Origin of the sequence: Mesorhizobium sp. M6A.T.Cr.TU.017.01.1.1 (assembly GCF_004023115.1) — a bacterium.
GTDB lineage: Bacteria > Pseudomonadota > Alphaproteobacteria > Rhizobiales > Rhizobiaceae > Mesorhizobium > Mesorhizobium mediterraneum.
This window is the reverse complement of record NZ_RZTA01000047.1, coordinates 1-43,943: the sequence shown is the minus strand read 5'-3', so window position 1 is coordinate 43,943 and position 43,943 is coordinate 1. Positions and strand designations below refer to the sequence as shown.

The window sequence follows — 43,943 nt, the reverse complement described above, 5'->3', positions numbered from 1 at the left end:
TGAGAGGCGTTACCTTGTCGATAAAGGACTGGGTTACCCCGTTGCTCTCGCCGAGCCAGATCAGGGCCTTCGAGCCATCCGGCAATGCGTTGACCGATGACGCGTATTGAAGATCGACCAGGTTGAAACCAGCGGCCTTGGCCTGGGCGGCTGACGCGCCCCAAGTGTAGTGCATTGTGGCCATGCGAATATCCTCGTCTGATTCGATAGCCCCCGTTCCCCTGCCTACTCGACGGCCCATATTAGCGCCTAATCAATTAGCGACATGCCATTGATAGAATCATTGATCTTCGACGGAGCTGTCATGTGATTTGACTGACGGTCCGCGCCAGAGCATTCACGCTCGCCAAAGAGACAGGCTTCAAGGTGCAGTTTGTCCACCTGTCTCTGTAGGTGACCGCGGGCCCTGGCGCGGTCTCGTTTGCCGCTAGCTCCTTCAGGTCACAAAGAATGAGGCTGCGTTAAGCGACAGATCGGGTGAGAGAGTGGCGAACTGTGTTTGAGACGCACCGCCGATCCCGTCACTGTCGAAGGAGAGCGCTCCAGTCGAACTGTTGTAGATGATGTGGTCGGCGCTATCATCCGCGGCGCTACCCGCAAAGAAAGCGTCGGATGTGAGCGTGCCCAACTTGAGCCCGGCAAAAATCGCGTCGTCGAGGTGGATCTTGTTCTGGGACGGATTGAAGTCGGTAATCCTGTCGACATTGCCGTCACCAAGGGCGCTATTGAAGACAAAAATGTCGTTGCCGCCAAAGCCGCTCAACTTGTCGGCACCGCCGCCGCCGTTGATGACGTTGGCGCCGGCATTGCCCTGGATGGTTTGGGCCAATTCGTTGCCGGTCAGGTTGATTGCCGTGGTGCCGGCGTCCTTCGTGGTGCCAAGGACTTCAATCGAAGAGCCGGCTGAGAGCACATAGCTCACAGAGGTCCACACCCTGTCTTGACCTTGGCCAGAGGACTCGACCACCTCGTCGCCGGCATTATCGGCATAGTAATCGTCGTTGCCGCCAAAGCCGTTCAACTTGTCAGCACCGCCGCCGCCGTTGATGACGTTGGCGCCGGCATTGCCCTGGATGGTTTGGGCCAATTCGTTGCCGGTGAGGTTGATCGCCGTGGTGCCGGCGTCCTCAGTGGTGCCAAGGACTTCAATCGACGAGCCGGCTGAGATCGCATAGTCCACAGCGGTCCACACCCTGTCTTGACCTTGGCCAGCGGACTCGATCACCTTATCGCCGGCACTGTCGACATAGTAATCGTCGTTGCCGCCATCAGGCACGGGAGTAGGAGTAGGCGAAGCAAGGTCGGGCACGGGCGTAGGCGTAGCAACGTCAGGCACGGGCGTAGGCGTAGCGACGTCAGGCACGGGGGTAGGCGGAGCAACGTCAGGCACGGTGGTAGGCGTAGCAAGGTTGTGTTCCCGGAAAACAGCCTGCAGCTCCGGTGAGCTCTCAAGCGCGGTATCGCCTTCCTGTGAACCCCAGGCGTAGGCAAAGTCAAAGGCAGGATTGGGAACCAGCTGTTCCCAGTGGTCCATCATGGTCTCCAACTGATCCGTCGTCGGCATGACATATTTGCCGCCCGTGTTGGTCGTATAATTGCCGCCGCCAAAGGTCTGGTAGACCGGAACGATCGCGCTGGTCGGGATGCCCGACTCCACCGCTGCAGCCACGGTTCTGTCGATCATGTCGTAATCGACCGTTTCTGTGCCGGTGCGCACTGGGTACGGGTCTATTCCGAACAGATCGATATGCGTGTTGTCATAGTTGTAGGTGTTGGAAAAATCCGGATCGGCGGCAGACCCCATGTCCATCGCGGTGATGAAGGTCTTGGCTTCTGGCATACGAGAGTGGATCCAGTCGGATTCGGCTTTCAGATCCTCAGCGTCTACCTGTGTGTGGTATTGGCCGGTGGGATCCGGCTCGTCGACGAGAAAAAACCCAAATACCTTCGGATTGCCAAGGAAGGGGGTGACTTTGTCGATAAAGGACTGAGTTACGCCCTCGCCCTCGTTGAGCCAGACCAAGCCCTTCGTGCCATCCGGCAGCTCGTTGACCTGATCAACGTATTGAACGTCAACCAGATTGAAGCCGGCGCTTGCGACTTCGGTGGCGGATCCACCCGCTGCAAAATGAAGTGCCATTTATATTCCTTTTTCTTAGCGCCCCGCGGTGCCTGCCTACTAGACGGCGTATATTAGCAACAAATCAAATACCCGCACCCTTCTGATAGATTCGTTGATCGCCGACAGGATTGCCGCACGGAAGCGAAAATTCTACTTCTGACTACCGACCGGTTCGAGATCAAAAAAAGCGTTTTTTCATCGCAGTCTCTAAACGCCTATTAAGATAAACTATATTTTCAGCGAATTGACCCTTGGTAAATATTTACGTTAACTCGCCTTCAAAGATACTTTGCTACGAGTGGCGTGGCTTTTAATGTGATTTGGATGGCGCCGAAGCTGGCAGGTCATGACGGTGCCTTGGCGGCGCTGACCCCGCTGAAGTGGCGTGGCAAAAATCGGATTTTTGACTGCCGACAACTAGAGGTCATAAATAGAACGGCAGGCAGAATAGCTCTTCTGCACAATATGCGCACTTGCCTGCGAGCAAATCCGATCACGTTAAGCTAGGTTCTGGGCCAGGCCACGTCCTCTGCTGTCGCAACCAAATTTGTTGTGGACACATTGGGCGGGTGCTCGCCCACAACCGATACAACTGACGTTGCCAACATCGGAGTAGTCGAGTTTGGCTTACCTGCCAGTCGCGGGAAGGCAGCTTCTGCCGAGACGGATGTGGCTGAGATGCGGCTCAACCAGCATACCGAGGCACCCCATGATCAGAACGATGCTCAGACCGGCAAAGCACCGGCCCAGACCGAGGTCTGACAACGGACGGTTATCAGAGCGCAGTATTCGGTTGCCCGCCATGGGCGAATGTGCCCGCAGGATTCCTCAACTTCCACGCGTAAATGACCCCGCCACCCCCTCATTGCGCAGGAGGATATGCGCGTCAAGACGGCCCGCCATACGGCCTCGGTACCACACCTGTGCAGGTCCTTGGTGCGGATTGTCGCGCCAAGCCGGGAGACCTAACGGCCTGAAGCTCGCAACACCTTGATCCAAATGCGGTTTGCCTCATTCAAACAGACGAGGACAGTAGGCAAGCCTGCCCTTACCGTGACTTGGCATCTTACGCGCAGAAGAAGCGAAACCAAGATCATGAAGGCAGAATCAAAAGCCGGCCACTTCCCGCGATTGGGAGACGGCGCATGGTCGGGAGAGGCAGGATGAACCCGCATCTCATGTGCGTGGGAGGCGAGGATCACGCCTTAAGAATTCCGTTCCTGATGTCGCTGCGCGAAAGGGGTTTTCGGGTCACTGCCGTCTCCAGTGGTGCTGAAGCCGCGTTTTTGCGACATGGCATTCCGCATCGCAGCTATGGTTTCGACCGATTTGCCAGCAGTAGCGGGGGATGGGGGGCCATCAGAGCGATTCGAAAATTAATGTCGGAACTGCGACCGGACATTGTCCAAAGTTTCGACACCAAGCCGAACCTGCTGACGCCGCTTGCGGCGCGCGGGAAGGTTCCAGTGATCCGCACGATCAATGGTCTGGGCTGGACATTCTCGTCGCTGGAGCCACGGGCTCTGGCCCTACGTCCAATCTTTTGCGGCCTGCAATGGCTCTCGTCCTTCTGGACGGCTGCGACGGTCTTCCAAAATCAGGACGATCAGGCTTTCTTTGAGCGCTACCGACTAATCCGACGCGGCAGCGGGCGGCTGATCCGCAGTTCTGGAATCGACGTCGATGCGTTCGCCATGGCAAGGCACCTTGCCCCGTCGGCGATGAAAATGCGCGAAGAGTTTGGGCTCCAGTCCGCCGAAGTCGTAATTTTCGTTGGCCGGCTGACCCGCCAGAAGGGCATCCCGACACTCCTCAAAGCAGTTCCACGCATCCTGTCAAAAAGGCCTGATGCACGTTTCGTGCTTGTCGGCCCATGGGAATCTGAGGGGCCCTTTGCCGTCGATAAATCGGATATCGATCAATATGCACCCCATGTCATAGCCTTGGGTCCACGACGCGATGTTCCAGCCCTTCTTGGCATGGCCGATCTGTTCGCCTTTCCGACGCAATATCGGGAAGGGATTCCGCGCGTCTTGCTCGAGGCAGGACTGGCGGGATTGCCTATCGTCGCCTCAAGGATGCCTGGCTGCAATGACGTGGTTGAGGACGGATGGAACGGCTATCTCGTCCCACCGCACGATGCTGATGGGCTTGCGTCTCGAATAATAGACATCTTGTCCGACCGCGGCCGTGGAAAGGTCATGGGCGGTCGTTCCGTCGAACTGGTCCGGGAGCAGTTCGCGCTGCCGCGGGTGGTCGATCAGTATTGCGATCTGTACAAAAATGTCCTTAGCGCCGAATCCCACGGCGGTCTTGCTCGACCGGCGTCCCCGGTCTTGCTCAAAGAAAATGCCGCAAACCGCGAATTGGGTGGAGCGCCCCGATGATCCGGAGCGCGTTGCTGGCCGCCGGCATTTCGATGGGCTATGCGGCGCAGATCAGTGTTCCGGGACTGCACCTTGGATATACCGAATTGTTCCTATCGCTCTGGATCATGCTGTCGATCGGGCGCGTAGTCGTTGGTGGTCGCCTGGAGGCGACGCCGGCCCTGTTCCGTCTTGTGACCTTCTGGCTGATCATGACGTTTGCTCAGGGGGTCGGGGCCCTTGTCGGTTTGCTGACCACGACGGTTCTGGACCTCTCGGGGCCGATTCACGACACAATGGCCTACCTGCTGTTGGCCAGCGTCACCTGCCTGGCCGCTGCGGAGCCCGACGCTGGTCGCCATCTGCGCCGCACTGCCTGGTGGGCGATCGGGATAGTGAGTGCATGCTTTACCTTTCAGCTGGCACTTGGGTGGGGTTGGATCCACCAATCCGGTGTCAATCCCTGGTTCTGGAATCGCTTCACCGGCTGGTCCGAGAATCCGAACCAACTCGCGATCTATTGTGCACTTTTTGGCCCCCTGGCCTTACATCTTGCGACGACCACAAGCAGTCCATGGGGAAGGTTGTTTGGGTTCAGCAGCCTTGTACTGACCGTCTATGTCGGAAGGCTGACAAGGAGTGATGCGTATCTTCTTACAAGCGTCCTGACCTGCCTGATATTTCTAGGGCTGCGGGTTCGGACATGGCTCACGACCGGTGACAAGGTCGGCGTTTCCCGGCAAGTCGCCGTGCTCTTGATGATCGGCTTCCTCCCCCTGGCGATGTCGATGACGCCTTACGTGCTCAAGGACATGAGCAGCGTCGAAAATTTCGCCAAGAGCCTCAGCAAGGGGGGGGGCGGCGAGGAGACCGCCTCAACCGCTACACTTCGCGTCAGGCTCTGGGGTGATGCAGTCTACAAGGGCGTGACGTCAGCGTCACTTGGCCTCGGTCCCGGCCCGCATGTGGCCCGCCCCTCCGTCTACTATCGGCAGTTTCTGCCCGAACCTTTCGAGGCCCACAACACGGTACTCGATCTGTACACTCAAGGTGGTCTGATTGCGATCCTGGCCCTGTTTTGGATCGTCGGCTCGGCCGCCATGTCAGCATGGCGTGCGAAGCTCGACGCGCTTTTTGCGCTGGTGGTGGCGATCATGATTTACGGGTTTCCGCACCTGATCATCCGCCACCCGATCGTTTGGTTTGGGCTGACCCTCTGTCTCGTTGCCGGAACGCCGCGAGCAGCTTCGGTATCTTCTAGAAAAACATCCACGGACTTGGGGTGACGGGATGTGTGGGATCACCGGAATTCTTCTTGCAACCGATGCGGCCAGTGCGAAGCCGCTGAGGGCAATAGCGCAAATGACGACAGCCCTTCGTCATCGTGGGCCTGATGGCTACGGCTTCTGGCGAGATCGGGAAGCCGGCGTTGCCTTCGGCCACAGGCGTTTGGCCATCGTCGACTTGTCGGAAGCAGGACACCAGCCGATGCATTCGGCAACTGGCCGATATGCCATCACCTTTAACGGCGAAATATACAATTTCCACGACCTGCGCCGCGAACTTGAAGGCGCGGGCCATCGTTTCCGCAGCACCTGCGATACCGAGGTCTTGCTGTGCGCGATTGAGAGTTGGGGGCTCGATGCCGCACTCAAGCGCTTCGCCGGCATGTTCGCCTTTGGATTGTGGGACAGGGAGACCAGGACCCTTCATCTCGCCCGCGATCGAATGGGCAAGAAGCCGCTTTACGTTGCTTCAACACGCGACGCGCTCGTTTTTGCCTCCGAGTTGAAGGCGATCAACTGCTTTCCAGGTTTCTGTCAGGAACTCGATCTCGATGTCGCCACGACGATGCTGTCGAGGGGATGGGTACCGGATGACAAGTGCATCTGGCGAGGCGTATTCAAGCTGCCGCCTGGTTCGGTACTGTCCGTAACGGCCGCAAATTTTACCGAGGCGCGCAGTGCCGCGTCGCTTTCGGATCGCATCCGGTACTGGTGGTCGCTGGCCGACACCGCCACGAAGGGTAGGGCGGACCCGATTGTCGGCACCGATGAAGAACTGACGAATGAGCTCGATGTCCTGCTTCGACTTGCCGTTCGGGAGCGCATGATCGCTGACGTCCCGCTGGGAGCCTTCCTGTCGGGGGGGATAGACAGTTCAGCCGTTGTTGCCCTGATGCAAGCGCAGTCGGAGAAGCCGGTGCGCACATTCACCATAGCTTTCGGAGAGTGCGGGTTCGATGAGGCTCCGCACGCTGCGGCGGTCGCCCGACATCTGGGCACCGACCATACCGAACTCCACCTTTCCAGCGCGGCCGCGCAGGAGGTCATTCCAGAACTGCCGCAAATTTGGGACGAACCGTTCGGCGACGAATCGCAGATACCAACTCTGCTCGTGGCGAGGCTCGCTCGCCAGCACGTTACGGTGGCTCTGACGGGCGACGGCGGCGACGAATGCTTCGCCGGCTACGCTCGCCACCTTATGGCGGCTCGAGCGAGACGACTGCATACGCTGCCGTCGCCGCTGCGTCAGACGCTTGCTGCAGGTGTTGGATTGCTTGCTCGTGCAGCCCGTCACGATCTCGTCGGTAAGCTGCCGCTTTCGGTGCATGCCCGGCACGCGCTGCGGAGCGACCGGTTGGATCGCCTGGCTCGGCTGCTCGCAGCGGCAGATGAGAACGAATTGTATCAGCGGCTCAGTGGATCATCGACCGAGAACCTCACCCATCAGAAAACACCCGTATCGGTTCAGGGCGAACCTCCGTTTGATGATCTGCTGTCCCGTCTCTTGTACGATGACATGGTCGGCTACCTGCCTGGCGACATAATGGTGAAGCTGGATCGCGCCAGCATGGCCGCCGGCCTCGAGGGACGATGCCCGCTTCTCGACCATCGCGTTGTCGACTTCGCCTGGCGCCTACCGGCGGACGTAATGGTGCGCCACGGCAAAGGCAAGTGGCTCCTTCGTCAGTTGCTGCATCGGTATGTTCCCGAGCGGCTGATCGATCGTCCGAAGCAAGGTTTCGATGTTCCCATAGCAGTCTGGCTGAGAGGTCCGCTGCGCATCTGGGCCAGCGATGTTCTCACCGACATGCGCCTCTCCGGAGACGGGATATTCGACTTTGCAAAGGTCGAGGCGTGCTGGCGAGATCACTTGGATGGAAGGCAGGATCATTCTCGTGATTTGTGGGCGGCGTTGATGTTCCAGGCTTGGCGCAACGAGGCCCGTAGGGCACCGGCGCCAGCAACGAACCTGCGTCGCGTGTTCGAACTGGCAGGAGTGTAAGATGGAAGGTTCCATAGTCAGCCGCAAGCAACTTCCGCGCGCCACTGAGATGCACGTTGCCGCGCACGAGACCAGGCCGCGCATGAGGCGCCCGCTGCCTGAGCCGATGGACACGCAGGCCCCGATCCATCAGCTACTCACGACCATCGCGAGGAGAAAATGGTTCCTGCTCGCCATGGTAGCCCTGGGCGGTGTTTTGGCCGGGCTTGCGGGTTTGGCAGTTCCCGTCGGGTATGAGGCGAGCACGCAAGTTATTCTCGATGCTCCGAGCAGGAACGGGCCCGCCGGCGCGGAACCCGCCTCGGAGATGCTGGATGCCAGCATTGACGACAATATAACCATGCTGTTGTCGCAAGGAAACCTGCGACGCGTGATGGCAGCGCTGCGCAAGACGGAGGCTGGCAGTACTACTGAACAAGGTGATGCCGGAACTGGAAATTCTCGTCCCAACCCCGCTCGTGGCGACCGGCCGAATTTGCGCTCATTTGCAGACGGTCTGTTGGGCGGAATTTTGCCGCAGAGCAAGCCGGACGCTGCGGATGCGGCTGAACTAAAGGCGTTGCGGAAGGGCATGAGGGTTGGCCAGGAGCTGCGATCGAGAGTCATCAGCATAGGCTTTACCGATCCGGATCCGGCGCGAGCCGCAATGGTAGCTAATACATTCGCCCAATCGTACATCGACGATCTCGCAAAGAGACGTCAGGCAGCGGACAGAGTGGAACTCACCTCGATAGTCGCTGCCCTGCCAGGTGTGCAACGCGATCTGGCAGCAGCGACCGATCGCCTGGAAAAGTATCGGCTGAGCCATGGTGCAATCGACCAAGGTGCTGCGGACAACGCCGCTAAGGAGACGGCTGAACTCAGCCAGCAGATTTCCTTGTCGAAAGCAGATCTCTCCGCCACGGAATCTCGCCTTCGACGTATTCAGGAACTGCGAAAGGAGGGGGCATCGGTCGCCTCGCTCGCTCAAGCCATCGGATCGCCGGTGTTGGCCGAATTGGCGGCTCGCCAGGCCAATGACGCGGCAGATAAAAATCTGCGCGATGCGATCAATCGCGAGATCGAACAAGCCACCGCTCGGATCGCAGCGGAGGCCAGCATCTACCGTGCCCAAATTGCAGCTCTGGAAAGCCGCAAGGATGTGCTCGATGCGGTTGTGGCCGATACCGCGGGCCGGCTGTCCGGGCTGCGTGCGCTGGAGCCGCAGGTCAGTATCTTGACGCAACGATACAACCAGCTTCTGACCCAACAACAGGAATTGATACGGCGCATCGCAACTCCCTCGGCCGGAGTGTCGGTCCTTTCGGCGGCATGGCCGCCGACGAATCCAAAGACCCTGTCGCCGATTTTCCTTATTCCACCCGGTATGGTTGTGTTTGGGCTTCTTGGCGGCGTCTTCGTTGTTATTCGCAACCGCCTCGATCAGACCTTGCGCGGCGAGGCCGAAACTGAAGCAGCGCTCGGGGTTCCATGCTTGGGGCTGATACCACAAGCTCCCACGATGCACGCCAAGCGGCTGAAGCAGCTGGTTTTAGCGCAGCAGAGGTCCAGATACAGCCGCGCCGTGACGTCCCTGCTTATCGCCGCGGCGCCCAAGCAAGCGGGGGATCGCTCGTCGCACGTCATTCTCGTAACGTCCAGCGTCCAGGATGATGGCAAGACCGAGCTTGCATGGAGCCTGGCCTTGGCAGCCACCCGACTGGGGGGACGAGTGCTTTTCCTCGATCTTGACCGTACGGGCGCCCGCCTCACGAACGAATTCCTGGACGAATTCAAGGCTCTCAAGCCTCACTTTTTCTTCGGAGACTATGTGAGTGAACGCTGTGCCTTGCGCGATGCAATCGCGGGAATGCCTGAAATCGGAATCGACTTCATGGCTCTCGCACCCTCGGAGGATCTGCTGGCATTGCTTTCCACGGCCGACAGTTCCCTGTTCACGGATGAGCTGCACTCGATCTACAGCGTCGTCATCATAAATGGACCGGTGGGACTTGGAGGACCGGAGGCCGGGCTTCTGACTGGCTGGGCTGATGCGGTTCTTTTCGCCGTTCGCTGGGGCAGGACGCGACGCAGCATGGCGCGTGGGGTTTTGGAAACGCTTGCGAGCGATGCGTCGGTTTCGGTCCCTGTGGGGAGCGTTCTCACGCAGGTTAATCTCAAGAAGCATGCCAGTTACCAGTTCGGGGACAGTGCTGATCTTTTGCTTGAGGAACCATCATGAGCGTCACAAGCGGACGTCGAAGCAACGACGGTCGCGGAAATCGCGCGGGTATTGCCACGATCGGATTGGACCCATGATCATTGAACTCTTCGGACCGCCTGGATCCGGCAAGAGAACGTTCGCTCACGCCCTTGCCCGGCGACTGCGCGGGGAGGGGTACCAGGTCACGGTCGCCCTCAGTCACCGGCCTCGCGAGAGGGGATCGAGCGTCGATCTCGGAATCTTCCTGGCAATTTTCAGGATCATATCGGCAATATTTTCAACATCAAAAATCCTGCTTTCTCCAAGAGGCAGGATCAAGGATCTTTCAACGTCCCTTTCCATAATAAGAATGATGCCGCCAAAAAAACGAATATGGCGAGCTCGGCTCTGGCAGCACATTTTGAAGCTTTCGCGCCGCTGGGATGAGGCGAAGCAATCCAGAGATGTGGTCATATTCGATCAGGGCTACGTCCAGGCGATCGCGTCGCTGGCAATGTTCAATGGAACCGCAGACAGGGCCGCCCTCGCAAAGGCGCTCAGCCTCGCGCCCGCGGCTGATTTCACGCTCAGAGTTGTTGCGCCACGCGCGATCGTGGAGACACGCTTGCAGCAGCGGATGGAGCATGAAGCGCCTGCCGAACGAATTTTCGAGGCAGATTTTGACACAAACATGCGCGCTTTTGGGGTGTTTCAAAGCATAAATGAAATCCTTGTCGCGTCCGACCGAAAAATCATTCCGATCCAAACTCTCGACGATCAGTCGTCGTTAGAAGGCATTCAATGTGTCGAGCGGAAGATAATCTCGAAAATTGTGGAAGCCGGAGGTGGACCTGCGGCCAAAGCCAGCCAAGACCACGAGACATTCGACGCTGACCCAAGCGACATCGACGATTGTAATCCTGTGAAGACCGCACGAACCTCTGTGGCCTCTCTTGCCGCGGTGGATATAGTTTTGTCTCACAAGAAAGACATGGGCCGGAGCCTCGGCTACGCCAGTATTTTCGCTCTGATGATCTATATCGGCGGTGCTGGGTTGACCAGCTTGGCGCAGTTGTTGATTGCGCGCCTCGTCGGTTCCACCAGCTATGGCATCTATTCCTATGTCCTGGCCTGGACCTCCGTGCTCGGCTATCTTGCAACGCTTGGTTTCAATATTTCCTTACTGCGCTTCGTGTCCACCTATAGGGCAAACGGGCGGCTTGACCTGGCACATGGTGTAGTCAGGTTCGCTCTGCAAAGATCGCTGGCGGCGGCGACACTGTTCGGCATGATCGGCGCCGTTCTGATCTTTTTCTTTTCAGATCCCTCCCACAAGGAACTTGAAATCAGCCAGCTCCTTGGCATGGCCGCGGTCCCCTTGGTCACCGCTTCCGCATTGGGCGCAGCACTTATCCGTGCCTTCGGCGGTGGTGTCTCAGCCCTTTTGCCGGAACGCATCGTGCGCGACGGCCTGTTGTTGATGTTGCTGGGAGTCGCGGCCTTTTCCGGATCATGGACCCTCAACGCACCCTTGGTGATGCAGGCGGTGCTGGCAAGTTCGGGCATCACGGTCGGACTGGTGTTCATCATGGTGGCAAAATTTCAGCCGCCTGGGTTGCGGCACACTCAACCCAGCGACGCGTCGCAAGAGTGGTGGGCGGCGGTTCCACCAATCATGCTCATGGCTGGGCTCGATATTTTCATCAGTCGGGCTGGGGTTATGGTGCTCGGCTGGACAGGTCATATTCGAGACGCAGGAATCTTCGCCTTGGGACTGAACGTCGCGTTGCTTGTGAGTCTTGCCCTCGTGGCCGTCGGCGTGATGTTTTCGCCGGCAGCGGCTGCCCTTCATACCCGAGGCGATCGGAAGGGTCTGCAGCAGTTGTTTTCACGAGCCGCCATACTTTCCGCCGCCGGCGCCATAGCGATGGCTATCCCGCTGGTTGTGATTGTTAAACCTCTCATGAACTGGTTCGGTGACGATTTCAGCACAGGAGCACCCATCGCGCGGGTACTGATCTTCGGGTATGTCTTTGTCGCGCTGTGCGGGCCCCAGCTGAATCTCTTGACCATGACCGGAAACGAATGGGCAGCAGCAGCAGCCATGATCGTTGGCGCGACTGCCGGCATCATAGGCTGTGCGGCAGGAATCGAGCTTTACGGTCCGCTGGGCGCCGCAGTAGGCTTGGCGCTTGCATTGGCCGTTTGGAACGTGGTTATGGCAATCTATATCAGCAAACGACTGAAGATCATGCCTGCGCTGATCTTTGCGCTAGCGTCGTTCAGAGCAAGCGCAGTCGACGGCCGGCAACGGTATTGGTTCATGCGCTGATCGCGCGAGAGTATCGCCACCAACGGATTCGACCCCATGATCATTGAGATCTTCGGACCGCCCGGATCTGGCAAGACAACGTTTGCTCACGATCTTGCCCGGCGACTGCGCAGGGAAGGATACCACGCCGAGGTTGTCCTCAGTTACCAGCCTAGCACCAGGGAAGGAAGGTTCGATCTGGGAATCTTCCTGTTCATTTCCAGAATTCTGGCTGCGGTATTTTCAACTTCAAAAATATTGCTTTCTCCGAGAGGAAGAAGCAATCTTTCGACATCCCTTTTCCATGATCAGAATTCTTCCGCCAAAAAAAACGAATGTGGCGCGCCCGGCTCGGGCAATATATATTGAACCTTTCGCGCTGCTGGGATCAAGCGAAGCAATCTAGAGACGTAATAATATTCGATCAGGGCTATGTCCGAGTGATTGGGTCCCTGGCAATGTTCAACGAAACCGCAGACAATGTCACGCTTGCAAAGGCGCTCAGCCTAGCGCCAGTCGCCGATTTCACGCTCCGAGTTGTGGTGCCACAAACGATCGTGGAGACACGCTTGCTGCAGCGGATGGAGCATGAACCGCCTGCAGAGCGAATTTTCGAGGCAGATCTCGATACGAACCTTCGCGCTTTTGGGGTGTTTCAAACCATAAATGACATTCTCGTGCAATCGAACCGAAAAATAATTCCAATCGAAACGCTCAGCAACCAATCATCGTTAGAGAGCATTCAGTCAGTCGAGCAGAAAATAATCTCGAAGAGCTTGCAGACCGGAGGTGGACCTACGGCCAAACGCGGCCAAGGCCATGAAAGGCTCGACGCTGACGCAAGCGATATTGACCATCGCAGCGATCCGAAGTCCACCCGAGTCTCCGCGGCCTCCACCGCTCCAGCGGATATAGTTTTGCCCTACAACGAAGACATGGGTCGGAGCTTTGGCTACGCTAGCATCTTCGCTCTTTTGATCTATATCGGTGGTGCGGGGTTGACCAGCTTGGGCGCAGCTGTTGATTGCGCTGTAGCCAGGTTTGCTCTGCAAAGATCCCTGGCGGCGGCGACACTGTTCGGCATGATCCGCCGCTTTGACCTTTTTCTTTTCAGATACTGCTCGCAAGGAACTTGAAATCAGTCAAATTCTTGGCATGGCAGCAGTGCAACTGTTGGCCCCCGAGCGTCAGCGGCGGGGTCTCTAACGGGACAACACGTTCAAACCGAATTCGAAGGGCAACTTACTGGAACAGTTCCAAATTCCGGTTGCCTGAATCCTGTTGGATGCCGGCGCCCGGATCCCGAAAAGCGCAAACCGGCTTTCAGGAAAGATCATGGCAAAATAACAAGTTTAGAGTTCCATCCCGATTCTATCGGGATGGAACATGCTCTAGGCGGCAGCCCCTTATGGCAAGACCGAAATGCGCCCCAGAAGAGCCACCAGTTCCGCCTGACGTCTCGTCTCTGTCTTGGCGAAAAGCGAGGCAAGCTGTGAGCGGATCGTTGTGCGGCTGAGGCGCCAACTGCGGGCGATCTCCAACGGCGCATCGCCCTGAGCCAAGCGCAACGCCAAGTGTGTTTCTGCGCTCGTCAAGCCAAACATCCTTTGCAGTGTCTGAGGATTTGGTCCCGATCTGTTCTCACGGTCCAGCAATGCCACGATGCTGGTTCCGTCAGGAGCGATAAGTCCGTTCTCTTTCAGTATCACCGGCCTGTCGCCTCTGCTGCGGATCACCACCCAAGACAGTGAGCCCGGCAGGAAATGAGCCGGAACATTTGCGATCAGCCGCCTTAGAGCTATCGAAAGCCCACCGGCTGTTTCAGCCGCTTCGCCCTGGCGCTCCAGCGTGGTTTGAGCGGCTGCGTTCCATTCGATTACTTTTCTTTCGCGGTTCAGCACGAGATAGCCACAGCCGATGCGATCAAGCATGCCGGTGATGGATTCCAGGCTGCGTCTCCTTGGTTCGTCGACCCCTGCGTCCGCACGATCTGCTGCACGCGCTGAAGGATAAGCATATGAGGGCCGCGCCATCTTCGCCTCAGCGTTATACTTGGCGCCCATCGCAATGTATCGGTTGCCCGCAACAGCATCACTGTGTCTATCGATCAGAGTCATTTTTCCAACCTTCCCCAAGGTTCACTATCCCGAAACAAATTGTCCGGGATTTACAAACAAACTTTTATGTATAGGGCTCACAAAAATGGGCCCTATCTAACTTAAAATTCGATATATTCTGAGGAGTTCTGACCAAGTCATGCTCCCCCGCCCTGATAAAATGCGCGCTGTGATAGTGGTATGGCAATCCGGCAGTCGTACTAGGTTGTACGTTTTTTGCTCTAGTCTCGACGGCCTAGTTAAAAGGTTGTAGCCTATGCCTATGAACTCGCATTCTCGCAGGTGGAATTCGGACCCGTCAGCCAGATTGCTAACTCATATTGCGTCCGCATCGGTACTAGTCGCCACACTGATATTCGAAACAAAAGCGTCAGTATACATTGGGGAAGGCTCGAGTTTTCTAGAGTTTATTCCAGCTATTATTATCATTTCCTATCTTGAAGATCGCGCGCCCGCGCTTGCCGCGACGATCCTGATGGTGGCAGCCGGCCTATGGGCACGGGGTACCCTGCATGGTCAGATCTCCAGCGAAGATTGGGCGCGCGCCATCCTGCTTCTGGTTTCGGGCGGGGTGATTGCCATGACGTTCCATCGGCTGCGCCAGGACTTGCGTGAGCTGCTGGAAATCGCCGAGGTCAGGCTCTCCGCCGTCGAAGCAACCGAGAGCCGCTACCGTTGGGCCTTCGAACGTGCTGCCATGGGATTTGCAAACACCAACGAGGATGGTGAGCTGCTGCAATCCAACAGACGTCTTTGTGAGATGACAGGTTACAAGGAGGAGGAGCTTGCCCATTTGCGGCTCAGGACACTCGTTCATCCGGCCGACCGCGATGCCTTGGCGCAGTTGTTGGCGGGCCTGGGTAACGACAGTGCTTCGTTCGCTTCGGAGGTTCGTCTGACACGAAAGGACGGCACGGCATTCTGGGCTCGGCTAACCCTGTCTTCGTCCATGCCCGATGGGGTGCTCTTAGAGAGCATCTTCGTGGTGGTCGACGATATTTCGGAACGGCGGGCTGCACACGAAGCGCTTCGGGCTCAGAAGGAGTGGCTAGATCTCGCTTTGTCTGCTGGACGCCTGGCCACGTGGCGGATCGACCTTAAAGACGGGATCGTCACCGGCTCGGGCACGTTCTGGGACATTCTCGGGCTGCCCCCAGCGGCTAGCCGCCGCCTCGAGGACCTGACGGCCGTCATCCATCCGGCGGACTGGCCAAAGCTGTTGGCATCGAGAAAGCTCGCATCGGTCACGAACTACGACGTCGAGATTCGCGTCCGACGACCGGACGGCCATATCCGCTGGGTTGCCTTACGCGGAAGGGAAGAGAAATACGATGATCGTCTACAGCGGCTCGGAGTGGCCGCCGACCTGACGGAGCGGCGACAAACCACACTGCTGCGCGCCGCGGCAAAGAAGCGGGAGCGCATTATGCTGGAACAACGTCACAGATTCAGCAACCTGTTCCCAGTGATCACGGCGCTCGTGAACATGGTCGATGTTCCCGAAAACAATGTCGCCAAGTACAAGGAGACGCTCATCGACCGGATTCGTGCGCTCGAAGCAACGCATCTGCTGCTGTCACGCAACGGCAATGCGTCGGGGATGCTCCACGATCTCGTTGTCCAGGAGTTGCAGCCGTATATGGGGACACGCGACATATCGATCAGCGGCCCCTCCGTGGTGATATCAGGCGGCGCTGCCGAGAGCTTTGCGATGATTGTTCACGAGCTGACGACCAATTCCTTGAAACATGGAGCGCTTGGCGATCCAAAAGGCCGGATCGAAGTAAATTGGACGTTCGCATCGGAAGATGCGGGCAGTGACATCGTGTTCAATTGGGTGGAATCGGGGCGGCGGCGGACTTCAAGCGTTGTCCGTCATGGTTTTGGTTCCATGATAATCGGGGTGGATGGGGCGCCGCTTGTCGGTCACTCCCCCAAGCTGGAAATATCGGATCGCGGGCTGCGATATTCGCTACGGCTGTCACGCAAGGAAATCGGCCCCTAACGCATCCGCTCAAAAATCGAAATCGATTTTTGGAAAGCACGATGCGTAGAGCGTCCTTTGCGCGCCCAAAAGGAAGCACGGCGCTCTAATTGATATTGTTGATATTGCTCGTAAGCCAGGTCTTCAGCATCACGGCAGCTTCGGTCCGATTGCGTACGCCAAGCTCACGCAGAACCGCAGCGGCATGGATTTTCGTCGTCGCTTCTGCGATTTCCAGATCGCGCGCGATTTCCTTGTTCGAATACCCTTCCGCCATCAGCTTGAGGACTTCCTTTTGCCTCGAGGTCAGCCTGCCCAGATTGCCGCTGGTGGTACGTCGATGTGGGATCTGCTCAGGGGGCGTAGGTGCGTGAGTTGCTTGCGCTGCACCCGGGCGTGAAAGAAGTGCAGGGACGTAGATGCGGCCCGAGAGAATTTCGTTGACGGCCATAACGACCTCCTCGTCTCTCTGCGACTTAACGATATAGCCGTGAAGTCCGATCGAAAGAGCCGTCAGTATCTCCGAGCGTGAATCGTTCCCGGAAACGATCGCAAATCGTGTATCCGGATAAGCCGACAGAATGCCGCTGAGCACTTCCTGATTGAACAATCCCGGCATGTTCAGGTCCAGGATCGCAAGATCAACGGACGCCTGTTCCGCCAGCAGACTAAGTACGGCATCGAAACACGACGCCTCAAATATCTCTACACCCGGAATGCCTGCGGTCAGTGCCAACCGCAAGCCACGACGATACAAGCCGTGATCGTCGGCGATGACGATTCGATACATTTGAACTACCCCAACGAAACCTGGAATGATTGAACGGTGATGGCCTTAAAGTCTGGCCAACCACTCGTCGATTCACCCAGTCAACACCCGCAGTGCCCCAACACCGCAAGCGTCATTTGCTAATATAATCCTAAATAACGGGAAACGCTCCTCTTATTTTTGAACCCTGCGAACGGAATCGGCTGACCTGTCGAATATCCGTTCTCAACCTCCAAGACCCGCGTCCCAACAGCTCGCTTCGATGCCACCACCACGCAATTGCCGGGTTGCCGTAGATCGTTCCGGCAATTGGTGGATATTTGGCTCATTGCAAGCACTCATTCGGGTTTGCCGGTCTCACGGCCACAAGCCGATCGGCCAAGAACTGACCGCTGAAGCGTGCTCCGAACCTGCCTCTGCGACAGCATGCCAGCCTTCATCGATCAGTGCGGTCATTGAATACCAGAATGTCTGAATCGCTACCATTCGAATGCACGACGACATCCCCCCCGACGGCCTCATACCATCAAGCTGCAAATATCCGGGTCAAGGTCGGCGGGAAGGCTCACCGGTTTTTAAGAGAACAAGAAAGCAACTTTCCGGATGCTGCGGCCGTGACGACAGCGCTGAGTTCGAGTGAACGTGGGAGGATCAGATGAAAGCAGTGATTCAATGTGGTGGAATGGGGACACGTCTTCGCCCCTTCACATCGGTCTTGCCGAAGCCGCTCATGCCGATTGGTGCCCGGCCGGTTCTCGAGATGCTTCTGAAATGGCTGCGACGCAATGGCATCCAAGAAGTCTACATCACAACCGGGTATCTCGGCCATTTGATCCGCACCGTGTGCGGAGATGGCTCGCAGTGGAACCTGAAAATTCGATACACGCAAGAAATGGAGCCGCTTGGCACCATCGGACCGCTTTCTTTGATCAGAGATGAGCTGACAGAGCCGTTCATAGTTCTCAACGGGGATGTCCTCACGGATCTAAGTCTCAGTCGATTTGTGGCAGCCCACCGCAAGCACAACGATCCGGTGACGATCGCCACAGCCTGCCGCCTGATCAAGATGGACTTCGGCGTCATCGATGAAGTCGACAATAGGGTGCAGATCTTTCGCGAGAAGCCGACGCTTTCGCACCTGGTCAGCATGGGAATCTACTGCATGAACCCAGACGTTCTGCAGTTTATTCCATCTGGCATTCCCTTCGGGTTTGACGACCTGATGCTGCAGATGATGCAGAACGGCACCACCGTCCACGTGTACAAGCATGATGGTCTCTGGCTCGATATCGGGCGCGTCGACGATTTCCAGAACGCGCAAGCCATTTCCTGGGAAGACCAGTCGGCCTCGATCGAGGTCACTGCCACGGCCGCATGACGAGATCACGAAGCCGATCCCACAGTCTAACAGTCTAGGAGGTTATGATGCTCTTGGTCAGTGCCCCAATTTTGGGTGTGCCGGAGAAGACAGCTTTGTCCAAGGTCATCGATAGCGGCTGGCTGACCATGGGAGAGCAGGTGAAAGCCTTTGAAGAGGCTTTTGCCAGTATGCATGGTGCGCAGGATTGCGTCGCGGTCAGTTCTTGCACTGCGGCGCTTCATCTCATTCTACATGCTCTCGGTATCGGACCAGGCGATGAAGTGCTGGTCCCGTCCATGACCTTCGTGGCGACCGCAAACGCGGTTCTCTACGTCGGTGCCACTCCGGTCTTTGTCGACATCGAGTCGGCCGACGTGCCGCTGATGTCGATCGTCGAAGCTGAAGCAAAATGCACTGCGCGCACTAAGGCGGTCATTCTCGTACATTTCGCCGGCTACCTCGCCAATCGGGAAGAATGGCAGAAGTTCGCCCGCGCCCGAGGACTGCAGATCATCGAGGATGCCGCGCATGCGCCCGGCTTAAAGGAAGTGGGTACATTTGGTGCCGCGGCGGCCTTCAGCTTCTATGGCAACAAGAACATGACCACGGCGGAAGGTGGGGCTGTGATTGCCCGAGACCCCAAGCTGCTTGAGACAATCCGCCAGGCCCGTGGGCACGGCATGACCACCGGGACACATCAGAGGCTGAACAGTCGCACGCCGCAGTATGATGTCACCATGCTCGGATTCAACTATCGCATGGATGAAATGCGCGCTGCAATCGGACTGGTCCAGCTGCAGAATTTGCAGGAATGGAATGAGATCAGGCGTATCCTGGTCATGCTATACCGGCGTCTCATCGCAAAACACTGCCCAGCCGTGACAGTCCCGTTCCACGAGCCGCGGACGTCGGCCTATCATATCATGCCTGTCCTTTTGCCGCGCTACGCTGACAGGCAAGACGTCATCGACGAATTGCGCAAGCAAGGAATACAAACGACCATCCACTATCCGCCGGTGCACCAGATGACGCTCTATCGCGAGCTTTTTCCCGGCACCCATTTGCCGCGGACAGAGGACTTTGCCCAGCGTGAGCTCACGCTGCCACTTCATCCCCAGATCACTGCGCCTGTGGTCGAGTCAGTGGCGACCGCTCTTGCCGCTGCGGTCAACAGCTGCGCCCAAGCAGGAACAGCAGCATGAATGCCTTGGATTTATCCATCCATCGACCTGTTGTCCCAAGCGCCGCCCATGGGCTTGCGAGACGAGCAATGGATCTCACCATCGCTACCGCAGCCGCCATAGTGTTCGCTCCGCTGATGCTGGTGATCGCTCTGGCGCTCTTGCTGGAAGGCGGCCGGCCTATCTTCTTTGCGCAGACCCGCGTGGGTGCCGGTGGGCGGCCATTCCGCATGTACAAGTTCCGCAAATTCGCCGTGCGATGCGATCCCGGTGGCCTGGCGCTGACCATGGCCGGAGACAGCCGCATGACGACAGTGGGGCGGTTTCTCGCCCTCACCAAGTTCGACGAGTTCCCGCAACTGTGGAATGTCTTCAGAGGCGAGATGGCTATCGTCGGACCGCGACCGGAGAGCCTTGTCTTCGCCGATTGTTTCCGCGGTGGCTTTGAGGCTGTTCTAAAATACAAACCGGGCTTGTTGGGTCCGGCCCAGGTTCTCTTCCGGCATGAAGCCCATTTTTATCCGCGATCCGAGGATCCGCTCCTTTTCTACCGTGAGGTCCTGTTTCCTGCCAAGGCCAGGCTTGACCTCGCCTATTATCCGCAGCGCACGGTCACCTCTGACATCATCTGGATGGCGCGCGGCTTTCTGGCGGTCCTCGGCCTGGCCTCGTCGCCGCCGATCAGCCCGGTCTCGCCGCCAATCGGCATGTGAGAGCAGTTTGGCATGGCCGCGCTCTGTTGGATTTGCGAGGTCGCCGCATCACGTCATAGGGGGAACGCTTAGTCATGAGCTACAGGGGTAGGAAAGTTCTGGTCACGGGTGCTGATGGGTTCATCGGGTCGCATCTCACCGAAGCGCTCGTTCGCAGTGGGGCGGATGTCACGGCGCTGGCTCTCTACAATTCCTTCGACAGTCATGGTTGGCTCGATGATTTGCCGGCCACCATTCGAAGCCAGTTGAACCTCGTCCGCGGCGACGTCCGCGACAGCGCGTTCCTGAATCGGATCGTGCGCGGCCAGGCCGTCGTGTTTCATCTCGCCGCGCTTATCGCGATTCCATATTCATACGCGGCCGCCCAGTCTTATGTGGACACCAACATCCTGGGCACGGTGAACGTCCTCGAAGCGGCGCGCCAATGGGAGACAGAGCGTGTGGTGCACACCTCGACCAGCGAGGTCTATGGCACCGCACAGACCATGCCTATCCGCGAATCCCACCCGCTGCAGGGCCAGTCACCATATTCGGCATCCAAGATCGGCGCGGACATGATGGCAGAGTCCTACGCCAGGTCGTTCGACGTCCCCGTCGTGATTATGCGGCCGTTCAATACCTACGGCCCACGCCAGAGTGAGCGGGCTATCGTGCCGACCATCATACGGCAGGCCCTCGACAAAAATTGCCCGGCGATCATGGTCGGGGACACAAGCCCGATCCGCGACCTCACTTTCGTGGAAGACACGGCGGCGGCGTTCCTGACCGCAGGTTCGGCCGAACTCGAATTTGGCCATGCCTACAATGCCGGGAGCCAGCGCGCTGCGACGATCTCGGACGTATTGGATCTGGTGCTCGAGTTGAGTGGCTCCAAAAAGCCGGTCCATCGCGACGAACGCCGCCTGCGGCCGCAGAATTCCGAGGTCCGTGCCTTGCTGGCCGATTCTTCGCTCCTCGAAAGCAAGACTGGATGGCGGGCGCAGACCAGCCTGCGCGATGGGTTGGAGCGAACCATCGGATGGTGGGAGGCGCGCCTCAGCGAAGGCCGCGTACGACACGAAATGGGTTATATGACATGACTTTTCACCCGCGTGTGTTGGCTGCGTTGTTGATTGCCGCGGGCATGTCGTTGGGTCTGTCCACGGTCGGAAGCCGGCAAAGCAGCGAGCAGACACAATTTGCCGCGCCGGTGATGATGGATCTGCCGGATTATTTGCGCCCAGCGACGGATCCGGCGTTTGGGACCAGTTTCACGCGCATCACCAAGCCGGGAGTGCTTGGTAATGGGCTTGCATGCGAGAAGAACTATTGCACCCATCGGTATTCGAGTGCCCAAGCCTGGAATTCAGACCAGAGCCTTCTTGTCATCACCAACGGCTGTAGCGGCGGCATGTGCTTCATGGACGGGCACACATACGCGCCGCTGTTCCGTCGCGCTCGATCTATTGAATGCGAATGGCACCCTCAAAACGCCGATCTGATGATCTGCGTTCAGGGCCGGCAAGTGTCGACCTGGGCGCCACGGACCAATCGCGAAGACGTCCTGTTCGCTTCGACTGAATACCATGATTTCCATTTCGGGCCGGGCAAGGGCAATCCAAGCCGTGACGGTGATCGCATAGCGGTGCGCGCGGTGCGTGAGGATGGCGAGACGGTGGTCTTTGCCTACGATCTCAAGCAGCGGCGGAAATTCCCGGACATCGATCTTGGGCATCTTGGCGGAACCAATGGTGCCTGCTCGATTTCTCCGCTCGGAGCCAACATTCTATGCCTCCAGGAGATAGTCAGCGGCATCCAACAGGCCTTCATTTTCAGTGTCGAGGGCACTTTGCTCCAGAAATGGACGGAACATCATCGGCCCGGCCACGGCGACATGACAGTCGATGAGGACGGCAGCGAAGTCTATGTCGGCATCAGCAAGTCCGATCCGGACAAATATCACGTGATCAAGCGAAGGCTGTCCGACGGCAAGGTCACCCCACTTATGAAATACGGCGAAGCCATGCATGCATCCCTGCGTGCGCTGGACAGATCTGGCTGGGTGTTCCTGACCTATGGCGGCGATCCGGATGAGGTGTCAGCCCGTCCAGACATGGCGCCATATGCACAGGAAGTGATCGCGCTGCGCATCGACGGCAGTGGTGAGATTCGACGCATCGCACAAACGAGAAGCACTCAGTTAGACTATCGAAGCGAAACTCATGCCTCGCCGTCGCCTGACGGCTCACAAGTAGTCTGGTCGAGCAACTGGGGCGTGCCCGGCGGTCCCGTCTACGACTTCGTCTCCCGTGTCGATTGGCCGGAAGAGCCGACGTTGAACCGGAAGGAGATTGTCACCAATGGTCTTCACTAATCGAATCCTTCTTGCCGCGCTTGGTATACTGGCTGCCATCGATATGGCCACCGCAGCGGAGACGCGGGTTGCATATCGACTGTCCGCAGGCGATACCGTCGAGATAGGAATTGCCTCTATCCCGGAACGAACGCAGCGTGCCGTGGTTCAAATGGACGGCACGATCGCGCTTCCCGAAGTCGGGATGGTTTCGGTCGGCGGCCTCACTCCGGCCGAATTGCAGACGCGGATGGAGACGATCTTGCCAACCAAGATATTCCACCAGCGTCTGCCTGATGGGCGAGAGCAAATGATCGTCATCAAGCCGAGCGACGTCACCGCCGTCATCGCAGACTATCGCCCGATCTACGTGACCGGCGACGTGCTCACTCCCGGACAGCAGGCCTATCGACCGCTCATGACCGTGCGGCAGGCGATTGCCGTGTCTGGCGGTTTCAGCCTTCTGCGGTCACGGACAAACCAGGCTGGCCCAGATCCGGTGGATTTGCGGCGCGACTATGAATCGGCTTGGGGGGAGTACACCAGAGACTACTTTCATAGCGCCCGTCTGCGCGCCGAACTTCAGAACCAGGCGAATTTCGACATGAAGCCACCACAAGGGTCACCCTTGTCGGCCGCTTTCGTCTCGGCAATCGCCCAGGCCGAAGCGGAAGGGCTCAAGATTTCCCTGGACAACTTCCAGCAGGAGCAAAGCTACCTCGAAAAAAGCGCCAAGGACGCTGCGGCGCAGATCGCGGTCCTGCTCAAGCGCGAGCAGGTCGAAGCCGATGCAGTGAAGGCGGACGAGGACGATCTGGCGCGAGTGACGAAGGTATATAAAGCAGGCAATCTGACCAACGACAGGCTCGCCGACGTGCGGCGCGGTGTGATTCTCTCTTCCAGCCGGGCGCTCGAAACGTCGGTCGAACTCATGAGAGCGCGACGCCAGCAGGATGATTTTGTCAGACAGCACGAACGCAACGGCAACCAGAGAAGAATTGGTCTTCTGACCGAACTGAAGGACACCAACGTGCGTCTTGCCGACATCACCGCAAGACTTCGCGCCGCCAGCCAGAAATTGCAGCCCACGGGGGCGTCCGCCCAGCCGCTGCCAGTTGCCGGCGAAACCATTCAGGCTCAGGTCACGATCATCCGCAAGGTCGGTGAGAAATGGCGTAAACAGCCGGCCGGAGAAGATACCGAGGTATCACCGGGCGACACGATAGAGGTAAGGTTCAGCAGCGGTCTCGAGAGCGTAGCGATCCAATAGAGCAATTCCAGGAAAAGTGTGAAGCGGTTTTCCGTCCGGAATTGCGCAAAAACAAAGAGATAGAGCGGTTCGGCGTTTCCGTGAAACGATGAACCGCTCTAAACCGGCTGTACCTTGGTCATGCCGGGATTGCCGTCTGCGTTACTGTCTGAAAGCTCTGGATACCTGGTCCGTGAAGGGTTTGAGCAAATAGGACCAGACATTGCGCTCGTCGGTGCTTATGTGAACTTCGGCGGGCATGCCGGGTTTGAGTATTTTCGCTTCCGTCAGGCAGGTCGCCGCATTTTCGACGTTGATGCGCGCCGAAAAGTACGAAAGCTGACGTTGCTGATCTTTAATCAGATCTGCAGAGATGCGGTTGACCGAGCCTTGGCAAACAGGTGTCGTCCCTGCGTCGAACGCCGGAAAGCGGATTGAAACCCGCTGTCCAGGACGTACGTCATCTATACGCTCTGGAGAAACGAGCGCATCCACGACCAGGTTGTCGGTGTCAGGCACAATCATCATAAGCACTTCCCCGGGGGCAATCACGCCTCCGATGGTGTGGATGGAGGATTCTTGTACGGTTCCAGTCTGTGGGGCGCGGATATCTGTCCTGGCGAGCTCGTCTTCCGCCACTACCTTGCGCTCATTGAGCTCGGTCTGCTTGGCTTCCGTTTCGCGAAGTTCGCTCGTTACCTCGCTCCGCATTTGCTCGTCGAGCTGAAGCACCTGAAGGTCGGTCTCACTGATGCGAGCTTGGACCTCCGCGATTGCCGCGACGAGGCGTCCTGACTCGCCGCGAGTCCGGCTCTTCTCCAAGCTGACAGTGCTCAGCCTCTCCTTGGAGACCAACTTCTTTGCGTAGAGAGATTCGACGTCAGCAAGGTTCTGCGTCAGCAGATCCAGCGACTCGTCCATTGCCGCCTGCTGTGCTTTGAGGCCATCGATCTGACGCTCCAATTGCTTCGAGCGGCTTTGCAATTGTGCCTTCTGGCCAGCCAATGCCGCCGCCCGGCTTTCGAACACGGCGCGTTCGCCACGGACAAGTGCCGCCAGTTGCGGGTCGCCCATCTGGGCCCGAACGCTGGGTGGGAGTTGCATTTCCGGCAGGCCCTGCCGCTCGGCCTCCAGTCGCGCCAGACGAATGGTGGCGCGATCCAGATCCTCGCTGACTATCTGCAGGTTTGCTCGTGTCAACGTGTCGTTCAGCCTGACCAAGACGTCGCCGGCACGCACATGGTCCCCGTCCTGGGCGAAGATGCCGCCGACAGTGCCGCCGGTTTGATGTTGGACTTTCTTTATGTTGCTTTCGACCACCACGGTGGCGGGCGCAATCACCGCACCGGCAATCTTGGTCAACCCTAGCCAGAGCCCTCCACCGAAGATCAACAGGCAGGTGGTCGCCAGGCCCAGTAGCAGGTTGGCCCTGATGCCATCCGGCTCTTCGGTTGGATTCGTCGGGATCAGTTCGCTTTCGCTACCGACCGCGGCATATGATGACACGGTCCCGGTAGAGCAATATCTCACATATGCCTGCCTGCACCTTTCCACGGCGGAACGACAATATGCGGCCAGACCCAAGAGCAGATTGGTCCGGATGCCATTCGGCTCTGGCTTTGCCCCAACCGATGGGCTTTCGCCACCGACCGCAGCATATGACGACGTGGTCATGTTAGGCACTAATACCTCACGCATGGCCGCTTGCACCTTGCTGCAGCGGGACGACAGTATTTGGCCGCGGGAAGGGCCGGATGACATTTGCCAGAACGTCTTCGCGCGAGCCAAATGAATGGAGCATGCCATTCGACAAGACGAGTACCTGATCGATGTTGACGAGAGCCGACGGACGATGCGCCACAACGATTGCGATGCCACCGCGTTCGCGCACCGCCAGGATTGCCCCGGCCAGGGCAACATCGCCGTCGGCATCCAGGTTGGAATTTGGCTCGTCGAGGACGACAAGGAATGGATCACCATAAAGCGCTCTGGCGAGCCCGACGAGCTGCCTCTGCCCAGCTGACAGGGCCGCTCCGCCTTCACCGATGCGCGTTTGGAAACCTTCCGGCAGTCGCATGATCATCTTGTCCACGCCCGCAGCCTTGGCGGCTGCCAGCACGCCTTTTGCGTCTGCCTTGCCGCCGAATCTTGAAATGTTGTCTGCGATCGTTCCGTCGAACAGCTCAACGTCCTGCGGCAGGTAGCCGATATGAGTGCCGAGCAACTCCGAATTCCATTGATCGAGCGCGGCGCCGTCCAACCTTACCGTTCCGCGGAGCGGCTTCCATGCCCCGACCAAAGCACGCACGAGCGTCGTCTTGCCAGAACCACTCGGGCCGACGATCGCCAACCCCGCGCCCCTCGACAAGCGAAAGCTTACATTGACGAGCGTTGGTCTCTGCAGACTTGGTGGCGCGACCGTCAGTTCCTCGACCGCAAGCTGTGTCTGTGGGCGCGGCAGTTCCATAGGGTCTTTCTGGCTGCCGAAAGCATCCAGTGCTGCCGCCAGGTCGGAATAGCTTCGGCGGGTGGCCAGAAACCCTCTCCAGTTTGCGATCGCCACATCGACCGGCGCCAATGAGCGGCCCAGCAATATGGACGACGCGATGATAACGCCGGGCGAAGCCTCGCCGCCGATCACAAGGTAGGCACCAAGCCCCAGCACGGACGATTGCAGGGCCATGCGGAGTGTTTTCGACAATGAACTCGCTGCGCCGACGACATCGGAGAGCTGTTCCTGGTTCTTGAGGTAAAGATGGCTGATCTCATTCCAGCGCCGACCAAGCTGGGCTGAAAGGCCCATCGCCTGAACAACCTCCGCGTTGCGGCGGCCGGAATCGGCAAGAAGCCGCTGTGCCACGAGCGTTTCAGACGCTCGCGCGGCGGGTTTGCGGGCAACGACTTCCGCGACGACCGTCAAAAGCACGACAGCAGCCGCGCCGAGGGTTGCCAACACACCAAGCGAAGGGTGCAGTAGATAGATGACCACCATATAAAACGGTATCCAGGGAGCGTCGAAGACGACTGTCGGTCCCAGCCCGGAAAGAAAGCCGCGCAACTGGTCCAGATCACGAAGTGGCTGCACACGGTTCGCATCCTGCCCGGCAGTAAGCGGCAGGGAAAGCGAGGCAGCGAACGCCTTTTGCTGCAGATCTCTGTGCAGGCGGCTGCCGATGCGGACCAACAGGCGAAGCCTGACGAAATCGAGGAGTCCATAGACCGCGTAGAGGCCCAGCATCCCGATCGTAAATCCGACGAGAGTGGGAATGCTCTGCGAAGGCAGCACGCGATCGTAGATCTGGAGCATGTAGACGGAGCCGGTCAAGGCGAGAATGTTTATCACCGCCGAGAAAACCCCGACGCCGATCAATCCGTGCATTGAGCCGAACATGGCGGAACGTAGATCGGGCGAGCGCCCTTGCGTTGGCTTCATGATCTGCGATCTTTCGTGCGAAATTGCCGCGCGAACGTGTTGGTCCTGTCGATGATGGGTAAACCCTCTTGCCTTGCGGGAAGCGGCTGCTTTCCGTTAGCTACTGAAACATTACGTTTTGCTTACGTATGTGCCTTTTGATTAAAATGTAGCAAAATCGTGACGCTGGACCGAGAATTCGGGAATTGGCTCTGCAAGGCTGGGGATAACTGGGGTGAGAAACCGGATATTCCCAATGATGAGACAATATTCCCAACCAAGCGACAGATGAGAAGCCCGTGATCACCCTTTGTTACATCATGTCTTCAAAGCCCATGGCGATGAGTGTTTTTCGATTCGCCCATCGAAAATTTAATGAATTTGAGATACACTTAACTGGTGCGCAATTGTCGGACACTGGCGCCGGCAAAGTCAGGAAGGCGGGTCTGTCGTGAGCGAGGAGATCAGTGTCGCCGATGCCTACAGCAAAGGCCGTACCAACTTCATGGGGCTGGAGTTGCTCATCGCGCCCGGTGCGCTCGTTCCCCGACCGGAGACGGAGTTGCTCGGCACGACCGCTCTCGACGTTCTCAGTCAAATGAACCTGCCGGAGCCGCGCGTTATCGACATGTGCTGCGGTGCCGGCAATCTGGCGTGCGCCATCGCGCACTACGCCCCCACCGTGCGTGTCTGGGCGAGCGATCTCACCGATGGATGCGTCGACGTCGCGCGCCGCAACGTTGCTCATCACAACATGGCGGATCGCGTGTCGGTGCTTCAGGGCGACTTGTTCAGTGCCTTCTCAGGCTTGGAGCTTGACGGCACGATCGACATGATCGTCTGCAACCCGCCTTACATTTCGGAAAAGCGGCTCGAGGGCGACCGCGCGCATCTGACCGAGCTCGAGCCGCGTGAGGCGTTTGCCGCCGGCCCCTATGGCCTGAGCATCCATATGCGCGTGATCAAGGACGCGCCGCGTTACTTGCGGCGCGGAGGCATCCTGCTCTTCGAGGTAGGGCTCGGCCAGGACCGGCAGGTCATGAGCCTGCTGGAGCGTTCCAAGGCCTACGAAACCATCCGTGCGGTCACGAACGAAGCCGGCGAGGGCAGGGTGGTTGTGGGACATACCACGCCGCAAGCGTGAGCCATGCCGCAACTGCGGCAGGCTCGGTTGCGCTGTCGGCGGAGCGTGGAACAGCGCAAGATGTCGGCAATCAGTTTTTCTTGCGGAGAACGTACTGTGCAATTCCTTGAATGGAATCGAGGTTCTCCGGCAGGAGTTCGCTGTCTTCGACGGTGATGCCGAAGGTCTCCTCGATAAAGCCGATAACCTCGAGCACCCCTGTCGAGTCGACGATGCCTTGATCGAGAAGGGACGTGTCGCTCTCCAGAGCATCCGCGTCGGCAATGTAGAAATTCGACGCCAGGAAAGCGCGAATCTGATCCCTGCAGGTTTCGGCCCTATCCTTGGTAGACAACATTGAATTCTCCTCCGATACAAATGATGAATGCTGATCAATTTCATCCAGAAACCGCCTCATGACAGGGCCGTTTTTTTGAGTTTGCCCGTGTCTGTCATCGGTAGGCTGGGTACGATCACGATGGACTTCGGAACCATGAAGTTCTCCAACCGTCTCTGACATTCTTTCTGCAACTGCCTTTCGTCGATGAATCTTCCTTGCTCCATCACGACAAACGCTTTGACCGCTTGCCCGAGAAGCTCGTCCGGAACGCCGATGACCGCGGCTTCCCGTACACCGGCAATATCCAACAGCGCGTTTTCCACCTCCTTCGGCGCCACTTTCTCTCCTCGCGATTTTATGATCTCGTCGCCGCGACCGATGAAGTAGAGGTATCCCTCCGCGTCCATCCGGCAGTAGTCGCCGGTGTACAAGACCTGCTCGCCCGGCAACGGGCCGGGTTTGAGTTTTCTGGCCGTGGCTTCCGGCTTGCCCCAATAGCCCTTCATCACCGTCGCTCCGCGGATGACGAGTTGGCCAACGACATCAGGGCCGACCGGCCTGTCATGCTCGTCGACAATCCACATTTCCGTGTTCGGGATGGCGACCCCGACGCTCAATGGCTTTCGCTCAAGGTCTTCCGGCGGCAGATAGGTGCAGCGCTTGCATTCGGTGAGGCCATACATCGAATAGATGCGCGCATCCGGAAACAGGTCCTGCAGCATGAGAATGTGCTTGAGCGGCAGGGCGGCCGCAGTGTTCGTTACGTAGCGAATGCTCGAAAAATCATGATCTTTTAGTGACCTGAGGTCCGAGAGCGCGGCGAAGATGGTCGGCACGCCGGGAAAACCTGTCACCCTCTCTTCCTTGATCAACCCGAGGATCTGCGCCGGGAAAGCGAACGAGCGTTCAAGCACCAACCTGGCGCCGGTGCGAAACGCCATGATCATCTGGTACAGGCCGTAATCGAAGGCGAGAGGCAGGACGTTGAGGATCACCTCGTCCTCGCACAGCTCCAGGTATGAAGCGATCGAAGTGCATGCGGCTGTCATGTTCCTGTGCGTCAGCATCACGCCCTTGGGTTCACCTGTCGACCCGGACGTGTAGATGATGGCAGCGAGATCTATATCGATGCAGCGGCGCGCCGGCGGTGCGCTGCCGCCGGCGGCGACCGCAGCGTCCCAGCGCACGGCGTGCGGCAATCCTGTCAACTCGACGTCGACGATCGGCCCGGAGACGATCACCCGGCGCAATGACGGGCAGTTGCGTGCCGGTTCGCTGAAGATCGAGTGCAGGTGCCTGTCCGTTATCAGTGCCGTCGGTCGGCAATCGTTGAGCAGATAATCAAGCTTGTCGCTTTTGGTGAGCGGGTTGACGATGCACACAACGGCATTCGCCTTGAGCACCGCCCAAAAGGCGATGACTGTCTCGACGGTGTTGTCGGCGAAGATCATCACGCGATCGCCACGTGCGACCCCAGCCGCGGCCAGATGTTGGGCGATCGCGTTGGAGCGCGCTTCGAGATCGCCATAGGTGACACGTTGTCCGCCGCACACCAGCGCCACCTTCTCACCGACCCGGCTGGCGGCGTGGGTGAGGTAGTCATGCAGCAAAGGTACGGCGCCATGCATCATGCCAGCACCTCTTCGCGATGCTCGCGGTCAACGTCGACGGTGAGGTCGACCCTGCGAGCTCCACCGGGACGGCTTACGACAAACTGCTGGTGAAGGAGCTGGGTCGACAGCACGCCGACCAGCGCCATGTTGTCGGAGTTGGAGAGATCGCCGTCGCCCGCCCTGGCTCGACACTTGTCCAGCAGCCGCGTGACCGACTTCGGATCGAAAACGTTCGCCTCGCGCAGCGCCGTCTCCGAAAGCGCTTCGCGGACATAGGCCGGAGCATCATCGGCGACGAAGCAAAGCGCATTGGGCGCCCGGTAAGGCTGCTTCTTGCGGGCCACGATTTCCGGCGGCACGATCGGTTCCGCCACCCGCTTCAACACGTGCTTTTCGTCGAGGATGCGCAGCTTGTAGGCCGCCGGAAGCGAATTCGCCAGCGTCACAAGTTCATCGTCCAGGAACGGGAAGCGCCCCTCGACGGAGTGGGCCATGAGCATCCTGTCCCCTTGCGAGGAAAGCAGGTATCCCGACATCAGCGTCTGGATCTCGATATACTGGTCCTGCGCGAGAGAGCCCCATCGCGAAAACTCCGCGGGCAGGCGGGCGATCAGCTCGGGCACGCAACTGCGGCGCTCGGACTCTGCGCGCATGTCGGCGGAGAACAATCTCTTGATGGCGCTGGTGGTGCGCCAGCGTGTGTCATGCGCAAAGCCCGGCGTGTCATAGGCCTGGATATCGCGCCCGAAGAACTGGCGCGCCATTGCTTGCTGATGCACCGGCGAGCGGCTGAGATAGGGATACAGGCGCTCCAGCAGCCGTGAGCGTCGCATCGATGCGGGCTGGCGTCCCCAGAAACGGCGGACCTTGCCTTCGCGGAACAGGTCATAGCCAGCGAACATTTCGTCCGCTCCTTCGCCGGTCAGCACGACCTTGATGCCGTGTTCGCGCACCAGCCTCGAGAGCAGGAACAGCGGCGCAGGCGCGGTCCTCAGGATTGGACGCTCGGTGTGGTAGATCACCTCAGGAAAGACCTCAGCGATGTCGCTGCGCGAAACTACCACCTCATGGTGCTCGCTCCCGGTCGCGCCGGCGACCAGGCGCTGGAAGCGGGTCTCGTCATACTCGGCGTCGGCAAAACGCAGGGAGAAGGTCTGGAACCGTTCGCCGGCGTAGCGCCTTCCCAGCGCGGCGACCAGCGAGCTGTCGAGCCCGCCCGACAGATAGCAGCCGACCGGCACGTCGGCCTGCACGATCCTGAGCGCCGTCGCCGCCTCAAGGGCGCCGCGCACCTCGTCCACCGCGTCGTTGAGTGAGCCGGTGAATTCGTCACGGCGAGGATCGGAAATTTCGGGGTAGCAAGGCTTCCAGAAAGCCCGCTCGCGAACGGTGTCCCTGTCGTAAATGCGGACATGTCCCGGGGTGAGTTCGCTGATCCCCTGAAATACGCCTTGCGGCGGCACGACTGTCCAGAGTGTGAAAGTCTGGTCGATGCCGGCTGGATCGAAGGCACGGGGTATATCAACGTCGGCCGCGAAAATGGCTTTCACTTCGCTGGCAAAGTAAACGCGGCCCCCATGCTCGCAGAAATGCAAGGGGCAGATGCCAAACCGATCGCGCGACAACACGAGACGACCTGCCACGGAGTCCCAGATTGCGACCGCCCATTGCCCATTCATCCGCGCGAAGGCGGCCTCGCCCCACGCGCGATAGGCATGGACGATGACCTCCGTGTCGCTATGGGTGCGGAAGCGGTGGCCGAGGGCGATCAGCTTTTCACGCAGCTCGAGGTAGTTGAAGATCTCGCCGTTGAAGATGATCCAAATCGTGTCGCCCGTGTCGGCGAGCGGCTGCTGGCCGTTCGAAAGATCGACGACAGACAGACGAGCATGCGCCAAACCCGCGCGTTTGTCCCGGTAAAGGCCGCGTTCGTCCGGACCGCGATGCGAGAGCGCGCCCACCATGCGCATCAGCGCTTCGCGCGAAGGGGGCGCCGCGGCGCCGCTCAGCGACACGATTCCGGCGATACCGCACATCGGTTAGTCCTCGCCCACTGCAGCGGACAGCAAGGGCCGTGCATGAAGATAGCGTGCGGCACGCCGTTTGCTGTCGATGTCCTTGAAGACTTTCTGAACCTGGGCCGCGGTGAGGCCGGCAGCTGCCGCGACCTCGTCGGCAGAAATTCCGTGGCTCAAGCCGTAGAGGCACAGATCCATCAGATGATAAGGCAGGGCGAAATAGAATTCCTCCTGACTCTGGGCCATGGAGAAAGTGTCCGTGGTCGGCGGCCGCCGCCGGACCTCTTCATCCACCCCAAGGTATTCAGCCAGCTGGTAGACCTGGGTCTTGTAAAGATGGACGATCGGCATCAGATCGGCATTCCCGTCGCCCTGCTTGACGAAAAAGCCCTGGTCATGCTCCAGGCGGTTTGGCGTACCTGCCACAGCATAGTTGAGGCGGTCCGCATGGTAGTACTCGGTCATTTTGCGCAGGCGCTGCTTGTAGTTGGTTGCAGCGACGATCTGCAGATAGGCTGCCGGCGACAGACGCACCGTATCTGTCTTGCCCTCGGGGTCCTGAACCGTGAGGCGCGTGATGTTGAGACCGTTGCTCTCGAGAACCGACGCGAGCACCAGCTTGCATTTCCAGCCGTCGCCATATTGGGGAACGACGGTCTGGATCGCTTCGATCTGTCGACGATAGGCGCCGACGGCCTCAAGGGCCGGTGCTATGTCTTCCAGGATCGTATCGATGCCGAGCTGGGCTGCGACGCTGCGGCCAAGCCTTAGCGAATCGCCGGAGGAATGGCGCTCCGGCATGAATATCCCCAAGACTTTGTCTTTCCCGAACGCGCGTGCGCATAACGATGCGACAACGGAGCTGTCGATACCCCCGGACAGGCCGACAACCACGCCACGACGTCGCAGTGTGCCAAAAACCTGCTCGCGCAGGATTTGAACGATGCGATCGACCTCCATGCGAGCATCGAGCACCAGCGTGCCCATGCTGAACTCTGAAATCACGTCGATGGTCTGTACTCCCGATTGCGAACCTCGGTTGAAGAATAGGTTTGCTCCACCGCCTTCTCGATGAGCGGGCGGTTGATGACGAGATGGGGCTCTGTGATCATATCGAAGTGACTGCCAACGACCGGAATCACATCCAGATGCGCGAAAGCGCCATCCCACCCTATGGCCAGAGGCATTTTGGGCCGAGCGCAGCGGAAGAGGGTTGCGGTGATCGGCAGCGTCCGTCTGGGTATCGCCAACCATCGGTAGAAGGCTCGTCCCCGCAACTGCCCCTGCAGTTCCAGTTTGGTTCTGAAACTCGTCGCGTTGAACTCATCCCGGGCGTAGCGATCGAGGATGCGGGCGAGCTGCGCCTCGAAGCCAGTTTTGACAGCGATCTTTGCAAGGAAGCGGCACACCATTCGGTCAGCGGTTACGCGGTTGGTCCGGATCCGATCGAATGTGCGGGTAACCATCTCCCAATAGGTGCTGCGCTCGCCGAGGAGGCTCGTGTCGAGGATTCCCAGGAACTTCACAGTTCGCCCCGCGGCCAGCAAACGCTCCGCAACCTCGAACGCGACGGCGCCGCCGAGCGAATGGCCGAGAAGGCGCACATGGCCCGTGGGCTGGGCGCGGCAGATCTGCTCCACCGCGGAGTCGGCCATGTCGGCGACGGTGTTTTGTCCGCGCAATATCATAGCCAGCGTAGGGTACTTGATGGGGGTCACTCGTGCGACCTTGCTCATCGAGGATGCAAAGGCAGCAAAGCTCGGGCCATAGCCAACGGATCCCGGGAGCAGAAAAAGAATAGGAGGATCGTACTTCTGCGCGCGCGTGCAGGTCGCCTGCCTGTGCCGACACGACCGCCTTGACCATTTCGTCCAGGCTCATCCCGACCGTGAAGCCCTGGAGACCGAGTTCCTGCCCGATGGCGCTTTCTATTTCCATGACGCATTGCAGCAGCTTCAGCGAATCTCCGCCTGCGTCATCCCAGCGTCCTGCAGCGACGCGTGTGTCGAGGATATTGTTCCAGGCATGCTGCACTATCCGATGGACGTTGATCTCGCTCGTATCGGACGGCTGTGCGGCCGGGGCGATCTTCGTGGCTGAAAGATCGATCTCCGCAAGCGTGGCCATGTCGACCTTGCCGCCCGACAGACGTGGAATCCCGGAGACCGTGTGAAGCCGCACGGGACACAGCGACGGCGGCAGCTTCGTTCTGACAAGCTGGCGAAGGTCGTCCGTAAAGGCGGGCCCCGCCCATGGCTGAGGAATGGCGAATGCGACAAGCTCATTTGCCGCGGTCACGATTGCCACGGCATCCTCCACAGAAGGCGCGCAACGCAACATCCGCTCGAGCTCGGCAGGTTCGATGCGTCGACCATTGATCTTTATCTGGCGCCCCTTGCGGCCGACGATCCGCAGCAGGCCATGACTGTCAAGTTGGACGAGGTCACCCGTCGCGAAGAGCCGAAGATCTGGGTCATCCGGATCCGATTCCACCGGCACGACGGCGCCGTTCTCCCAATGGCCAAGCAGGACATATGGGCCTCTTATCATGAGCTCTCCGCTCTTACCCGGCTGAACGCGGCGCCCCTTTTCGTCGACTATCGCGAAGGTGATTCCTGGGAGCAGCCAGCCAACCGGAACCGAGGCGCCTTCCTCCGGCCAGTCTTGCGGCAAGAACCATTGCGACCCTGTGGTCTCGGTTGACGAGTAACCGATCTGGATGAGGCAAGTGCTCGAAACGGTTTTGCGCAGCAGGGCGATATCAGCCCATGACACCTTCTCCCCCCCGATCCGGGCCACTCTGAGCGAGCGGAAGGCGTCAGCTGGTTTGTCTGCCATGAGTGCCCGAAGCAACGCCGGCACCAGATAGGTGACGGTCACGCCTTCGGATTCCACTAGGCGCCGGACCGCGCGCAAGCCAACGACGCCCACCTCGACGAGATGCAAGGTCGCACCGGTAAGAAGGGCGGCGAGAACCTCCCGGCAACCGGCGATCGTGGCAGGCCCGGTCAAGGGCAGGAAAACATCGTCCGAATTGATGTGGCATGCGTCGACATATTGCTGGACCCGCAAAAGCAGGCTGCGCTGGCTGTTGACTATGCCTTTGGGATGGCCGGTGCTGCCTGACGTATAGAGCACGATTGCAGGCGCGTCGACCGAGACGGAACAGGACTGGGGTATCGGCTGGACTTGCGGCGGGATGCTGGCGGTCGCATCGATCCAGTGGACATCGTGAGCCAAACCGACAGCGCGACCATTGCCGTCGCCTATAACCGCTGAAAGCCGCGCCGCAACGACAATGTCATTGGTTCGCGTGTCGGGATCTCTCGCGTTGAGTGGCACCGAAGGCCGCCCAATCGCCATGCTCGCCAGCATGGCCACAGGATACCAGGCCGAGTTGGCCTGAAGGATCCCGATCGCCTGCCCGTTGGGAACGACGGCCGCAATTCGGTGGGACAGCATCTCGACGGCCTGGAAAAGCTGGGAATACGTCAAACGGGTGGTGCCGTCGCTGATCGCGAGCTTGTCGGGATATTGGCTGGTGATGCTTCTCAGGTGGTCGAAGACGGCAACATTCGCAAAATCGGCGCCCATCCGTTGATAAGGGTGCAGTACAGGACCGCCCTGATCAAGTGCGTATTCCGGGACGTTTGACCATTTACGGGTGTCCGCTGGCTGACAATCCGCCCGTAGATCCAGACGCGCCTTTTCTGATCCCAAATATGCCGGAGACATGAGCTGCCCACGCTAAGATTAAGGTCACTTATCGCCCCCGGCCGAAATCTTTTCATCGATCATTCTGATGAAGCCGCGATCTTCGCCAAATGGCCGCGTTTGCGCCCTTTGGCTGTCATTCCTTGCTGCGAAGGCGTCGCGCCGAGGGAAGGACCGCGCCTGGCGTACCGACCAGCGCAACCGGTATTGGCTTCGTGGTGTTCACGGTTCTGGCGATATCGGTAAATCTGCGCGCTACAGCGAGGTGCAAAGACCAGTGGTTTGCGCTTACCCGGCTCTCTGGTCAGCTTTTTGGGCTTTTCTTGATTTATTCAGTGTTTTTCTCGGGCCATGCCCGCTGGTGTCGGAGTCTCCGTCGGAGACAAAGCAGTATGCAAAGATATGGCCCCGATTCTCGTCGGTTACTCGGATCCAATCCTTTTCCCACGTTCGCAGGGTAACATGTCGATTTGTCGACATGGCGGCGGCTTTAAAAGGGCTCGGCGCGTTGACGATACGCACCGAGATCACGTCATCGCCCTCCATTTGTTCGACGAGGTACGTCTGCATGAAGGTCTCCCCAGCCACCACAACCTTAACGTCGGCCAGACAGTTCGGTTGCAGCGTAGCAGAGAGATTTTTGACAAGTGTGACGAACCGTCGAGGCCGCAGCCGGGCCGCTCCGAGAACGCGGTTCTTCAAACCGCCTCAAAATCTGTCTGCGGAGCGCGCACGACCGTAAACCTGAGCAAAGCTAGCGTTGGATCGACCAGGCGGCGCGCAGGTCGTCGGCTTGGGCGGCCCGGACGCCGCAAGCGGTCAGAGCGCATTTGGTTGCGGTTACGAGCGCGGCATTGTCCCTGGCGGTTGTGCCGTCGGCGAGAGTAAAATTGTTCTCGAAGCCGACGCGGACATGGCCGCCCAGCAGCGCACCGGCCGCAACGCAGGCGGTTTCTTCCCGACCGAAGGCGCAGACCATCCAGTGCGCAAAGCGCGGACGATCATGCGCAAGGAAGGGAAGCAGGTCAGTCGGCCGCGAAACCTGTCCTGGCGTGTAGCGGCCGAGCACATAGAGCACCGGAATGTCGTCGAAAGGCACCAGCCCCCGTTGTTGCATGGCGTCTAGGGCCGACGCCTCTTCCGGCGCGTAGAGGATCATCTGAGGGGCGATCCGCTCGCCCTTCAACCACCACAGGAACTCGGCGAAAGCGGTCTCATGGGCGGCGTCTGGCACCAGCTCGCGCAGCGCCAGCGAAACCGCCTCGGGGCGGGTAGCGCGCACCACCGCCATCTGCTCGGCCGGTTGGTATTGGCCGACCGCTTCGCTGGTGATCTGGATGATCAACCGCTCGCCCACCGCATCACGTATCGCTTTCGTCGTCTCGCGATAGGCGTGCGCGTCGAGCAAATGGCCGCCGTCGCGATCGCGGACATGGGCATGGATCATGGCGGCGCCCGCCTCGAGGCAGGCGGCGGCGGTCCGAGCCAATTCCCGGGGGCCGATCGGCAGGGCAGGGTGGTCTCCCTTGCCACGCCGTCCACCATTCGGCGCAACGGCGATCGCAGTGGGCGCTACGAGTCCGGGGCCGGTCATGTCCCTATCGACAGTCATAGACGCAGTCCAATTGTTTCACCATTGCACGCTCTGTAACATATGTTGCATGATAGTTCGCTCCAAATCGCGCCACCGTCAATCGAGGAAGCATGACACACATCCTGCATCGCCAGATCCATGCGACCCTGCCCGTCGCGGCTGGCGGCAAGGGTATCGAACTCTTGGACCGCGATGGCCGCGCCTATATCGACGCGTCGGGCGGCGCGGCGGTTTCCTGCCTCGGCCACGGCCATCCCGACGTGACGGCTGCGCTTCACGCACAGGCCGACAAGCTCGCTTATGCCCATACCAGCTTCTTCACCAATGAGCCGGCCGAGGCATTGGCCGACAAACTCGTCGCCGGCGCGCCGCAAGGCATAAGCCACGTTTATTTCGTGTCTGGCGGCTCCGAGGCGGTGGAGGCGTCGCTCAAGATGGCACGGCAGTTTTTCGTCGAGACTGGCAGGCCCGAGCGGCGAAACGTCATCGCCCGCCGTCAGAGCTATCACGGCAACACGCTTGGCGCCCTCGCTGCCGGGGGCAATGAGTGGCGCCGCGCCCAATTCCGCCCGTTGCTGATCGACACGCATCATATCGACCCATGCTATGCCTACCGCTACCAGAAAGCCGGTGAGAGCGAGGAGGCCTACGGCCTACGTGCTGCCCAGGCGCTAGAGGACAAAATTCTCGAACTCGGTCCGGACACTGTCATGGCCTTCGTGGCAGAACCTGTCGTTGGCGCGACAGCAGGGGCGGTGCCCGCCGTTCCCGGCTATTTCAGACGCATCCGCGAAATCTGTGACCGCGCCGGAGTGCTCCTCATCCTCGACGAGGTGATGTGCGGCATGGGCCGCACCGGCACGCTGCACGCCTGTGAGCAGGACAGCGTCGCGCCCGACCTGATGACAATCGCCAAAGGCCTCGGCGGAGGCTACCAGCCCATTGGCGCGGTGCTGCTTTCGCGCCGCATCTTCGAGGCTTTCGCCGAAGGCTCCGGCTTCTTCCAGCACGGCCACACCTATATGTGCCACCCGATGGCGTGCGCGGCAGCACTTGCCGTCCAGGAAGTCATCGAGCGGGACAGGTTGCTCGACAACGTCAAGGCGATGGGCGCCGATCTCGCCCGGCGCCTCGGCGAGCGCTTTTCCAACCACGCCCACGTCGGCGACATCCGCGGCCGTGGCCTCTTCATGGGGCTTGAGCTGGTCGAAGACCGTTCGTCGAAGGAGCCGTTCGATCCGAACCGCAAATTAAATGCTCGCGTCAAGCGCGAGGCGATGGCGCGCGGCCTGCTCGTCTATCCCGCGGGAGGCACGATCGACGGCCTGCGCGGCGATCATGTGCTGCTTGCGCCGCCCTTCATCATAGACGCCGCAGCAATCGACGCGGTTGTCGAACGGCTCGGCGACGCGATAGACGCTGCGTTGGCCTAGCGCCAGCGCTCCTCATTCCGGCAGATAGGCCCCGAACGCCTGTAACTCCAGTTCCGTCTCTCTGACACGAGCCGCGGCGGCCGTCCCGCTGCGCGCCAGCATCGTTGCAGCCAGCGCTTCCACGATAGCCATAGCTGCGGTCACCGACGGGAAGAAGGAGGGGCTGTCGGTAGAGAAACGCAAGGTAACGTCGGCATGCCGCGCGATCGGAGCAGCCATGCTGTCGGCGATCGCGACAATCGGGACGCTGTGTCGTTGTGCAGCCTCCACCACCGGCCCGAGTTCACGCGAATAAGGCAAAAAGCCGATCGCGACGACCGCGTCCCTCTTTCCGAGCGCTGCGAGTTCCGCCTCGATCGCACCGCCGTCGCCGCCGAGCAGCGTGATCTCGCGCCGAAACATCCGGCAGAGATAGACGAGCGCGTGGGCAGGCGCACGGCAGCTTCGGAACCCGGCGACGCGTATGTGCTGCGCATTCTCCAGTATCACGCAAGCCCTTGCGATTTCTTCGCTGCCGTTGAACGATTCGGCCGCCGCCAGATTGGCCACCGTCGTCCTCAGCGATTCCGCGAAGATCGCCTCCGACCCGCGCTTGACAAGCGCATCGGCCCTCGCCGCGAAAGGCGCCTTGCCGAAGCGCAACCGGTCCTCGAACGGCTTGCGCAGCGCCGCCCAGTCGCCAAAGCCTAGCCGCCGCGCCAGCCGCACGAAGGTCGTCGGTGTCACCTCTGATCGCGAGGCCAGCACCCGCATGGAAACCAGCGCCACCTCATCGGGATGATCGACCAGGAATCGCGCCGCCTTGCGCAGTTCTGAGCTCAGTTCGGGGAGTTCGGATAGTATGCGTGCCAGAAGCGCGTCGAAACCCATCTCCCGCTTATCCATTGTAACAAGCATTTCCCTTGATTGATAAAGCGCAACAATCGTAGCATGCATTGACGTGCCCTGACACTAAAACACCGGACGGCCGCGACGGCACGCAAAGTACCAAGGGAGAACCAGATGAAACATGCCCGGACTGCACGCCTCGGAGCGCAGATCGCCGCCTTGTCGGCCGCGCTGCTGTTTTCGGCCAGCGCAATGGCGCAGCAGAATTTCGTTACCATCGGGACCGGTGGCGTCACCGGCGTCTACTATGCCGCCGGCGGTGCTATCTGCCGCCTGCTCAACAAGGATCGCAAGACACACGGCATCCGCTGCTCGGTCGAATCGACCGGCGGATCGGCATTCAACGTGAACACGATCAAGGAAGGCGAACTCGACTTCGGCATGGCGCAGTCCGACGTCCAGTACAACGCTTTCAAAGGCCAGGAATCATTCAAGGACGGTGGCGCTCATACCGATCTGCGCGCGGTTTTCTCGATCCATCCGGAGCCGTTCACGGTCCTGGCGCATCCGAATGCCGGCGTGACGAAATTCGAGGACTTCAAGGGCAAGCGCTTCAACGTCGGCAATCCCGGTTCCGGAACGCGCTCTTCCATGGAACGTCTGCTCGGTGCGATGGGCTGGACGTTGGCCGACTTTTCGCTCGCATCGGAGTTGAAGGCCGACGAGCACGGCCCGGCGCTCTGCGACGGCAAGATCGACGGATTCTTCTACGGCGTCGGCCATCCTTCGGCTAACATCCAGGATCCGACGACCACCTGCGGTGCCAAGCTCGTGCCGTTAACTGGAGAAGTGGTGGACAAGCTCGTTGCCGAGAATCCTTACTATGCCAAGGCGATCATTCCGGGCGGCCTTTACGCAAACAATCCCGACGACACCGGGACTTTCGGTGTGCTCGCCACGCTGGTCACTTCGGCCAAGGTTCCCGATGAGAGCGTCTATCAATTGACCAGGGCGGTGTTCGAGAATTTCGACGAGTTCAAGTCGCTGCATCCGGCCTTCGCCAATCTCGATCCGGCCAAGATGGTGTCGGAGGGGAATTCCGCGCCGCTGCATCCGGGCGCTGAAAAATACTTCAAGGAAAAGGGCTGGCTGAAGTAGGCTTCGTGATCTGACGACAGTCCGGCGGGTCCCGTGGACCCGCCGGGGCCATCCGCAACAGGAGGCGTCATGAGCGAAGTGAAGGAACAACCGGCCAGCGTCGATCTCGAAGAGCTCGAACAACTTGTCGCGGAGGCCGATACGGGTGGCCGGCATCCGGGCGGAATAGTCGCTCGAATCCTGCTCTGGGTTGCAGTTGCGTGGTCGCTTTTCCAGCTCTGGTATGCTTCGCCTTTGCCGTTCGTGTTCGGCTTCGGCATCCTCAATGACACGGAAGCGCGCGCCATCCATCTCGGCTTCGCGCTGTTCTTGACCTTCCTCGCCTATCCGGCGCTGAGATCCTCGCCCCGCGATCGCGTGCCAGTGCTCGACTGGGTGCTGGCCGTGGTGGGCGGATTCGCCGGCGCCTACCTCTTTCTCTTTTACGTCCAGCTTTCCGGACGGCCGGGCCAGCCGACCACGCTCGATCTCGTCACCGGCACCGTTGGCATCCTGTTGCTCCTCGAGGCGACGCGCCGCGCGCTCGGCCTTCCGATGGTGGTCGTGGCGTGTGTCTTCATCTTCTACACCTTTGCCGGCCAGTACATGCCGGACGTGATCCAGCATCGCGGCGCTTCGCTCAACAAGTTTCTAAACCATCAATGGCTGACCACCGAAGGCGTCTTCGGAATCGCGCTTGGCGTGTCGACGAGCTTCGTCTTTCTCTTCGTCCTGTTCGGCACGCTTTTGGAGAAGGCAGGCGCCGGCAACTGGATGATGCAGATCTCCATCGCGCTGCTCGGCCATTTGCGCGGTGGTCCGGCAAAGGTCGCCGTGGTCTCATCGGCCCTCAACGGCGTAGTGTCCGGCTCGTCCGTCTCCAATGTGGTGTCGGGCGGCATCTTCACCATCCCGCTGATGAAGCGCACCGGCCTTTCCGGTGTCAAGGCGGGCGCCATCGAGGCCGCGGCCTCGATCAACGGCCAGATTATGCCGCCGGTCATGGGTGCGGCCGCCTTCCTGATGGTCGAGTACGTTGGCATTCCCTATTCGGAGATCGTCAAGCACGCGCTGTTGCCGGCGGTTTTTTCCTACATAGCACTGCTCTACATGGTTCACCTCGAAGCGATAAAGATGGACCTGAAGACGATCCCGCAGCGTCCGACGCCGGCAAGAGAACGAATGCTGCGGATGGGGCTGGGACTGTCGGGCAGCATTCTCGCCGTCTGTATCGTCTATTACGGCATTGTTGCTATCCAGGCTGTCTTGGGCGGGACCGCGCCGCCGGTGCTCGCAGTCGCTGGCGTGGCTCTCTACGTCGCCTCCGTCTGGTATTCCTCCCGCTATCCGGATCTCGCGCTCGACGACCCGAACGCGCCGATCCTGGAATTGCCGCGCGCCTGGGACGTCACGCGGACCGGGCTCGATTTCCTGATCCCGATCGCCGTGCTTCTGTGGTGCCTGATGGTCGAGCAGATGTCGCCTGGCCTCTCGGCATTCTGGGCAACGGTCTCGATCCTCGGTATTGTCGCCACCCGCAAGCCGCTGATGGCGGTATTTCGTAAAGAAAACCTCGTCGCCTCGGTGCGTGCTGCCTGGGACGACCTGATCGACGGGCTGGCGCTCGGCGCCCGCAACATGATCGGCATCGGTATCGCCACGGCCACCGCCGGCATCGTCGTCGGCACGATCACGCTGACCGGTCTCGGCCTGATGATGACGGAGCTCGTCGAGTTAATCTCCGGCGGCAACGTCATCCTGATGCTGATCCTCATCGCAGCGATCAGCCTTGTGCTCGGCATGGGTATCCCGACCACCGCAAACTACATCCTGGTCGCCACGCTGATGGCGCCGGTCGTGGTCGATCTCGGTGCGCAGGCCGGATTGCCAATCCCGTTGATCGCTGTCCACCTGTTCGTCTTTTACTTCGGTATCATGGCGGATATCACTCCGCCCGTCGGGCTGGCGGCCTTCGCGGCGGCGGCGATTTCCAAGGAAGATCCGATCGCCACCGGTTTCCAGGGCGCGCTCTATTCGCTGCGTACCGCGATCCTGCCCTTCGTCTTCATCTTCAACCCGGCGATCCTGCTGATCGGAGTCGACACCTGGCCTCAAACGATCTGGGTGGCGACGGTCTCATTGATCGCCATCCTGCTTTTTTCGGCCGCGACCATGAACTGGTTCGTGACGAAAAGCCGTCTGTGGGAAAGTGCCGCCCTGCTTCTCATCTGCTTCACGCTGTTTCGGCCGGACTGGTGGCTCAACCAGGTGTCGCCGCCTTACGAGGAATTGCCGGCGAGCGAGTTCCTGTCGGCAGTCGGGCAGGCGCCGGCCGACGGCCGCATCAATTTCGTCGTCGAGGGTGTCGACCTCATGGGCGAAGATGTACGCAAGACCGTCAACGTGCCGCTCGGCGAGCCGGGCGAGCCGCTGGAGCGGCTGCGCGGCATCGGTCTTACCATCACGCAAGCGGGCGACGCGCTGATGATCAGCAATGTCGATTTCGGATCCTACGCCAAGCGCATCGGGCTGGATGTCGGATATGACGTGGTGGCGGTGCTCAGAAAGGCCGACCAGCCGTCGAGCCTCATTCCAATCGGCCTGGCGCTTGCTGCGACCGCCGGCGTTGCGGCTCTGCAGTTTGCGCGAGCCCGCAAGCAGGCGGAGGTAGGCGGGGCGACTGGCTAAGTCTGGAACGGTTGACAACAGCTGGCGGCAGGCGCCGGGAAAAACCTCAGTCGGCGGTCAGGACAACCT

General features: G+C 59.5%; 31 protein-coding genes and 2 pseudogenes. 18 read left to right on the top strand and 15 right to left on the bottom strand.

Going from position 1 to position 43,943, the window contains the following annotated elements; genetic code table 11:
- Both EOB36_RS16910 and EOB36_RS16905 read right to left on the bottom strand, forming a co-directional pair.
- Window positions 1-184: pseudogene (locus tag EOB36_RS16910) on the bottom strand (calcium-binding protein); the annotation flags it as partial.
- Window positions 185-436: 252 nt separating this feature from the next.
- The gene (locus EOB36_RS16905) at window positions 437-2,140 is read right to left on the bottom strand and encodes a calcium-binding protein (protein WP_128285280.1); all 1,704 of its coding nucleotides are present in this window, start codon (window positions 2,138-2,140) and stop codon (window positions 437-439) included.
- A 1,145-nt stretch (window positions 2,141-3,285) separates the two neighbouring features.
- Between EOB36_RS16905 and EOB36_RS16900 the strand changes: the two genes are divergently transcribed.
- From EOB36_RS16900 to EOB36_RS16870, 7 genes are all read left to right on the top strand, one after another.
- The gene (locus EOB36_RS16900; protein ID WP_095485555.1) at window positions 3,286-4,509 is read left to right on the top strand and encodes a glycosyltransferase family 4 protein; all 1,224 of its coding nucleotides are present in this window, start codon (window positions 3,286-3,288) and stop codon (window positions 4,507-4,509) included.
- Window positions 4,506-5,774: a polymerase gene (locus EOB36_RS16895; RefSeq protein ID WP_128285279.1), complete on the top strand. Its 1,269-nt coding sequence runs from the start codon at window positions 4,506-4,508 to the stop codon at window positions 5,772-5,774. The genes EOB36_RS16900 and EOB36_RS16895 overlap by 4 nt, the downstream gene beginning before the upstream one ends.
- Window positions 5,775-5,778: 4 nt before the next feature.
- The gene (asnB, locus tag EOB36_RS16890; RefSeq protein WP_095485212.1) at window positions 5,779-7,776 is read left to right on the top strand and encodes an asparagine synthase (glutamine-hydrolyzing); all 1,998 of its coding nucleotides are present in this window, start codon (window positions 5,779-5,781) and stop codon (window positions 7,774-7,776) included.
- Window position 7,777: 1 nt separating this feature from the next.
- On the top strand, window positions 7,778-9,997 hold the full coding sequence (locus EOB36_RS16885) for an exopolysaccharide transport family protein (protein ID WP_128285278.1): 2,220 nt from the start codon (window positions 7,778-7,780) through the stop codon (window positions 9,995-9,997).
- A gap of 73 nt (window positions 9,998-10,070) precedes the next feature.
- A complete protein-coding gene (locus tag EOB36_RS16880; RefSeq protein WP_095485210.1) occupies window positions 10,071-12,290 on the top strand; it encodes a lipopolysaccharide biosynthesis protein in 2,220 nt (739 codons plus the stop codon).
- 36 nt (window positions 12,291-12,326) lie between these two features.
- The gene (locus EOB36_RS16875) at window positions 12,327-12,638 is read left to right on the top strand and encodes a hypothetical protein (protein WP_128285277.1); all 312 of its coding nucleotides are present in this window, start codon (window positions 12,327-12,329) and stop codon (window positions 12,636-12,638) included.
- Window positions 12,639-12,727: 89 nt separating this feature from the next.
- Window positions 12,728-13,405 (top strand): hypothetical protein, encoded by a 678-nt coding sequence (locus EOB36_RS16870; protein WP_128285276.1) that lies wholly within the window; start codon window positions 12,728-12,730, stop codon window positions 13,403-13,405.
- Between the two features lie 270 nt (window positions 13,406-13,675).
- Here EOB36_RS16870 and EOB36_RS16865 read toward each other — a convergent pair whose 3' ends face one another.
- Window positions 13,676-14,386: a helix-turn-helix transcriptional regulator gene (locus tag EOB36_RS16865; protein ID WP_095485208.1), complete on the bottom strand. Its 711-nt coding sequence runs from the start codon at window positions 14,384-14,386 to the stop codon at window positions 13,676-13,678.
- Between the two features lie 307 nt (window positions 14,387-14,693).
- Here EOB36_RS16865 and EOB36_RS16860 point away from each other — a divergent pair, with 307 nt between their 5' ends.
- Entirely contained in the window at window positions 14,694-16,391 is a 1,698-nt protein-coding gene (locus EOB36_RS16860) for a PAS domain S-box protein (RefSeq protein WP_348631803.1), read from the top strand.
- Between the two features lie 85 nt (window positions 16,392-16,476).
- Here EOB36_RS16860 and EOB36_RS16855 read toward each other — a convergent pair whose 3' ends face one another.
- Window positions 16,477-17,160, bottom strand: coding sequence for a response regulator transcription factor (locus EOB36_RS16855; RefSeq protein ID WP_126106514.1), 684 nt, complete (start codon window positions 17,158-17,160; stop codon window positions 16,477-16,479).
- Between the two features lie 634 nt (window positions 17,161-17,794).
- Here EOB36_RS16855 and EOB36_RS16850 point away from each other — a divergent pair.
- The 6 genes from EOB36_RS16850 to EOB36_RS16825 all read left to right on the top strand — a co-directional run bounded on the left by EOB36_RS16850 (window position 17,795) and on the right by EOB36_RS16825 (window position 23,995).
- Complete coding sequence (locus EOB36_RS16850) at window positions 17,795-18,517, top strand: sugar phosphate nucleotidyltransferase (RefSeq protein WP_095485205.1); 723 nt, start codon at window positions 17,795-17,797, stop codon at window positions 18,515-18,517.
- Between the two features lie 47 nt (window positions 18,518-18,564).
- Entirely contained in the window at window positions 18,565-19,701 is a 1,137-nt protein-coding gene (locus EOB36_RS16845) for a DegT/DnrJ/EryC1/StrS family aminotransferase (RefSeq protein WP_095485554.1), read from the top strand.
- A gap of 68 nt (window positions 19,702-19,769) precedes the next feature.
- On the top strand, window positions 19,770-20,393 hold the full coding sequence (locus EOB36_RS16840; RefSeq protein ID WP_245329852.1) for a sugar transferase: 624 nt from the start codon (window positions 19,770-19,772) through the stop codon (window positions 20,391-20,393).
- A gap of 74 nt (window positions 20,394-20,467) precedes the next feature.
- Entirely contained in the window at window positions 20,468-21,472 is a 1,005-nt protein-coding gene (locus tag EOB36_RS16835; RefSeq protein WP_095485203.1) for an SDR family NAD(P)-dependent oxidoreductase, read from the top strand.
- Entirely contained in the window at window positions 21,469-22,746 is a 1,278-nt protein-coding gene (locus EOB36_RS16830) for a hypothetical protein (RefSeq protein ID WP_095485202.1), read from the top strand. The genes EOB36_RS16835 and EOB36_RS16830 overlap by 4 nt, the downstream gene beginning before the upstream one ends.
- Entirely contained in the window at window positions 22,733-23,995 is a 1,263-nt protein-coding gene (locus tag EOB36_RS16825) for a polysaccharide biosynthesis/export family protein (protein WP_128285275.1), read from the top strand. Before EOB36_RS16830 ends, EOB36_RS16825 begins: the two co-directional genes overlap by 14 nt.
- Before the next feature lie 141 nt (window positions 23,996-24,136).
- Here EOB36_RS16825 and EOB36_RS16820 read toward each other — a convergent pair whose 3' ends face one another.
- Window positions 24,137-25,444: an HlyD family type I secretion periplasmic adaptor subunit gene (locus tag EOB36_RS16820; RefSeq protein ID WP_342587097.1), complete on the bottom strand. Its 1,308-nt coding sequence runs from the start codon at window positions 25,442-25,444 to the stop codon at window positions 24,137-24,139.
- A gap of 220 nt (window positions 25,445-25,664) precedes the next feature.
- Window positions 25,665-27,407 (bottom strand): type I secretion system permease/ATPase, encoded by a 1,743-nt coding sequence (locus tag EOB36_RS16815; RefSeq protein WP_164759032.1) that lies wholly within the window; start codon window positions 27,405-27,407, stop codon window positions 25,665-25,667.
- 430 nt (window positions 27,408-27,837) lie between these two features.
- Here EOB36_RS16815 and EOB36_RS16810 point away from each other — a divergent pair, with 430 nt between their 5' ends.
- On the top strand, window positions 27,838-28,530 hold the full coding sequence (locus EOB36_RS16810) for a class I SAM-dependent methyltransferase (RefSeq protein WP_095485199.1): 693 nt from the start codon (window positions 27,838-27,840) through the stop codon (window positions 28,528-28,530).
- A gap of 70 nt (window positions 28,531-28,600) precedes the next feature.
- On the opposite strand, the gene EOB36_RS16805 is transcribed toward EOB36_RS16810, so the two are convergent.
- The 8 genes and pseudogenes from EOB36_RS16805 to EOB36_RS16775 all read right to left on the bottom strand — a co-directional run bounded on the left by EOB36_RS16805 (window position 28,601) and on the right by EOB36_RS16775 (window position 37,806).
- Entirely contained in the window at window positions 28,601-28,867 is a 267-nt protein-coding gene (locus EOB36_RS16805; protein ID WP_095485198.1) for an acyl carrier protein, read from the bottom strand.
- A gap of 56 nt (window positions 28,868-28,923) precedes the next feature.
- A complete protein-coding gene (locus tag EOB36_RS16800) occupies window positions 28,924-30,480 on the bottom strand; it encodes an AMP-binding protein (RefSeq protein ID WP_164759033.1) in 1,557 nt (518 codons plus the stop codon).
- Window positions 30,477-32,498, bottom strand: coding sequence for an asparagine synthase (glutamine-hydrolyzing) (asnB, locus tag EOB36_RS16795; protein WP_095485197.1), 2,022 nt, complete (start codon window positions 32,496-32,498; stop codon window positions 30,477-30,479). The genes EOB36_RS16800 and asnB (EOB36_RS16795) overlap by 4 nt, the downstream gene beginning before the upstream one ends.
- A 3-nt stretch (window positions 32,499-32,501) precedes the next feature.
- The gene (nadE, locus tag EOB36_RS16790; protein WP_095485196.1) at window positions 32,502-33,467 is read right to left on the bottom strand and encodes an NAD(+) synthase; all 966 of its coding nucleotides are present in this window, start codon (window positions 33,465-33,467) and stop codon (window positions 32,502-32,504) included.
- Window positions 33,468-33,481: 14 nt separating this feature from the next.
- Window positions 33,482-34,270 carry a thioesterase domain-containing protein gene (locus tag EOB36_RS35185; RefSeq protein ID WP_245467819.1) on the bottom strand — a complete coding sequence of 263 codons (789 nt, stop codon included), beginning with the start codon at window positions 34,268-34,270 and terminating at the stop codon, window positions 33,482-33,484.
- A gap of 784 nt (window positions 34,271-35,054) precedes the next feature.
- Window positions 35,055-36,074: pseudogene (locus EOB36_RS35180) on the bottom strand (AMP-binding protein); the annotation flags it as partial.
- 408 nt (window positions 36,075-36,482) lie between these two features.
- Window positions 36,483-36,764: a hypothetical protein gene (locus EOB36_RS16780; protein ID WP_164759353.1), complete on the bottom strand. Its 282-nt coding sequence runs from the start codon at window positions 36,762-36,764 to the stop codon at window positions 36,483-36,485.
- Window positions 36,765-36,948: 184 nt separating this feature from the next.
- Complete coding sequence (locus EOB36_RS16775) at window positions 36,949-37,806, bottom strand: 3-keto-5-aminohexanoate cleavage protein (protein WP_245329850.1); 858 nt, start codon at window positions 37,804-37,806, stop codon at window positions 36,949-36,951.
- Between the two features lie 92 nt (window positions 37,807-37,898).
- Here EOB36_RS16775 and EOB36_RS16770 point away from each other — a divergent pair, with 92 nt between their 5' ends.
- Window positions 37,899-39,221 (top strand): aspartate aminotransferase family protein, encoded by a 1,323-nt coding sequence (locus EOB36_RS16770; protein ID WP_095485551.1) that lies wholly within the window; start codon window positions 37,899-37,901, stop codon window positions 39,219-39,221.
- 12 nt (window positions 39,222-39,233) lie between these two features.
- On the opposite strand, the gene EOB36_RS16765 is transcribed toward EOB36_RS16770, so the two are convergent.
- Window positions 39,234-40,106 (bottom strand): MurR/RpiR family transcriptional regulator, encoded by an 873-nt coding sequence (locus EOB36_RS16765; protein WP_158302553.1) that lies wholly within the window; start codon window positions 40,104-40,106, stop codon window positions 39,234-39,236.
- Between the two features lie 117 nt (window positions 40,107-40,223).
- Between EOB36_RS16765 and EOB36_RS16760 the strand changes: the two genes are divergently transcribed.
- Both EOB36_RS16760 and EOB36_RS16755 read left to right on the top strand, forming a co-directional pair.
- Window positions 40,224-41,207 (top strand): TAXI family TRAP transporter solute-binding subunit, encoded by a 984-nt coding sequence (locus tag EOB36_RS16760; protein ID WP_095485192.1) that lies wholly within the window; start codon window positions 40,224-40,226, stop codon window positions 41,205-41,207.
- Window positions 41,208-41,372: 165 nt separating this feature from the next.
- On the top strand, window positions 41,373-43,874 hold the full coding sequence (locus EOB36_RS16755; RefSeq protein ID WP_164759354.1) for a TRAP transporter permease: 2,502 nt from the start codon (window positions 41,373-41,375) through the stop codon (window positions 43,872-43,874).
- Window positions 43,875-43,943 lie beyond the last annotated feature (69 nt).

Excerpts from the sequence above, each read along its gene's own strand:
- EOB36_RS16850 (WP_095485205.1), top strand. The coding sequence starts at position 17,795 with ATGAAAGCAGTGATTCAATGTGGTGGAATGGGGACACGTCTTCGCCCC.
- EOB36_RS16885 (WP_128285278.1), top strand. The coding sequence starts at position 7,778 with ATGGAAGGTTCCATAGTCAGCCGCAAGCAACTTCCGCGCGCCACTGAG.
- EOB36_RS16895 (WP_128285279.1), top strand. The coding sequence starts at position 4,506 with ATGATCCGGAGCGCGTTGCTGGCCGCCGGCATTTCGATGGGCTATGCG.
- EOB36_RS16870 (WP_128285276.1), top strand. The coding sequence starts at position 12,728 with ATGTTCAACGAAACCGCAGACAATGTCACGCTTGCAAAGGCGCTCAGC.
- EOB36_RS16865 (WP_095485208.1), bottom strand. The coding sequence starts at position 14,386 with ATGACTCTGATCGATAGACACAGTGATGCTGTTGCGGGCAACCGATAC.
- EOB36_RS16815 (WP_164759032.1), bottom strand. The coding sequence starts at position 27,407 with ATGAAGCCAACGCAAGGGCGCTCGCCCGATCTACGTTCCGCCATGTTC.
- EOB36_RS16805 (WP_095485198.1), bottom strand. The coding sequence starts at position 28,867 with ATGTTGTCTACCAAGGATAGGGCCGAAACCTGCAGGGATCAGATTCGC.
- EOB36_RS16845 (WP_095485554.1), top strand. The coding sequence starts at position 18,565 with ATGCTCTTGGTCAGTGCCCCAATTTTGGGTGTGCCGGAGAAGACAGCT.
- EOB36_RS16835 (WP_095485203.1), top strand. The coding sequence starts at position 20,468 with ATGAGCTACAGGGGTAGGAAAGTTCTGGTCACGGGTGCTGATGGGTTC.
- EOB36_RS16900 (WP_095485555.1), top strand. The coding sequence starts at position 3,286 with ATGAACCCGCATCTCATGTGCGTGGGAGGCGAGGATCACGCCTTAAGA.
- EOB36_RS16800 (WP_164759033.1), bottom strand. The coding sequence starts at position 30,480 with ATGATGCATGGCGCCGTACCTTTGCTGCATGACTACCTCACCCACGCC.
- EOB36_RS16775 (WP_245329850.1), bottom strand. The coding sequence starts at position 37,806 with ATGACTGTCGATAGGGACATGACCGGCCCCGGACTCGTAGCGCCCACT.
- nadE (WP_095485196.1), bottom strand. The coding sequence starts at position 33,467 with ATGGGCACGCTGGTGCTCGATGCTCGCATGGAGGTCGATCGCATCGTT.
- EOB36_RS16825 (WP_128285275.1), top strand. The coding sequence starts at position 22,733 with ATGGTCTTCACTAATCGAATCCTTCTTGCCGCGCTTGGTATACTGGCT.
- EOB36_RS16830 (WP_095485202.1), top strand. The coding sequence starts at position 21,469 with ATGACTTTTCACCCGCGTGTGTTGGCTGCGTTGTTGATTGCCGCGGGC.
- EOB36_RS16780 (WP_164759353.1), bottom strand. The coding sequence starts at position 36,764 with ATGCAGACGTACCTCGTCGAACAAATGGAGGGCGATGACGTGATCTCG.
- EOB36_RS16880 (WP_095485210.1), top strand. The coding sequence starts at position 10,071 with ATGATCATTGAACTCTTCGGACCGCCTGGATCCGGCAAGAGAACGTTC.
- EOB36_RS16855 (WP_126106514.1), bottom strand. The coding sequence starts at position 17,160 with ATGTATCGAATCGTCATCGCCGACGATCACGGCTTGTATCGTCGTGGC.
- EOB36_RS16905 (WP_128285280.1), bottom strand. The coding sequence starts at position 2,140 with ATGGCACTTCATTTTGCAGCGGGTGGATCCGCCACCGAAGTCGCAAGC.
- EOB36_RS16770 (WP_095485551.1), top strand. The coding sequence starts at position 37,899 with ATGACACACATCCTGCATCGCCAGATCCATGCGACCCTGCCCGTCGCG.
- EOB36_RS16875 (WP_128285277.1), top strand. The coding sequence starts at position 12,327 with ATGATCATTGAGATCTTCGGACCGCCCGGATCTGGCAAGACAACGTTT.
- asnB (WP_095485212.1), top strand. The coding sequence starts at position 5,779 with ATGTGTGGGATCACCGGAATTCTTCTTGCAACCGATGCGGCCAGTGCG.
- EOB36_RS16760 (WP_095485192.1), top strand. The coding sequence starts at position 40,224 with ATGAAACATGCCCGGACTGCACGCCTCGGAGCGCAGATCGCCGCCTTG.
- EOB36_RS16765 (WP_158302553.1), bottom strand. The coding sequence starts at position 40,106 with ATGGATAAGCGGGAGATGGGTTTCGACGCGCTTCTGGCACGCATACTA.
- asnB (WP_095485197.1), bottom strand. The coding sequence starts at position 32,498 with ATGTGCGGTATCGCCGGAATCGTGTCGCTGAGCGGCGCCGCGGCGCCC.
- EOB36_RS16840 (WP_245329852.1), top strand. The coding sequence starts at position 19,770 with ATGGATCTCACCATCGCTACCGCAGCCGCCATAGTGTTCGCTCCGCTG.